This window comes from Sanguibacter antarcticus (assembly GCF_002564005.1).
GTDB lineage: Bacteria > Actinomycetota > Actinomycetes > Actinomycetales > Cellulomonadaceae > Sanguibacter > Sanguibacter antarcticus.
Genome location: NZ_PDJG01000001.1, coordinates 1,152,402 through 1,209,425 on the forward strand (window position 1 = coordinate 1,152,402; position 57,024 = coordinate 1,209,425).

Here is a 57,024-nt window from a genome sequence, read left to right on the forward strand (position 1 = left end):
CGCCCGCCGACTCGTCGTGCACAACGACATCGCACGCGGCACGCTCGCCTACGGCGCCTTCCGTGCCGCGACCATCCCGCTCGGTCGGCGGTCGTTCATCCACCACGACGGAGCACTGTCCGTCCGGCGCAGCTACCAGGCTGCTGAGCTCCGGTCGGCGGTGCTCGCCGCCGGCGCCGACACCCGGTGGCGCGTCACGACGACCGTGCCCTTCCGAGTCATCCTGCACTGGTCGCCCGGCAGGGACGGCACCCCGCGTGCATGACGTGCTCGTCGTCGGCGGCGGCCCGGTAGGGCTCTTCCTCGCGACGCTGCTCGCTGACGCCGGCCTCGACGTCACCGTGTGGGAGAAACGCCGGTCACCAGCGCTGCTCTCGCGTGCCATCGGCATCCACGGGCCCGCGCTCGACGCGCTCGACCGCATCGGTGTCGCCGAGCCCGTCCTGCGCGAGGCCGTCGCGATCGGGCAGGGCGTCGCCTCGTGCCGCAGGTCTGTCCTCGGGGAGGTGTCATTCGCCCGAGCCCACCCGCGCTACCCGTTCGTCGCGGCTCTGCCGCAGTTCCGGACCGAGTCCCTGCTCACCGAGCGCCTCACGGCCCTCGCACCCGGCGCGCTGGTCCGCGGTGCGGAGATCACCGGTCTCACCCAGACGCACGACCGCGTCCGGGTCACCGGCACAGTTCTGGCCGGACCCGGCACCGACGACCGCCGGACGATCGACACGACGGCACACTATGTCGTCGGCGCCGACGGTGCACGCAGCGTCGTACGAGACCTGCTCGGGATCGACGCTCCCGTCCGGGACTATCCCGACACCTATGTCATGGGCGACTTCGTCGATGCCCGCCCCAGCTCATCCGCGTCGATCCACCTCGAGCCGGAGGGGGTCGTCGAGTCGTTCCCGCTGCCGGGAGGTGTCCGACGGTTCGTCGCGCACACCCCGCACCCCGCCGAGCCCAGCGCCTCCTGGCTCGCAGACCTCGTCACCGAGCGCACGGGACACCCGATCGACGCGTCGAGCGTCTCCATGCTCAGCGCGTTCGGCGTCCGTCGCCGGTTCGCGTCACGGATGGTCGAGGGACGGGTCGTCCTCGCTGGCGATGCTGCCCACGAGATCAGCCCGATCGGCGGCCAAGGGATGAACCTCGGCTGGCTCGACGCGGCGATGCTCGCGCCGGTGCTCGTCGAGGCCGCGCGCACCGGCGCGACGAACGGCGCGGCTCTGCGCCGGTATGACCGCAGCCGGTCCGCCAGTGCGCGTCGGGCCGCCCGGCAGGCCGAGATGAACATGGCTCTCGGGCGTCCTGTCGACGGCACGCGGCTCGCGGCACGCAACCTCGCCCTGCGGGTGGCGCTGCGGTCCCCGGCCAGCGCGCTCCTCGCGTCGGTCTATGCGATGCGCTGGTCGTGACGCGGTCTCTCCCACGACGCCCGGACGCATGCTCTGAGGACACCAGCGCCCGGTGGCCTCAGGCGACGAGGCGGGTGCCTCCCAGACCGAGCTGGACGGCGATGAGCAAGGACGCGACCACGACGAGCCGGAACAGCAGACGGCTCGGCGGTCGAGTCACGACGAGGACGGTGCCCCATCCGGCGATGCTCAACGACGCGACGAGACCCACGACCGCGACGACCGCGGACGGACCTCCGGCCGTGTCGAGACGCGCTCCGACGACCACGAGGACCGCAGCCACCGCGAGCGCGACGAACGCGACGACGCCGGCCGTGACGCGTCCGAGCCGGTGCGGCAGGCCCGCGATGCCGGTGCGGGCGTCGTCGACGAGGTCGGGCAAGACGTTCGTGAAGTGGATGGAGACCCCGAAGACGGCGCCGACGGCGATGGCCCAGGGAGCCGCTGTCGCGGGGTCAGGCAGTGCGAGGGTGACGATGGTGGGCAGCAGACCAAAGCTCACGACGAAGGGGACGACGGAGAAGACGGTCCGCTTGAGGCCGGCGTTGTATGCCCACGCGGAGGCGATGAACACGAGGTGGGCGGTCCCGGCTGCGAGGCCGAGAGCGAACGAGACCAGCAGGGACACCGTGAGCGAGGCGAACGCTGCGGTGCGCACCGTGGCGACGGTGACGAGCCCTTGGGCCACAGGCTTGTCCGTGCGTCCCACGGCGGTGTCCCGGTCGGCGTCGATCCAGTCGTTCGACAGGCCGATCGACAGCTGACCGGCGGCGATGGCGAGCGCGAGCGCGAAGACGCGCAGCGGCGTCATGCCCACGGCGACCCCGAGGACTGCGGAGAGCAGCGTCACGGCGAGCGTCGGCCCGGGGTGGGAGGACAGCGCGAGGGTCGTGGCGCGGGCGAGCATCCCGACAGCGTAGAGGAGGACGGACGCAGCGGCGCGACTGACGTCCCGTCGACGTGGGAGAGTGCTCTGGTGCATCGACAATCCACGGACCCCGCCAGAGCGGCTGCAGCATGCCTCGAGTCCTTCGTACCGCACGACCCCGCGTCAGCAGCGGCGCAGGAGCAGGCGAGCGCGTACCTCGCACAGCACGGGACGGCGGCGCTCGGGCGCAGCCTGCCGGAGCACCTCACAGCGAGTGCGCTCGTCCTCGACCGCGCGGGCGACCTGACCCTGCTCTGCTATCACCGCAAGGGCAGGTTCTGGGTCCAGCCCGGCGGCCACCTCGACCTGACAGACCCTGACCCGCTCGCCGGCGCCCTGCGAGAGTTGAGGGAAGAGACCGGCCTGGATCGCTTCACCACACCGCTGGCCAAGCCGATCGATATCGACCGGCACCGGCTCGGCGACGGCTTCGGTGCGTGCACGTGGCACATCGACATCGCATTCGTCGTCGTCGCAGAACCGTCCGACTCCCTCGAGGTGAGCCACGAGAGCACGGACGTCGCCTGGTGGCCCGTCGATGACCTGCCGCCGGAGAGCGTCCCAGGGCTCGCCCGCCGGCTCGCCCGACCGCGGGCGCTCGTGCGGTCGGGGACCGTGCTCTGAGCACCGTGCTCAGCGCTTCGCCTCTGACGGCCCGGGTCCGTCAGCCGACGGGCTGGCCGGTGAGGTCGCCCTCCGCCACAGGTGCGGGAACGACGGCCGACTCCCACCGGTCAGCCACCCATCTCCCGTGGGCATCGCGCTCGACGGTGACGATGCCGGTGTTCGTCAGGTTCTGCTTCATGATGAACCCCACATCGAGGTTGCTCACGCGCGCAGCGCACCACACCCGGATGATCGCGCCGTGGCTGACGATCGCTGCGTGCCGGGACCCGGCACCGACGAGCTCCTCGACCACGGCGTCGAAGCGATCGAGGGTGGTCGCCTGGGTCTCCCCGCCGGGGAGCACGTGGTCCGCGTCTCCGCGGCCCCAGGCCGCCAAGAGGCCGAGATACTGACCGACAGCCTCCTCGTCCGCGCGCATCTCGAGAGCTCCGGCAGAGACCTCGCGCAGCCCGTCTCGGACGTCGAGCTCGATCCCCCGTTCCTGAGCGAGCGCCGCCGCCGTCATCTGCGCGCGCAGCTGTGACGAGGCGACGACCCGGTCGAACGGCACGTCGCCCAGCGCGCGGGCCAACGCGACGGCCTGCTGCGCGCCGACGTCGTCGAGCGGAGGGCCGGGCACGCTCGTGTCGATCGCGCCGGTGACGTTGGAGGCGGTCCGGCCGTGACGGACGAGGTGCAGCTTCATGTGGCGCTCCGGGTGGTCGTGAGGGGCGGGACCCTCGTGATGGCGTCGGCGATGATCGACGGGACGTCTGCATCGATGTCGATCACGATCCCCCGTTCGTCGGGGTCCAGCGCCTCGAGGGTGCTCAGCTGTGAGTCGAGCAGCTCCGGCGGCATGAAGTGGTCGCTGCGCCCCTCGAGCCTCGCGGTGAGCACCGCCTTGGTCCCGTCGAGGTGCACGAACACGGTTCCAGGGGCCTCCGCGACGATCGCGTCGCGGTAGACACGGCGCAGCGCCGAGCACGCGACGACGACACCTCCGCTGGCGTCGGCGAGCACCTGGCCGACGACAGCGAGCCAGGGCCACCGGTCCTCGTCCGTGAGCGGCGTCCCGGCAGCCATCTTCTCGATGTTGGCGATCGGGTGGAGACCGTCCGCATCGACGAACGGAACTCCGAGGGCGTTGGCGACGAGCGCGCCGATGGTCGACTTTCCCGAGCCCGAGACACCCATGACGACGACCATGGGCCTGCTCGGGTTCTGCGTGTCGGCTGAAGAGGACATCAGGTTCTGGACCCCGTTTCGGTCACGGATCGTGGTGGCACCGTCCGCATGACGGTCGTCGACCAAGTATGCCCTGACCACCGATGCGCACCCGGCCTGGGACGGACCTGACGATCGTCGGTCCGGGGGGGCGTCCTTGCTGGTTCTTGGCTCCCCCTCTGCGTACCGGGCCGCTGCAGCAGACAGGGGCACAGCGGCCGCTTGGCACACTTTTCTTGCGTACGACACTCACTCGGAGGATCGCCTCGGCGACCGCGCCGCAGCTCCTCACGTCTGACGTTCGACGGCCGATAGGTGGCTCATGAGAATGTCGGCCATCACCCAGGCACCGCGATGACGCGCGCGACCCTCCCCGTCGCCGGCGAGCAGATCGAGGTGTCGACGTCGGAGGAGCGGTCCTACACCACATGGGTCGACCAGTCGGACGGCCACGTCATGCGGGTCTTCGCTCCCCACGACCTCCTCGTGATCGACCTGCCCGGCCCTGGGTCGACAGTCGTGGTGCGCTGGCACAGCCCGCGCGGCCGCCACCACGTCGACACGGTGTTCATCGAGCGGCGCGGAGACGGCGGGCTGCAGTGGATCCTCGAGGTCGAGGGCAGGCTGCGCCTCACCCAAGACCGGCAGTACGTCCGAGGCGCCGGTGGCGAGCAGGTCACCCTGAAGCGCGTCGACCCGGAGCCCGAGGAAGGCGCGGAGCCGCTCCGCGAGCCGGCCGAGCTCACGACCGGGTTCGTGGTCGACCTCAGCGAGCGTGGTGTCCGGGCACGCTTCGAGGCCCTCGACCTCGTTCCTGAGGACGTCGTCACCATGACGCTCGCGCTCGACGAGACGAGCACGAGCATCACCGGGACCGTCCTGAGGGTCTTCCCTGCAGCGCGCGGGGTCCAGCCCGAGGTGGTCGTCGTGTTCGAGACCGACGACGCGACGGCGACGATGCTCCGCCGTTACGTCTTGCAGTCCCAGATGAGAGCCCGCCAGTTCGCCGTGCGCTGATGCCCTGGTCCAGTCAGCCGGCCGCGCCCGTGATGTAGACCATCCAGGACACGCCGAACCTGTCGCGGCACATCCCGAACAGGTCCCCCCACGGGGACGGCCCGAGGGGGTGCGCGACGACACCGCCGACGGAGAGCTTCTCCCACCAGCCCGTCAGCCCTGCGACATCGTCACCGCTGAGGGAGATCGCGACATTCCCGCCGGGTGTGCGATCCATCGCGCTCGGGGTGTCGGCCGCCATGAGGACGAAGCCGTCGGGCGCCTCGAGCTGGGCATGCATGACCTTCGCGCCCTCGACAGGGTCGTCGGCCTGACCGAGGTCGGCGAACGTGCTCACCGTGAGCTCCCCTCCGAAGACCGCTCGGTAGAACTCCATGGCTTCTCGCGCCGTGTCACGAAAGCCGAGGTAGGGATTGAGTCGTGAGGTCATCGCAGGCCCGCCTTTGTGCCATGGTCGCGCAGGATGCAGACGTCGGAGATTCCGACCACCGCCCGAACACCCCACGCTAACAGTGACGCACGTCACATAACAGGCTGACCGCTCACGCCGCGACGCCGGCGACACCGTCGCCAGACAGACCTCGCCGCGCCTTCACCCTGCGCCGCCAGAGCACTCCCTGCCGCCCGAACTGGCAGAAATGTCTATGACCTCCGTCACTATTCGCCGCGCCGACCCCGCACCGAGACTCGACCGGCACCCACCAGGCTCGAGAAGATCGCCCCGTGACCTGCGCGTGGGCCGCGGCTGCACATGCCCGCCCGAGACCCGTCACGGCGGCCCGAAGCCCCGCCGGCAACACTGGCCGTGATCTCCCCGTGACATTCCACCGGTATGTCATGTACCTTCGAGTTGCTCCACACGGCAACCGCCCACGGAGCGCTCGAGCAGAACGTCTAGCCCTGCCACTGCTCGAGGCGATCTAGAGACCATGGCAGGGACGGGGGACCCAGAAGTGGGCGCTGCTCGCAGCGTCCTTGGGGTGAAGCCGCGCGGATCACGGTCCGACGGCCGGGTGTTCTTCTCCTACCCGAACCCGACAGCTAACCTCGCAGGCGTCTTTGGAGAGAATATGACCGTTCGTACCTCGGGAGCGCGCCACCGCGCAGCGCGCCGCAGCATCACCCCGCTCGCCTCGCTGTCCACCGGCGCGACGGGCAACGCCGCCGCCCTCGGGCGTCGCACCGCCATCGTCGCCGCGTCGTCCGGGCTCCTCGTCTCGCTCATGGGCGCGTCGCCCGCCGCAGCCGCTCCTGTCACGACAGACGCAGCGCTCAGCACCTTCGACGTCGACACCCTGACCGCTCAGGCGAACGCAGCACTCGTCACTGCACCAGCAGTGACCGTCGCAGCCGACGCTTCCTGGACCATCGAGCAGACGTCCATCACGGTCACGCCGGCCCCGGAACCCGAGCCGGAGCCGGAGCCCGAGCCCGAGCCCGTCCGCGTCGAAGCAACGACCACGCGATCCGCTGAGCGCACCGCAGTCGCCGACACGACCACGGCCGTGGCCGAGACGACCGCCGAGGTCGCTGAGACCCCAGTGGCACTCACCGCCGCGATCCCTGCATCGGCGAACGGCAGCGCGATCATCGATGCAGCCAGCCGCTACGTCGGCGTCCCGTACGTCTACGGGGGCAGCACACCCTCAGGCTTCGACTGCTCCGGGTTCACGTCCTACGTCTTCGCTCAGGTCGGCATCTCGCTGCCCCGCACCGCCGCTGCCCAGGCCGCTGCAGGAACAGTCGTCTCCCGTGCCGACGCTCAGCCCGGCGACCTCATCTACTCCCCCGGCCACATCGCGATCTACGCCGGCGGCAACACCCAGATCGACGCGCCCCGCCCGGGCAAGACGATCCAGTTCCGCGACATCTGGCAGTCCAACCCCACCTTCATCCGCATCTCCTGATGACGCACGGCTGACGCCGCCCGACAGCAACGCTGCACCACAGAAGGCCCGGTCCGCTCCAGCGGACCGGGCCTTCTGCGTCTGGGCGGCACGCGCGTGCCGCCCCGTCACAGCTGCCGTGGGAGCCGCTCAGGCGCGGATGTCGAACATCTTCAACCGCGCACGGTCCCGGGACGTCGACGACGCCTGGAGCGCGAGCAGCTCGGCATAGATCCCGCCGGTACGCGCCAGCTCGTCCGGCGGGCCGATCTCGTCGACCCTCCCGTTCTTGAGCGTGACGATGCGGTCGACCGAGGAGATCGTCGAGAGGCGGTGGGCGATGATGATCGTCGTCCGGTCGGCCATGAGGCGCTCTAGCCCCTCCTGGACGAGACGCTCGGACTTCGAGTCGAGCGAGCTCGTCGCCTCGTCGAGCACCAGGACAGGAGCCCCTTTGAGGATCGCGCGAGCGACGGCGATCCGCTGCTTCTGACCACCCGAGAGCTTGATGCCGCGCTCACCGATCTGTGTGTCGTAGCCGTCGGGGAAGCGCGTGACGAACGTGTGCGCGTTCGCCGAGCGGGCAGCAGCCTCGACCTCGCCGTCCGATGCACCAGGGTTCGCGTACGCGATGTTCTCGCGGATCGTGCCGGAGAAGAGCGCTGGGTCCTGGAACACGACACCGATGTCTGCGCGCAGGGCCTCGAGCGAGGTGCTCGAGATGTCGGTCCCGCCCACCCGGATCGTCCCGGAGTCCGGGCCGTAGAGCCGCAGCAGCAGGCTCACGAGGGTGGTCTTGCCACCGCCGCTCTCGCCGACGACCGCGATCCGCTCCCCTGGTGCGATGGAGAACGTCACGTCCTTGAGGACGTCCTCGGTGCCCTCATAAGAGAACGTCACGCCGTCGAGGTCGACCCCCGCGGCGTGCTGCGGAGCGCGCTGGGGCCCCGAGAGGTCCGGCAGCTCGTCACGCTCGGGGATCTCGGCCATGACAGAGAAGTAGTCACGGCTGCCCGCGATCGCGCGCTGCCCCGAGTCGACGAGGTAGCTCATCGAGAGGACCGGCTGGCGCGCCATGGTCACGAGCTGCACGAGGAGCACCATGACCGCGATCGTGAAGGTGCCGCGCAGCGTTCCGACGAAGATCAGGGCGAAGACGACGAAGAAGATGACGTTGAGCGCGGCGCGTCGCGAGGTGTCCATGACGTGCCAGTACCGGGACTGCACCTGGGTGGTGCGCACGGTCCGTCCGTAGCGCTCCTCGAAGCTCGCGAGCTCGCGGCGCTCCTGGACAAAGCTCTTGACCACGCGGACCTGGCCGATGACCTCGGCGAAGCGCCCTCCGGCGATGTCGAGCTCGGTGTTCTTCGTCGACTCGAGCGCCTGCCAGCGCACGCTCGTGATGGTCGTCAGCCAGGTGAAGACCGGGTAGATGATGGCGAGCAGGAGCGCGAGCGGCCAGGAGTGGTAAGCCATGATCCCGAGGATGGCCACCACCGTGAGGAGCATCGGGAAGAACATGTTCGCGAACATGTTGAGAAAGGCCGTCGTCTCGGAGATCGATCGGGTGAGCCGGTTGATCACCGTTCCTGTGAGCTCGTTGTCGAAGTAGCGCTGAGGCAGCCGCAGGAGGTGCGCGAAGTACCGCGTCGACAGGGTCGCGCGCAGCCGTGCCGCCATGGTGTCACCGAGGTAGCCGCCGAGGTTCGACAAGAGCGTGTTCGCGAGCTCGGCAGCGAGCAGCGCGACGGCGAACCAGACGACGCGCGCGACGCCGGACTCCCCGCCGTCGTTCGCTGCGACGACGTACCCGGTGGCGGCGCTGACGACGAACGGCGTGACGAGACCGGTCACGGCGACGCCTACGGAAGCGAGGACGATCCCGGCGTAGTACGGCCAGAGCTCACGGGCCGCGCCGAGGACACGGAGGAGGGTGCGCACGGCTCAGGCGCCCGGCCCGGAATCGTCGTCGTCGGACCCCAGGCGGGCCAGGAGGCGCTGGACCCGGACGGCGATGTCGTCGCGGACGAGACGCATCCGGTCCATGCCCTCGATGCCGCGCTCCGAGGGCTCGTCGGTCTCCCAGGTCTCGACGGGCGTGCCTCCGACGCTGGTGACCTCTGCCTCGCGGCCGAGCACGACGACGAGGTCGGCGGCGGCGACGAGCTCGTCGTCCAGAGCGCGCGGACGCTCGTCGCGGATGTCGATGCCGACCTCGAGGAGCGCGTCGACAGACTGAGCGTTGAGCGCTGGTCCTGGGCGTGTGCCCGCGGACGAGACGTCGACGGAGTCGCCCGCGAGGGCGCGCAGGAGGCCTGCGGCCATCTGGGACTTTCCACCGTTCTTGACGCAGACGAACAGGACGTGCGGCCGGTGTGTGGTCATGCAGGCATCCTTGCCCGCTATATAGAGCCCTGTCAATACAGCTGGCCGTGGTGGCACGGCTCGAGGACGGGCCTCAGGTTCAGTCCCAGAACGGGTGCGTCAGCTCCTCGTCGATCTCGATCGGGTCGATCGTGTCGGTCGAAACAGAAGGTACGCACGAGCACATGACGTTCATGTCACTACCGTCTCCGAGATCTCTGAGACCCGTCTAGGACCTGGGGCCCAGACGGTGCGTCGCTGCACGTCAGAAAGACGCTCACGTGCGGGTGAGATCTGGAGGGTGTCAACCGTGCGGGGTCTCGGGCCAGGCGTGCTTGGGATACCGCCGCCGCAGCTCGGCACGGACCTGCGGATAGCCGGTCGCCCAGAACGACTCGAGGTCGGCTGTGACCGCCACCGGGCGACGAGCAGGCGAGAGCAGATGGAGCACGACCGGCACCCGACCGTCCGCGAGCGACGGCGTCCTGCGCCACCCGAAGGCCTCCTGCACGGTGACAGCGACGACGGGACGGTCGGCGGCGGCGTAGTCGACGACGGGACGCGCACCACCGGGCAGCGTCACCCGCTCAGGAGCGACCTCACCGAGGCGACCTGCCTCGGGCCACGGGAGCAGGCGGCGCAGCGCCGAGACGAGATCGATCCGGCCGAGATCACCGACCGAGCGGACACGAGCGAGGTCGGGTGCGAGCCACTCGTCGAGGGACGCCAGGAGAGCCTCGTCGGACACGTCCGGCCAGGGGGCACCGAGCGCAGCACGGACGAAGGCGAGCCGTCGCCGCAGGGCCCGCGCCGGCTCGCGCCACGGCAGGGCGTCGAGCCCGTCCTGCCGCAGGCCCTCCCGGACCGCCGCGACGACCTGCTCCGCCGCCGGGTGCTGGACGCGTTCGGAGGCCAGCTCGATCGCGCCGAGGCGCGTCGTGCGGCGTGCGACCACACGACCGTCCGTCCACCGCACGTCGTCGGCCTCGCAGAGCGCCGACCCGGCAGCCTCGAGGGCGAGGTCCTCGTCGAGCGGTGCTGCCGACCGGATGAGTGCGTCGCGACGTCCCGGTGGCCGGTCTGCGTCGGCCACGGCGAGCCAGTCGTATCCGCTCAGCGGCGAGCCGGGCGGCAGCTCCGCCCCTGTGCCGGAGACGAGGAGATAGGTCTGCCCACCAGGGCGCCGACGGGCGACGCGATCCGGGTGGGCGAGCGCGACGACGAGCCCTGTCGCGAGGTCGTCGGTGAGCTGTCGGGCAGTCGTCGCGCGGCGCGGCACGGCACGCTCCAGGCGCGTCACCTGCGAGCGCCAGGTGTGCGACGCGTGCTTGTCGTGCCGCAGACGACGGAGGTCGGCGACGAGGTCGCCGCTCGAGCGGGCGTCGTCAGAGAGCATGGCGACAATCTCTGCTGCCCGATGCGCCCCGACGGCCTCGGCACCGTCGAGGAGAGCTCGGGCGAGGCGGGGGTCGACGCCGACGCGTGCGACGAGGCGGCCACGGGGTGTGGCCTGCCCGTCGGGGTGGATCGCGCCGAGGGCGAGGAGCGTGGTGCGGGCGACCGCCATGGCTGCTGCCGGGGGTGGGTCCATGAGTGCGAGGCCGCTGCCGTCGGGGCTCCCCCAGCACGCGAGCTCGAGGGCGAGATCGGTGAGGTCTGCAGTGAGGATCTCCGGGGTGGGGTGGCTGCTCAGGGTGGCGTGCTCGTCCTGGGACCAGCAGCGGTAGACGGCGCCGGGTCCTTCGCGCCCGGCGCGTCCTGCTCGCTGGTGTGCGGCGGCGCGGCTCACCCGGACGGTGACGAGGCCGGCGAGACCGCGTCGGTGGTCTGCGCGAGGCTCTCGGGACAGTCCTGCGTCGACGACGACGCGCACCCCGGGGACGGTGAGCGAGGACTCGGCGACGGCGGTGGACACGATGACGCGTCGGCGTCGTCCTGGAGCGAGGGCACGGTCCTGCTCCCGGGTGGGGAGCCGTCCGTGGAGCGGTCGCACGTCGACGTCCGGTCCGATGCCGGAGAGCCTGCGGACCGTCCCGTTCACCTCGCCGGCACCGGGGAGGAAGACGAGGACGTCACCGGTCTGGTCGTCGAGCGCCCGGCGGACGGTGGCGGCGACGTGGTCGAGGAATCCGGGGGTGACGCCGCGCTCGTCGAACCGTGGCGTCCGGAGGGTGGGCGGGCACCAGATCTCCTGGACCGGGAAGAGGGTGCCGTCGACGTGGATGCGTGGTGCGCTCTGCGCACCCCCGAGGAGCGCGGCGGTGCGTGCGGCCTCGATGGTTGCTGACATCGCGACGACAGCGAGGTCGGGACGGAGGTTCTCTCGGACGTCGACGAGCAGGGCGAGCGCGAGGTCGGCGTCGAGCTGGCGCTCGTGGCACTCGTCGAGGACGACTGCGCTGACTCCGGGCAGCTCGGGATCGCGTTGCAGGCGACGCAGAAGGATGCCGGTGGTGACGAACTCGACGCGGGTGGCGTCGCTCGTCGTCGACTCTCCGCGGACGGTGCAGCCGACCGTGCGCCCGAGCGGTTCGCCGAGCAGGTCCGCCAGGCGCCGGGCAGCTGCGCGGGCGGCGATGCGTCGGGGTTGCGTGACGATCACGCGCCCCGGGAGCGCCTGGGCGAGCGCGGGCGGGACGAGGGTCGTCTTGCCTGATCCGGGTGGTGCTTGGACGACCGCGACTCCCCGTGCCGCGAGCGCCTCGACGAGATCGGCGAGGCCCGTGCGCACGGGGAGGTCGGGGGGCGACGCGAGCATCGCGTCGATCGGGTCAGGGTCCACCCGAGCATTGTGCCCCGGACGGACGTCGCGCGAGCAGGGCTCACGCGACGTCCTGGTGGTCAGCTGCAGGTGAGCCCGTCCTTCAGGGCGACGAGGTTCCTCTCCATCACGGTGAGGTAGTCGTCCTGGTCGTCGCTGATGCTCTCGAGCGGGTCGAGCACGTCGGTCTGGACCCCGAGGTCGTCAGCGAGGGTCTGGGTGACCTTGGGGCTGACGAGCACCTCGAAGTAGAGGGTCGAGACGTCGTCGCGCTCGACGATCTCCCGGACCTCGCGCAACCGTGCGGGCGACGGCTCGGCGTCGGGGTCGATCCCCGAGATCCCGACCTGGACGAGGCCGTAGCGGTCGGCCAGGTACCCGAAGGCTTCGTGGGAGGTGACGAGCGTGGCACCTGCGCAGGGCTCGAGCGTCTCGATGTACTCGGCGTCGAGCGCGGTGAGCTCGACGTCCAGCGCGTCGGCCCTGCTCTCGAAGTCGGCGGCGTGCTCCGGGTCCATCTCGCCGAGCGTGTCGGCGACCTCGTGGGCGACAGCGGCCAGACGCGTCGGGTCGAGCCAGAAGTGCGGGTCCAGGCTGTCGTCGTCACCGGTGAGTCCGGCGGCGTCCATCGCATCGATGACATGGGGAGGTGACTGCGCAGCGATGGCGTCGTCGGTCGCCGGCTGGAAGGTCGAGAGGTAGACGACGAGGTCTGCCTCGCCGACGCTGCGGACAGCGCTCGGCGAGAGCTCGATGTCGTGCGGCTCGGCGGCCGGCGGCGTGAGGTTCGTGACCGTGACGTCCGGTCCCCCGACGCGTTCGGAGACGAACTGCAGCGGGTAGAAGGACGCGAGGACGTTGACGGTGGAGTCGTCGGCCGTCGCAGGATCAGGATCGGACGAGCAGCTGCTGAGGGTGGTGGCGAGGGTCAGAGCGCAGACGACAGAGAGTGTCTGTGCTGTCCTCGATGTCGAGGGGAAGTGCATGGGGTCCTGCCGATCACTACGGAAACAGAGTGGTTGGGGGCGGTGGGCGATGTCAGGAGGTGGCTGGCGCCTCCGTGTGGTCGTCGTGCTCGTCCTCGTCCTCGTCGTGCTCGTGCTCGTCTTCAGCGTGCTCGTCTTCAGCGTGGGCACCTGCTTCGACGGCTCCGGACGCGCTCGTGAGCTCGTTGGGGGTGACGGTGAGCTCAGCCGTGACCCAGACCTCACCGGTGAGGATGTCCACCGCGGAGATCGTGTTCGTGCTGGGGTCGGTGATGTAAGCAGAACCGTCGAGGACGATGAGGGTCGGGCGCGGTGACTGCCACTCGTCCGGCTCTTCCCAGGCGGAGACGACAGGGATGGACCGTTCGATGACGCCGGTCTCGGGGTCGATCACGTGCAGCTGGCCGTCGGTGCCGAGGACGAGCGCCTCGCCGTCGTCTCCGCGTCCGAGGGACCGGAAGCTGTAGCTCGACGGGAGGTCGACGAGCTGCACGGTCGAGGTGCGGGTGTCGATGAGCGAGATGCGGGTCGGTCGCTCGAGCTCGGCGTCAGGGTCCGACTTGTAGTCACCGAGGACGACGGCCGACGCCTCGCTGCCAGCCTGGTTGCCGATCCGGCCGTAGGAGTCGGGGCTCTGGACCTTGGTGATCGCGCCACCTGAGTAGACGACTGCACCGTCCTCGCAGCCGATGACGACGGCGTCGTCAGCCGCGACCGCTTCACCGTGCACGCCGGGGCACTGGTCAGAGGCGGCAATCTCGTCGTCGTCCGCGTCGAGGACGCGGATACCGGTCCGGGCGTCTTCCGTGCCCTCGGAGACCACGAGGGTCCCATCGTCGAGCTCGACAGCGACACCGTGGTGCGCCGTGGGGGTCGTGTACTCCCGGAGCTCGGCGGCGTCAGGCTCGGCGATCTCGCTCGAGTCGAGGACCGTGACGTTGCCTGTCGCATCGTCGAAGAGCGCTGTTCGTCCTTCGTGGACGACAGCGTGGCCGGGCTTCTCAGCAGCAAAGACCACGTCCGTGAGGATCGGGTCTGACGTGTAGTAGTGCGCGTGCTCGCCGTGCGGCTCAGCCCACGTCCCGACGTCGAGGACCTGGAAGCCGCCGGTGGTGGAGACGAGGACGTGATGGCCGTCGCCGGTGGGGTTGAGCCGGTTGAAGCCGTCGAGCTCGATGTCGGCGACGAGCTCGAGGGTGGTGGCGTCGAGGACCTGGATGCCGCCGTCGTAGGTGAGTGCGAGGCGCGGGGTCACGGTAGCCGCCTCGGTCGTCGTCACCTCGGGCTCTGTGCTCTCAGCGGTCGCTGTCGCGCCGTCTGCGGAGTCGCTCGTCGAGCAGCCCGCGAGGATCGCGAGCGGGAGGACGAGGCCGGCAGCGATCGCTGACCCGCTGGTGAGGCGGGAGCGACGTGAGGAGGTGTTCACGGATGTCATAGGGGTCGGGCGGCGTGATTCTGGGGTCGACGCCACCGCTCCTTTCAAGGGGGAGGACGGTGCTGGATCGCGTTTCTCAACCTACCAGATAATCAGAACCGTTCTCATTATCGTTAAGGCTCGACGTCGCTATGCTCTCTCTGTGTCCCGCTCCCACCCTGCGCCGCGCTCCCCCGCGCCCCGACCTGCTCGACCCACCCCGCGATCGTCCGGTGCTCGGCCACCCCGGCGCCGCTTCCGGCACTGGGTCCCTGTCGTGGCGTTCGTGGTCGGCGCGACGGCCGCTCTGGCCCTCGGCGTCGTCCCGTGGTGGCTGCTCGCCCTCTACGGCGTCATGAGCATCGTGTGCTTCATCGCCTATGCGGCGGACAAGCGCGCCGCCCGTCTGGAGCGGCGCCGCGTGCCCGAGCGCACGCTGCTCGACCTCGGGCTCGTGTGCGGCTGGCCGGGTGCGATCGTCGCGCAGCAGGTCCTGCGTCACAAGACCGTCAAGCAGAGCTTCAGGTCGGCGTTCTGGCGGACCGTGGTCGTCAACCTCGCGCTCGTGACCTTCCTCGTCTCACCGCTCGCGACCATGGCTCTCGACAACGTTCTCGAGCTCACGGGAATCACCGACCGTGCGCTCTGACCCTCACGGACGAGCGCACTGAGGCAGGATCGATCGATGGACGTCACACCGGCTGCACACGACCCCGTCGAGACCCTGCGCACCCTCGTCTCTGCCGTCGAGCGGCGGCCCGTGCTCGTCGGGATCGACGGGCAGGGTGGCGCGGGCAAGTCCACGTTCGCGCATGCCGTCGCCGGCGCGCTCGCCAGCGCGTGCGTCGTCGAGGGCGACGACTTCTACCGAGACATGGACGAGGACGCACGCGCGGCTCTCGGCCCGGCCGAGGGCGTCGAGCAGTACTTCGACTGGCAGCGCCTGCGTCGCGAGGTGTTCGAGCCCGTCCGGCGCGGCGCCGCCGTGCTGCGCTACCAACGATACGACTGGGAGCACGCGACGATGGGCTCCTGGACCGAGCAGCCCATGCCCGGCGTCGTCATCGTCGAGGGCATCTACACGCTCCGTCCCCAGCTCGTCGACCTCCTCGACGTCACGGTATGGGTCGAGACGCCTGAGAAGACGCGCCTGCAGCGCCAGCTCGCGCGCGGAGAGAACAGCGGCGAGCAGATCGCCCGCTGGGTCGCCGCAGAAGACCACTACGTGGCGTCGTGCGACCCGCGATCCGTGGCGGCCCTGCACGTCGAGGGCAGGGACCACGCGTGGTGACGGCGCCCCTGGCGTGCGTCCGACGACGGCATCGACGTCGATCCATGCGTCATGAGCATGGGCATAGATGATCTTCGATGGTTCCAGCAGGTCACGGGAGGTCTGCGACGAGACGATCGATGAGCGGGAAGGTCGGGAACGGCTGGTCGACATCGCCGAAGTGGCCCTCGTCGCGAACGATCTGGGTGCCGCCGAGGTGGTCGAACATCGCACGGCCCTGCTCCGCGTCGCACCCGTAGGGGTCCGTGACGGAGTTGACGAGGTACAGGTCAGCGACGTGCGCCGAGATCGCCGCCCAGTCGTAGCTGCTCTGCAGCACGGGCTCGTCCGCGTCGTTCGGCGGGGTGCAGTACCCAGCGACGAGGATGGCCTGCGCCACCCTCACGTCGAGGTGCTCGAGGAGGCTCAGCAGCAGCGCAGCGCCTCCCGAGTGCCCGACGAGCACGGTGCTCTCGTCGAAACGGTGCCGGCCGAGCACGTGCGGCACGAACGTCTCGGCCGGCTCGACGTTGAGGCCCGGGTAGTGCGGGATCTCGACGGCGAAGCCGCGCGCGGCCAGCCTGTCCCCCAGCCACCGGTACCAGCACACGTCCGGGTTCGCACCGGTGCCGTGGAAGATGATCGCCCGGCGCGTCACCGACTGGTCGTGGGCCGGTGGGTGCGGCTCTCTCCCTAGACCGTGGACCGCCACCGGTCAGGACCCACCGCGAGCGCCCGTGCCGGCGGAAGGAGCCAGCACGGAGCGTGCAGTGAAGACGGCGACGACGACCATCGCGGCAGCCATGACGACGGCGCCCCAGATCCCGGCGGCCGGCCCTAGGTCACCGAACGAGGGGACGAACGTCATCGCTCCAGCGACTGCGACCACGGCGCTGGCGGCTGCGACGATCCGGTTCGACCTCCGTCGCGAGGTGCGGCGTCGGTCGAGCGGTGCGGTGGAATCTGACCTCGTCACTGTGCTGCCCCCCGTGGTGCTGTGAACCTCATGAGTCCACCGAGCCTAGTCAGCGTGGTGCGTCAGGTCCAGGCTCTGGCGGGGATGCGGCGTCGGTCGGTGCTGCGTCGGTCGGTGCCGGGTCTGGCTGGTGGATCGCGACAGCGGTGACGCCGCTCCCGGACGTGAGCCCCTTCTTGCGCAGGGCACGGGCTCTCTCCCCCGCAGAGCGCAGGCGCGGGTTGACGTACTCGTCGATGCCGAAGTTGATGAGCGAGAGCGCCATGCCGAGGAGTGCGATGCACAGGCCTGCGGGCACGTACCACCACCAGAAGTCAGGGAACGCGCCGTTCTGCTGAGCCCAGAAGAGGATGGTGCCCCAGTTGAGGTTCGTGATCGGGATGACCCCGATGAACGCGAGCGTCGTGAGCCCGAGGACAGCGGCGGTGACCGTGCCGACAAAGCTCGACGCGATGATCGCCGTGAGGTTCGGCAGCATCTCGACCGTGATGATGCGGTAGAGCGGCTCACCGTTCGCGCGTGCGGCCTGCACGAAGTCTCGGTTGCGCAGCGACATCGTCTGGGCGCGCAGCACGCGGCCTCCCCATGCCCATCCGGTGAGCGCGAGGACCGCGGAGATGAGCACGAGGCTCGGGTTCTCGTACTGCGAGGCGACGATGATCATGAGCGGGAGGGCGGGAAGCACGAGGAAGACGTTCGTCAGCGCGGAGAGCGACTCGCCGCGCCACCCTGCGACGTAGCCGGCGGTGACCCCCACCGCGACGGCGATGATGGTCGCGATGATCGCGGAGAGGAAGCCGACGACGAGGACGCCACGCGTCCCGTAGATGATCTGGCTGAGGACGTCTTCTCCCATGTGCGTGGTCCCGAGCAGATGGTGCCACGAGGGTGCCTGCTTGAGCGCCTCGAAGTCTTTGTCGAGCGGACCGTAGGGGGCGATGACGTCCCCGAAGATCGCGAGCAGGGCGAAGAACCCGAGGATGCACAGGCCGGTGATCGACTTGCGGTTGCGGAACATCGCGAAGGACTGAGCCCAGCGGGCGCCGGCGCGGCGGCCACCTGAGGCTCGGGGCGCGCGAGGGGCCTCTGCGGGGAGGCCGGTCTCACCTGTGGCGGTCGTGGTCGTGTGCGTCATGGCTCATGCCTCCGTCTGGCGGGTGCGCGGGTCGAGTGCGGCGTAGGCGACGTCCGCGAGGATGTTCGCGGCGAGCACCGCCAACGTGATGACGAGGAAGAGTCCCTGGATGAGCGGGTAGTCCTTCGCGGTGGTCGCGTCGAGGAGCAGCTTGCCGAGCCCCGGGTAGGAGAAGACGAGCTCCATGACGAGCGTCCCGCCGACGATGAAGCCGAGCGACAGGGCGAAGCTCGAGAGCTGCGGGAGCACGGCGTTGCGGGCGGCATAGCTCACCATGACGCGCCGTGGGCTGAGCCCCTTCGCCTGGGCGACGGTGACGTAGTCCTCGTCGAGGACGGTGATCATCATGTTGCGCATGCCGAGGATCCAGCCGCCGAGCGACGCGAGGACGATCGTCAGCGCAGGGAGCGCTCCGTGCTCGATGACGTCGGCGACGAACTCGAGCGTGAGGCCGGGACGGGCGCCCTTGCTGTAGGCGTGCGAGGCAGGGAACCAGCCGAGCGTGGACGACAGGAGGGCGATCGCGATGAGGCCCATCCAGAAGTACGGGACGGTGGAGAAGAACGTCGCGATCGGGACGAGCGCGTCCGCCCTGCTCCCCCGGCGCCACCCGATGATGGTGCCGAGCGACGTCCCGACGAAGAAGCCGATGATCGTCGCGATGCCGACGAGGCCGATCGTCCACGGCAGCGCGACCGCGATGACGTCGGCGACGGGAGCCAGGCCCTTCGAGAACGACCGCCCGAGGTCGCCGGCGAACATCAGGCCCCAGTAGTCGATGTACTGGCGCAGGAGCGAGGCGTCCGTGTCGACGCCGAAGAGGGTGCGCAGGGACTCGATCGCCTCTGGGCTGATCGTGCCCTGGTTCTTCTGGAGGTAGGCAGAGACGGGGTCGCCCTTCATCATCCGTGGGAGGAAGAAGTTGATCGTGATGGCGGCCCATGCGGTGAACAGGTAGAACGCGGCGCGGCGCAGGAAGAATCGCACGGTCTCAGCCCTTCGTCTCGGTCACGGTGCCCGACCCGGAGAAGTGCTTCTCCGGGTCGGGTGAGGCGTCACGCAGCGCTCGTGTGTAGGGGTGCTGCGGGTTGAGGATGACGTCGTCGGACGGGCCGCGCTCGACGACGACCCCGTGGTTGAGCACCATGATCTCGTCGCTGAAGTGACGCGCCGTCGCGAGGTCGTGCGTGATGTAGAGGACGCCGAGGTTGGACTCCCTCTGGAGGTCGGCGAGCAGGTTGAGCACACCGAGCCGGATGGAGACGTCGAGCATCGAGACGGGCTCGTCGGCGATGAGCAGGCTCGGGCGGGACGCGAGCGCGCGAGCGATCGCGACGCGCTGGCGCTGTCCGCCGGACAGCTCGTGGGGACGACGGTCGATCGTGCTCCCGGGCTCGAGCCGCACCCGTTCGAGGAGGCGGGCAACCTCCGCGTCGACCTCTGCGCGCGGCACCACGTGGTCGAGGAGCAGCGGCCGCTCGATGTGGTGGCGGACCGTGTGGTACGGGTTCAGGGACGCGAACGGGTCTTGGAAGACCATGCGCACCTGCTGGCGGTAGCGGCGCAGCGCGCGTCCCCGCCGCGGCACGGGCGCCCCGTCGAGAAGGATCTCCCCAGACGTCGCGCGCTCGAGCTGGGTGAGGATCTTGGCGATCGTCGACTTTCCGCTCCCGCTCTGCCCGACGAGGGCGAGCGTGCGACCGGACGTCAGCGTGAAGCTCACGTCGTCGAGAGCGAGGAGGTCGCCTGCACCCCGGATGCGGTACCGCTTGGTGACGTTCTTGAGCTCGAGCGTGGTCATCGGGCGGCCTCTCCTGCAGTGACGGCACCGGTGCCGCCGGTAGTGCCGGTTCCTTGCTCGGAGGTCCCGTCGGAGCCCCGGACGAACCCGCCGCGGGCTCCGGTGAGGCTCGGGAAGGACCCGAGGAGCCGGCGCGTGTACTCGTGCTGAGGGCGGTGGTAGATGTTCTCGGCGGTGTCGAGCTCGACAATCCGGCCCTCGCGCATGACGGCGATGCGGTCGGAGATCTCGAGCAGGAGCGGGAGGTCGTGCGTGATGAACACGACCGAGAAGCCGAGCTGCGAGCGCAGGTCCGAGATCTGCTCGAGGATCTCGCGCTGGACGAGGACGTCGAGGGCTGTGGTGGGCTCGTCCATGATCATGAGCTGAGGCTTGAGCGCGAGCGCCATCGCGATCATGACGCGCTGACGCATCCCGCCGGAGAGCTCGTGCGGGTAGGAGCGCAGGCGGTCGCGCCCGACACCGACGAGGTCGAGCAGCCCGGCGCACTCCTCCGTCCGCTGCTTGCGGGTCATCTGGGGGCGGTGGGTGGAGAACACGTCGGCGAGCTGGCGTCCCACGTTGAGGACGGGATTGAGGGCGTTCATGGCGCCCTGGAACACCATGGAGGCCTTGGCCCAGCGGAAGGCGCGCATCTGGTGGGCGTCGAGGGTGTTGAGGTCGACGTCCGTACCGGACTCGTCGTGGAAGACGGCCGAGCCGGAGGTGATGACGGCTGGTGGTTGGAGAAGTCGTTGCACACCGTACGCGAGGGTGGTCTTGCCGCAGCCGGACTCTCCTGCGAGGCCGAGGATCTCCCCGCGGCGCACGGTGAGGGAGACGTTGCGGACAGCCTCGACGGGTGGTTCGACGTCGTAGACCACGCTGAAGTCGCTGACGGTCAGCAGAGGTTCGTGGGTCACTCGTGCTCCCAGGGTCGGTCGGGCTCGTCGTCGCCGGTGACGTCGAGCGCGGGTGCGCCGGGCCGGTGGGCCCGGCGCACCCTGGTGGTGCTCGCTGCGGTGGGACGGCAGCGTGGTGCGAGGTTCTCCGGGTGGAGGACTACTCGGCTGGTTCGAGCTCGGTCAGGACGAGCACCGCGCTCGGGACTGTAGGGTCGGGGCTCGCATAGGGGTCCTCGTCGCTGGGCCAGCCGACGTAGCTGCGGGTGTTGTACTCCCCGATGGAGGGGCGGGTGCCGATCGGCATCGTGGGGACCTGCTCGACGAAGATCCGCTGGACGGTCTCGAGCGCGGCTGTCCGTGCGGCGTCGTCCGTGGCGGTGGCGTAGGTGTCGAGGGCCGCTGTGGCTTCGGCGTTGTCGAAACGGCCGAAGTTGAAGTCTGCGGCCTCGCCGAGGGGCTTGAGCCAGCGACCGTCCATGACGTCGCTGTAGAGGTCGTACGGCGTGGCCCCGGTGTCGGTCCAGTGCAGGATGGCCTGGAAGTCGCCGTTGCCCTTGGCGTCCCACCACGAGTCAGAGTCGGGTGTGCTGACGGTCGCCTCGACGCCGAGCGTCTTGACGGAGTCGGCGATGAGGCTGATCCCGGTGACGTAGTCGTTCCAGCCTTGCGGGACGGTCAGCTCGAAGGTCACGGGCGTCCCGTCCGGGTCGACGAGCGTGTCGCCGTCCCACGTGTAGCCGGCGTCGGCGAGGACCTCGCGAGCCCCGTCGACGTCGACCGTGTAGGACACGCCGTCGTATGCCTCGGAGATGTAGCTGTCGCCGACGGGGGTCGGCAGGCCGGTGACCGACGTGAGAGCAGGGACACCGCCCTCACGGGCGATCGTGCGGTGCTTGTCGCGGTCGATGACCATGTTCACGGCGGTCCGGAACGCGAGGTCGTCGAAGGGCTTGGTCTCGGTGTTGACGAACATCGTGTCGATGCCCAGGCCTGCGGGCGCCCAGTAGACGTTGTGCTCGGGGTCCTTGTCGAGGTAGGCCGACTGGATGTTGGGGATGAAGGCTTGTGCCCAGTCGGCGTCGCCGCTGGCGAGCGCCGTCGTGAGGGCGGTGTTGTCGTTGTAGGAGACGTAGTAGAGGGTCGGCACGGCGAGGTCGCCGCCCCAGTAGTCGTCCCGGGCGGTGAGCTCGACGCTCTGCGTCGTGAACTGCGAGAGCGTGTAAGGACCGGTGCCGACGGGCTCGAGGTTCGTCTCGGTCGTCGGGTCGGCGACACCCTCCCAGACGTGCTTGGGCACGATGAACTTGTGGAGCACCTTGTCCTGCTTGACGTACATCGAGCTCTCGAACGTGACGGTAACCGTGTCACCGTCACGGGTCACGTCGGTCATACCGAGGGCGGCCGTGTCGAGCGCCGGCGTGTCCTTGAGGAGGGAGTAGGTGAACTCGATGTCTTCGGCGGTGAACTCTGTGCCGTCGTTCCAGGTGACGCCGTCTCTCGCGGTCAGGGCGACGGACGTGTAGTCGTCGGACCACGTGATCTCGGACGCGAGCCACGGGCGGACCTCGGCGGTGGGGTCCAGCGTGTTGACGAACGCGACAGGTTCGAGGATCGCGTTGATGTAGCCGAGCTTGAGGCCGGAGGAGTCCCCGACCCAGGGGTTGTTGGACTCGGTCGCGATCGCGCCGTCAGGCTTGGCGATCGTCAGAGCCGCGCCGTCGCCGTCGGGGCCGGCAGCACTGCCGTCGCCGGACGAGCAGCTGGTCAGCAGCAGCGCTGCTGCGATCCCGATCGCAGCAGCTGAGGTCTTGAGCCTCATGGGATGTCTCCTTGGCTGGGGGCGTCTCCGCTGGTTGCGGCGACGGTCGTGCGGTCGTGCGGTCGTGCGCGGGGCGTCGTCATCGACGCCCCGTGTCCGCAGGTGCTTCTCTGGAGGGAGAGGCGTTGCCCACCCGGACCGTAGTGTCCAGGCGGAGGTCGCCGACGGAGCGCCCGGCACGGAGGCGGTACTCGCCGCCGGGCAGGACCCATCCGTCGGAGGTCGTGTCCCACGTCTCGAGCTGGCGACGTCGGACGGTCACGGGGACGTGCGCCGTGGCTCCGGGGGCGACGTCGGCGAGCGTGAAGCCGCCCAGCCAGCGCACGGGGCGCTCGTCCGGGCTGCCGTCGGGTGCCTCGACGTAGACCTGGACGGTCTCGCGTCCCGGACGGGTGCCGGTGTTGGTGACGGCCACGGTGACGAGGAGGTCGCCGTCGGAGCTCTGCCGGGGCGTGTCGATGGCGTCGTAGGACCAGGTGGTCCACCCGAGCCCGTGGCCGAAGGGCGCTGCTGGTGTCCGTCCGGCCCGCTCCCAGCCGCGGTAGCCGACGTGGACGCCGTCGTCGTAGGCGACGACCCCGTCGACCGGGACGGCGTGCGGGACGGGGACGTCTGCGGCGTCGGCGGGGAGGGTCCACGGCAGGCGGCCGCTGGCCTCGACCACGCCGGCGACGACGTCGGCGATGGAGTGCCCGGCTTCTTGCCCGGGGAACCAGACCCACAGGACGGTCCGCGCGCGGTCGAGCCACGGCAGGAGCACGGGGGCTCCGGCGTTGACGACGACGACCGCGTCCGGGTCGGCGTCGAGCACGCGCTCGACGAGCTCGTCCTGCCGGCCGGGCAGCGACAGGTCGGCGCGGTCCCAGCCTTCGGACTCGACCTCCTCGTTGGTGCCGACGACGATCACGGTGAGCTCGGCGGCGCGGGCGGCGTCGACGGCCTCGCGGATCTCGTCCTGCGCGCTCGGTCCGGGTGGCCGGTGGCGCACCTCGGCACGGACCACGTTGCCGTAGCCGTCGGCCCGCGTCACGCGGTGGGTGGAGACGATCGAGACGCGTCGGGGCTCGTCGACGTGGACGAGCGCCGTGACGCCCGACGGGTTGTTGATGGAGGAGTCGAGGATGACCTCGACCCCGGCAGCGGCGCTGTCTTCGGAGACGACGCGGCCGTCGATCTCGGTGCGGTGCCCACCGACGGTGCCGACCTCGAGGTGATGGTCCCCGGGCTCGTCGAGGACGATCTCGAGGGTCAGGGTCACGTGCTCGACGTCGTCGGGCAGGTCGGTGACCCATCCGTCCCAGGTGTCGAGGTCGACGGTGCGCAGGACCGCGCCGTCCACGTCGAGGTGGGTGGCGGTGAGCAGCGTCGTCCCGGTGGTCCGTGCCGCGAGGTCGAGCCGGGCCGCGAGGCGGCGAGGGTCGCCGCCTCGGGCGACGGTGAGCCGCGCGTCGGGGAACCGTGCTGCGAGCCCTTCGGCGGGGGTGACGACGTGCTCGGGGTGGACGGTCGAGCTTCCGCCGCCGAGCACGTGCGGACGGACGGCGTTGGGTCCGACGAGGGCGATGGAGGCGGGTGCGGGCCTGTCCCAGACCGGTGCGACCTCGTCTCGTCGCAGGACGACGGTGGCGCGGGCCGCTGTCGAGCGGACGAGGGCCGCGAGGTCGCCCGTGTGCGTGACGGGCAGCGCTGGCTCGTCGAGGGCACCGACGCGGCGTGCGAGGAGGAGGATGCGAGCGACCTTGTCGTCGATGGTCGACTCCGGGACGGCGCCCTCGCGGACAGCCTGCAGAAGCTGTTCCTCCCAGGGGCCGCCCGGGCCCGGCATGACGACGTCGAGCCCGCCGACGGCGCCGCCGACCGTGTCGTGGGCCGCGACCCAGTCAGAGACGACCACACCGTCGAAGCCCAGCTCGTCCTTGAGGACGTCGACGAGCAGGTGGTGGTGACCGGTCATCGGTGACGACTCGACGCCGTCGTCCACCTGGTTGTAGGCGGCCATGGCGGTCCAGGCCCCCGCGGCGACTGCGTGCTCGAACGGGGCGAGGTAGACCTCGCGCAGGGTGCGCGCGTCGAGCCGGGCGACGTACGTGGTGCGGTCGGTCTCGGAGTCGTTCGCGACGAAGTGCTTGACGCACGCGGCCACGCCCTGGTCCTGGATCCCGCGGATCACGGCCGTGCCGATCTCTGCCGTGAGGAGCGGGTCCTCGGAGTAGCACTCGAAGTGCCGGCCACCGACGGGCGTGCGCTGGATGTTCACCTGCGGGGCGAGGACCACGTCGACCCCGTGGTCGCGTGCCTCGCGGCCGAAGGCCTGCCCGGTCTCGAACGCCAGGTCGCGGTCCCAGGTCGCGCTGATCGCGCTCGGTGCGGGGAAGAGCACCGAGGTCTCCCCCGCGACCTCTCCGAGACCGCGCACCCCCACAGGTCCGTCGGACATCGTCAGGGAGCGCAGACCGATCGTCTCGAGCGCGTACAGCCGCCAGGCGGTGGCTCCGGTGAGGAGCCGGACCTTCTCGTCGAGGCTCAGGCTGTCCACGAGGACGGCCACGCCGGGCGCCCCGAGAAGGGTCTCTTCTGGGGGTCGAGACTGCAGTGTCACGAAGGCTCCTCGTCATCGAGCGGGCTGGTGTGCGGTAACTTACAGTGCTGACAGTAAGTAAAACAACCCCCGTGCTCGCCGCGTAGGATTCCGATGAGCTGGCCGTCCACGACGACGGTGGCCCACGAGCAGAAGGCGGCACCCCATGGTTTCGGCGAGGCGACAACCGCGCATGCGGCAGGAGACCCTCCGACGACGCGAAGACATCCTCAAGGCCGCCCTGACGACCTTCGGCAGCAAGGGCTACAACAACGGGCCGCTCACCGAGATCGCCGAGCAGGTCGACATGACCCACGCCGGCGTCCTCCACCACTTCGGGTCCAAGGACCAGCTGCTCCTCGAGGTGCTGCGCTACCGCGACGAGAACGACGTCGCCGAGCTCGCCGACCGGCACATCCCCGACGGCATCGACCTCTTCCGCCACCTCGTGCGCACCGCGTTCCTCAACGCGCGCCGCGCCGGGATCGTCCAGGCCTACGCCGTCCTGTCCGCCGAGTCCGTCACCGACGACCACCCCGCGCGCGCGTTCTTCGAGAACCGCTACACGACGCTGCGTGCCGAGGTCGTCCAGGCTTTCACGACACTGTGCGCAGAGAACGACGCACCGCTCCCCGACACCGTCCACCACGCGTCCGCCGCGATCCTCGCGATCATGGACGGCCTGCAGGTCCAGTGGCTCCTCGATCCCACCGACGTCTCGCTCGGCGACGCCAGCGCGTTCGCCATCGACGCGATCGTCACCGCGGTCCTCGACCCGCGTCCCTCGCCTCTCGGGGACCCGTCGACGTGGCCGGTGCCCGGCCCGCGCCCATAGCCTGACGTCGTTCGCTCAGGCAGTCGGCACCGCGTAGATTCGCCGTGTGCCGACCACAGCGATGACTCCTGAGACCCTCGGCCCGGCGATCGCGCGCGGCGGACTGGTCCTCATCGACTTCTGGGCTCGCTGGTGCCGCCCGTGCCACCTGTTCTCGCCGATCTTCGCGGCCTCGTCCGACGCGCACCCGGAGCACGTCTTCGCCACGGTCGACACCGACCAGCAGCAGGGCCTCGCCCGGCGGTTCGGCGTCCTGTCCCTGCCGACCCTCGTCGTGCTGCACGACGGGAAGATCGTCTACTCGCGTGCGGGCGTCCCCCGCCTCCACGAGCTCGAGGCGATCATCGCCGACCTGTCCGTGGCTGTCAGCCCACCGACGCCTGCGCCGCTTCCGCCTGCGCCAGGTCGGTGAACCCGCCCAGCACCACCGTCCACGTGATCGCCTGCTCAGAGAGGTTCTCCCCCGCCGCCACCGTCTCCTCGACGAGCTCGTCGTAGAGGCCGAGCGTGCGGTCGGAGTACGTGCCCAGCTCGCCGCGCAGATACGTCTCGAAGGACGTCTCCGTCAGAGTGTCCTGGGCGGTCCTCAGCACACGCATCGCCACACCGAGCCGCGGGTACCGGTCACGGAAGGCGACAGCCCACCCGATCTGGACCTCGACGATCGCCTCCTGGCGGGCCACGCGGGCATCGTCGAGCACGGGAAGGTGCGGTGCGATCTCCTGGGCGTACCGGTCCGGCTCGGTGGAGGCCATCATCCGGGCGTACTTCTCGGTGAGCAGGTTGGCTCCGCACGCGTCGGCGGCGTCGAGGTCGCCGGCGTAGCTCTCGAGGAGGGGCAGCGGCCACGTGAGGAACTGGCTCAGGCGCATCTGGTGGAACGTCGGCCAGTCCCCCTGGCAGTCCGCTCGGCCGCCCTCGTTGTTCACACGCTGGAACTGGTCCCACTCGTGATCGACGATCGCCTGCGCCGCAGCCAACCGTTTCTCCCGCAGGGTCGTGGTGGTACTCATGTGCTCCCTCTCTCTCGTCTCGCGATCAGTACGCTCACAGGCTCTTGAGCCACGCGTCGTCGATGTGCGCATCGACGAACGGCCGCTGCCGCTCGAGAAAGCTCTCGTCGCTCACGGTGAGGCCGCGCGCCTGGAGCTCGATCACGACCTGCCTGCAGATCTGCTCGACGAACACGTACACGCGTTCCTGCGCCGCGAGCGCACCCGTGCCGCCTGGTCCTGCGCCGAAGCAGGCCGTCGACGAGAGCCGTGCCAGCTCCGAGAGGTCGGTGCACACCTCTGGTAACCGTGAGCCCATGCGCGCACCGAGCGCGCGCAGCGCGGCGAACTGCCACTTGTAGTACGGGAGGTATCCAGCAGAGGCCGGACCGTTGAGCAGGAAGACGAGCGACGCCGTGGCTCGGGTGAACTCCGCGAGCGCCAGCCACGCGGCCTCCCCGTCTGCGCGCGCGAGCATCCGGGGCACGTTGTACTGCCCTGCCTGGGCGACCATCCCGAGCCTGCGCGAGACGAGCGCGAGCTGGACGTCCCGCGGCATCCTGAGGAAGCCACCGCGCGCGGCGCCGAAGGCCCCGAACGGGTCCGCGAAGACGGCGCCGTTCGTCGCGGCGGCCAGCGTCGCTTCGTCGAGGAGGAGCCACTCGTGCACCCGGTCGGCGGCTGGGGCGGCACGGTACCCGGTGAGCCCGTCGAAGAAGTCGCCGATCTCGAAGACGCCGACGCGACGCTGGGCGCCGCGTGCCCTCGAGGTCGTCCGGCGCGGTCCGACCCCGCGGAGCTCGGCCGGGAGCGCCTCGTAGTCTGCCTGGAGCTCGTCGCCGATCGCCGCGTGGTCTTCAGCGGTGAGCCAGAGGCAGAAGCCTGGACCGAAGTCGTGGTCGCGCGAGATCTCGTCGTCGAAGCCGTAGCACTCCGAGCCGTGACCGACGAGACCGACCGCGATGCGTGCACGATGGTGGGGATATCTGGCGAGCATCGGCTTGCCGTACGTCTCCCAGTACTCGCGGGCGAGGGCGAGCCCCGTGACAGGCGGTGCGGCAGGTTCGGCCGGTGCCGCGGGCACGCGACCGACGGACGGCGTGACCGGTGTCAGCCCGGCCGCGTGCAGGTCGGCCTGCACCTCGGCGAGGTTGCCTGCCGTGACCGCGTAGTAGTCGTTGGTGGTGCCGTAGCAGGCGGCGATGATCTCCAGCGCCCGCTGGTAGAGCGCCTCGGCGTCGGTGAGGCGTCCCATCCGGTAGCAGGCTTCGGCGTGGCCGGCGACGGCTGATGCGTAGTGCGCGTCGTCCTCGTGGCCGCCCGCGCGGAAGATCGCGAGGGAGCGTTCGACGCACGCGGCGGCGGCGTCCTTCTGCCCCATCGAGAAGTGCACGAGCACGAGGTTGGTGCAGGTCGTCGCGATGTCCATGTCACGTGCAGGGTCGTGCGAGGACGCCTCGAGGATCGCCAGGGCAGCGTCCAGCTCGGCGGCGGCCTGCGGCTGGTCCTGCATCTCGCTGAAGAGGATCGAGAGGTTGTTGTGCAGCGCTGCGAGCCGCCGGTCGCTCGGTGCCATCGTTGCCTCGCTCGCGACGAGCGCCTGCCGGTAGAGACCGAGGGCTCTCTCGTAGCGACCGCCGGCGCGCAAAGCCGTCGCCGCGTTGATGAGGGTGCTCGCGTGCGCGTCGGTCCCGACGATCCCCATGCTCTCAGCGAGCACGAGCGCCCGGTCGCTCGTCTCGGCCGCGTGGTCGTGCCTGCTCTGGGACCGGTAGAAGCCGATGAGCTCGTTGAGCAGCGTCAGCCGTGCACCGGCGTCGTGGAGCTCGTCGGCCTCGGCGAGCCCCGTGAGCAGGAGCGGTTCTGCACGGGTGGCGCCCTCGTGGGCGGCGAAGATGCCGTCGAGCTCGCGCAGGAGGGCATCGAGGTCGAACGCCCTGGGATCGGGGGTCGGCATCGTCAGGTCGTCACGTCGGCTGAACGGTCGGGGTGCACCGTTCTCACGTTTCCATACGGTCCTCGTCGGCTCGTGGGGCTTTGGTCACCGGCGTCGCTCAGGAAACGGCCGGACACGGTCCAGATCCTGATGCCTTGGGCCTCGTCGAGCGTCCCTCGGGTACGGACCTAGCGCTGCACGAGCGCCTCGACGTCGAGGAGGCGCACGCGTCGCGGTTCGCGCGCGGCGAGCGCGCTGCGGTAGCCGCGCGGGGCTGGCAGAGCCGTCACAGCCAGGCCGACGAGACCAGGGGTGCCTGCCTCGGAGACGTGCCTCCATCGGGACGGGTCGACGACCACGTCGCCGACCAGCGACACGTCGCACACGAGCCGTGGGACCGGGCGCAGCATGTTCAACGGCGACTCCCGACCCGTGCCGACGGACCTGCGGACGGCATCCTTCTCGACCCAGCGTCCGATCCGCAGGTCGATCGCGGAGGCGACCCGTGACGGGACGCCGCGCTCGGCCGGGTGCAGCGCGACCACGTCGGTCGTGCTGAAGAGCCGCTCCGGGATCCGCTCGACACAGACCCCGACGGACGCGGCATCGTCAGCGACAGCCACGAGCACGTGGTCGTACGAGCTCGACGAGCTCGCGGTGAGGCCAGGTCCCCGTGCACGACCGTGCGGCACGCCGCAGACCGTGCAGGTCCGCACGAGGGTGAGGCTTGCGGCGTCTGCGACGTCCACACCGAGGCGGGCGGCCGCGACGAGACGCACGGCAGCCCGCCCGGCCAGCGTTCGACGGGCGTCGTCCGGCCGGCGTCTGCGCGCGACCGCTGACCGGTCGATGTCGTCGACGAGCCGCTGCGCACCCGTCCCGTCGTGCACACCGGCGGCCCGGTCGCAGGCTCGCAGCACCTCGGCGACGGACGCCGAGAGGAGGTCGATCATCGTCGGCCCGCCGCTCGTCGTGCGCCGTCGGGGCGCAGCCCTGCGACGAGGCACGCCTCGAACGCACCGAGCAGAGGACCGCCGTGCTCAGCGAGCGCCGCAGCGAGGTCGCTGTGCTGGACGTGCACGCGACGAGGTGTCCCGCCGTCGCCCGTGCCGTAGTCGAGACAGGCGAGGTCGTCGGGTGACGGCGGCGGGGGCACCTCTCCCCCGGTCACGCCGATGACGTCTTGGACCGTGCACACGTACCAGGAACGCCCCGCGGCCGTCGTGTCCCGGTCGGCTGTCGTCAGCGCGCCCAGGAGCGCCGACGCACGTCCGTCGTCGTCCGTGACGAGCAGGCGCGCATCGCTGTCCCGCAGGACGTAGGCGAGGTGGGCACCGGGGGCGGACACGTCGAGAGGCACGGCGACGGCTCCGGCGCGCAGCACGCCGAGGAACAGGACGGTCGCGTCGGCCGACCGGGGCAGAGCCACCGCGACGCGCTCCCCCGGGCGGACACCGAAGCTGACCAGACCGCGTGCGGCGGTCGTGACGACCTCGTCGAGGGCCTCGAACGTGAACTTCCGAGCAGCGTCGGCGAGGGCCGTCTCGTCGGGATGCTGGGCAACAGTCCGGGCGAACCGGTCCAGCACGGTGCCGCCGATCTGCGGCTGCGGCGACGCGCGACGGAGCGCCCGCGCGACGATCGTCGCCACCGACATGCCGAGCACACGCTGGGCGCGCGCCACCAGCTCGCGCGGACGTCCTCGGCCAGACGACTCGTCGGCTACCTCGTGGGGCACCTGGTCCTCGTCGGACCGCTCGTCGGGGTCGCACGTCGTCGCTCGTGCACGGTCCACGTGAAGCTCCTCCTGCCGGTCTGTGCTCGGCGCCGATCGGTGCCTCGATCATGGTTCGGAGCCGAGCAGGGCGTGGATGGGTCAGTTCGGGAAGGACGTGTCTCATGGTCCTCCCTGACGGCAGTCGCGCGCGGTGTGCTACGTCACACACGGTTCAGGACGCACGAAGGCCGCGGTCGGTGTTGTCGTCCGTATGACTACCGACACCGCCCCCACCGCTGACACCACGCTCGACGAGCTCCTCGAGATCGATCCAGCCACCGCGGGCCTGCTCTTCCGCGAGGCACGCACCGTCAACGTCTTCGCAGACGAGCCCGTGCCGGACGAGAAGATCCAGGCCGCATACGACCTCGTCCGCTGGGGACCGACAGCGATGAACACCGTTCCGCTGCGGTTGCTCGTCGTCCGCGAACCCGCGGCACGGGCTCGCCTCGTCGAGCACATGGCGGACGGCAACAAGACGAAGACCCTCTCTGCTCCGTTGACGATCGTCGCGGCTGCCGATCCGAGCTTCCACGAGCATCTGCCGGTGCTCGCGCCGCACATGAAAGGTGCTCGCGAGCGCTTCGCGGCCGGCAGCGAGGAGATGCGGGTCGGGATGGCGCGCACGTCTGCTCTCATCCAGGTGGGCTACCTCATCATCGGGCTGCGTGCAGCCGGGCTGCACGTCGGACCGATGACCGGGTTCGACGCGGACGGTGTCGACAGTGAGTTCTTCGACGAGAACGGTTGGAGGTCCCTCGTCGTCCTCAACGTCGGGATGCCCGCGAGCGAGGGTGCCTCGCACCCGCGCCAGGCGCGGCTGAGGTTCGACGAGGTCTCCCTCACGGTCTGACAGGCTGCCCGAGGCGGACGGTCCCGGACACAGACGGTCCGGTTACATGAGGATCAACGTCCGATCCGGGACCTTCCACCCTTTCCTCACACGATGTCCACGTGCTTGCATGGTGGGATCAGGCGACGGCGCCCGGATGTGCCACCCGCGGCGCCTGCAACGAGTGCGATCGGAAGGAATGGCGCCATGGACGTCGAAGACGCTCGCATCGAGAGGATCCTGTCCGCTGCGGCCAAAGCGCCCAGCGTGCACAACACGCAGCCGTGGGCGGTCGACGTGCACGGAGACCGGATCACGCTCCGTGCTGATCCAGCACGACAGCTCCGCCATGCTGATCCGACCGGCCGTGAGATGTACATCAGCTGCGGCGCGTTCCTCCTCAACCTCGAGGTTGCCGCCCGCCGGGAGTCGCTCACCGCTGTCACGACCGTCCTCCCGAGCTCGACAGACGACCTCCTCGTCGCCCGCGTCGTCCTGGAGAGCGCGCTGGAACCGACGATGGAGGAGCTCGAGCTCGCTGTCGCTATCGGTCACCGTGCAACGTCCCGCGCGCCGTTCGACGACGCTCCGCTCGACGTCGACGTGCTCAGCGAGATGCAGAACACCGCGCGCACCGATGGCGTAGGCCTACGGGTGATCCAGCCCTCGGAACCTGCGCGGTCGCAGGTGCTCGACCTCGTCCGCCGGTCAGAGGCTCTCGCGACGGAGGACGCTGTCGCCCGAGGCGAGGAGTCGGCGTGGACCACGCGCGACCCGGAGCGGCACGACGGCATCCCGGCGAGGCTGCTCGGTGCACCCGACGCGCAGGGGCACCGTCCGGTCCGTCGCTCGTGGGCCGACGCGGGGCCTGATGCAGAGCCGTTCGACCACCGTTCGACGATGGTGGTGCTCACGACGCCGGGCGACAAGCGCGAGGACTGGGTCGCTGCCGGTCAGGGGCTCGAGCACCTGCTGCTCGTCGCCACGAGCTACTACGTGCACGCGTCGTTCGCGACGACGGTGCTGGAGAACCCGACCACGCGCCACGACCTGGTCCGTGCGCTGGAGCTCGACGGTCAGCCTCAGATGCTCGTCCGGCTCGGTTACTCCGGCACCGAGCGGCACTCGCCTCGACGGACGGTCGAGGAGATCATCACCTGACGACCACCACATGGAACGAGGTTCGTCTCAGCGCGCGGCCAGCCAGGCCAGCGCGTCCTCCTCGCTCGTGATCACGCCTGTGTCCTGAGCGGCCAGTGCCGCAGCGAGGGTCGTCGCGAAGTGCGGTCCCGGCGTCATGCCTGCCTCGACGAGGTGCCTTCCCGTGAGGATCGCGGCCGTCGGCGTGCGCGTCGTGCCTGCCAGTTCGGCGAGCTCGAGCCAACGACCGGTGCTCGCCGGTCCGCTCGCTGTGCCGCGTCCCCCGCGGTCGGCGCCGGTGACCAGCGCCCACTCGAGCATCGTGGCCGGGACCAGGCGCCGAGCGAGCCGGCGCACGGCTGCAGCCGACGGGTCGCGCACCGTCGTGGCCACCATGTGCTCGCGCACGAGCGGCAGGACGCGCTCGATCACCGACCGGGGTGCGCCGGTGCGGGAGAGGAAGGTGTGCGCGATCGGGCGCCCGGCCTCGTCGTGGCCGTGCGAGGTGATCCGGCCGTCCGCGCGGTGCTGGGTGCTGACGGTCTTGCCGACGTCGTGCAGCATGGACGCCAGGACGACGACTGCGCGGTCCTCACCGGTCAGGCCTGCCTCGTCGGCCAGCCGGGCCCCGGCGTCGGCTGCCAGGCGGCTGTGCGCGAACACGTCTCCCTCGGGGTGCCAGCGCGGGTCCTGGGCGATGCCACGCTGGGCTGCCACCTCGGGAAAGTGCTCGATCCACCCTGTCTCGTCCAGCACGTCGAGCCATGCCGACGGGTGGGCAGCCGTCGCCGCCATGGCCTGCCACTCGCCCCACACCCGCTCGGTCGGCACGACCGCGAACTGTGGCGCGAGCTCGCGCGCCAGAGCCACAGTGGACGGGTCGAGAGTGAACCCGAGCTGCGCGGCGAAGCGTGCTGCACGCAGCACACGCAACGGGTCTGCCGAGAAGGCCGGACCCGTGTGGCGCAGGATCCCGGCGTCCAGGTCGGCGAGCCCGCCCCAGCAGTCGACGACCTCACCGGAGGCGGGGTCGAACGCCAGCGCGTTGATCGTGAGATCACGACGCGCCGAGGACTCCCGCAGGGTGGCCGACGGATCGACCACGACGTCGACGTCGTCAGGCCCGGAGCCGGTGCGCACCATGCGGCGCGGCAGGGCGACGTCGAACGACTCCCCCTGCGTGCGGACGACCAAGACCGAGAACGCCCGACCGACCTCGGCGACGTGGGCGACCCGCGAGAGCGCGGCGACGAGGGCTCGGGGCTCGAGCCCGTAGACCTCGATGTCGATGTCGTGCGGCGTCGACCCCGGCGCCAGGAGCGCGTCGCGGACGCACCCGCCGACCAGGAGGCCGCGCCCGCCCGCGCCGGTGATCGCACCGAGGACGCGGGCGGCTGCCGCCGTCGTCGGGACGGACGCCTGGCGCCGGACCTCTGCGGGGTGCCCGTGCTGGGACCGGTCTCCGCCCATCAGGCCACGGGTGGTTCCTCGACCGGGATGCTCCCCTGCTCGACGCCCCGCGCGCTGGCGCCGATCGTCTCGCTGAGCACGGGCAGCGCGAGAGCGAGCCGGAGCACCGTGCGCGCGGTGCGCTGGATCTCGCCGAGCGTGATGCCGTCCGGGCGGGCGAGCGAGTCGAGGAGGGAGGTCGTGGCGGCGGGGTCGAAGGTGCCGGTGGCGTGGTCGACCCAGCCGCCGGGCATGAAGACGTCGACCTGTGCGCGGACCCGGTAGGCGTCGTCGGTCACGGCCGTGAAGTCTGGGTCAGCGGCGCGCTGCATCCACCAGTCGGTGATGACGGTGCCCTCGAATCCCCACTCGTCGCGCAGGATCGTCGTGCACAGCTCGTCGTTGTAGTGCGACCACACGCCGTTGATCTTGTTGTACGACGTCATGAGCGTGTGCGGGCGCGCCTGCGTGAGGCAGATCTGGAACCCGCGCAGGTAGATCTCGCGCAGCGCCCGCTCGGAGACCCGCGAGTCGTTGAGGTTGCGGTTGGTCTCTTGGTTGTTGCACGCGAAGTGCTTGGGGCACGCAGCGACGCCCGCCTCCTGGACCCCTGCCACGACGGCGGCCGCGATGAGACCGGTGACGAGCGGGTCTTCGGAGAAGTACTCGAAGTTGCGACCGCACAGCGGGTCACGGTGGATGTTCATGCCTGGGCTGAGGAGCACGTGGGTGCCCTTGCGCACCATCTCTGCACCGTGGGTGGCCGCGAGCCGTCGCACGAGCGGGGCGTCCCACGTCGAGGCGAGCGCGGCACCGCACGGCAGGAGGGACGCGTAGGCGGCGATCCGGATGCCCGACGGGCCGTCCGTCGTCGTCACAGCAGGCACTCCGTGCGCGCGCAGCGACTCGGTGATCCCACCGAAGACGCCGGCGTTGCCGGGCGCCCCGAGCGGGCTGTCCATGACGATGTCGCCGCGGGTGAGCGCGTCGAGGTCGGCGAGCGAGAGCTGCGCGACGAGCTCGTCGAGCGTCGCGTCACCTCGGGCGACGTCGCCGAGCGTGATGCCACGGTCGAGGGTCGGCTCGACCGCGGGCACCTGGCGCGCCAAGACCCGCTCACGGCGCGAGACCTCCCGCGACGGGACGGCCTCCCACCCGACGACGGGGCGTCCGGCGTCGTCACGGGTGAGCGTCATCCGCTGGAACTGGTCCTGCGCGGTGGGCGCGCACGCCTCGGTCAGCTGCTCGACGACGCGGAGCTCGTCCACGGTGAACGTCGCGACCTGGGTCGCGGAGCGGACGTCGGTCCCGGCGAAGACGGTGTAGGTCCCCGTCTCGAGGACGTAGGCGGACCGGTGGCCGGTCACCCCGGAGTCGTCATAGGAGGCGAGGGAGGTGATCGGGACGGTCAGGCACAGCTCGTCGCTCTCCCCCGGTGCGAGCCGGCGGGACTTCGCGAAGGCCGCGAGCGCCCGGGCCGGCTTGCCGAGCAGCCCGTCCGGCGCCTGGACATAGACCTGGACGATCTCGGCCCCGGGGTGCTCGATGCCGGTGTTGGCGACGTGGGCGGTGACGGTGATCTCGTCGCTGCTGACGTCGGCGGTGGCGGTGAGGTCGAGCGTCGTGTAGCCGAGGCCGAACCCGAAGGGGAAGAGCACGGCGTGGGGGGCGAAGGTCTCGAAGTACCGGTAGCCGACGTAGATGTCTTCGGCGTAGTCGTTGTGCTCGAGCCCACCGAAGTTCGGTGCGCTCGGGTAGTCGGCGTAGTGGCGTGCGATGGTGTCGGTGAGCCGCCCGCCGGGCACCCGGACGCCGGTGAGCACGTCGGCGATCGCCCGCGCGCCTTCCATGCCGCCCTGCCAGGCGTAGAGCACGGCGGAGATCTTCTCGCCGTACTCTTCGAGCCAGGCGAGGTCGATGACGTTGCCGCAGTCGAGCACCACGACGGTGTGCGTGAACTCTGCGGTGATCGTGTCGAGCAGCTCGCGCTCGGCGTCGGTGAGGTAGTAGCTGCCCTTGGTCAGGGTGTTCTCGCGTGCCTCGCCGGCTGCGCGGCCGATGACGACGACGGCGGCGTCTGCTCGGGTCGCGGCGGCGGCGACGGCCGCGCGCTCGAGGGGCATCTCCTCGAAGAAGCGTGGCCAGTTCGCCCAGGTGCCTTCGTCGGGCGGGTTCTGCTCGCTCCAGCGGGTGTAGGTCTCGGCCAGCTCCGTGTCGACGGTGACGCGGCCGACGTCGCGCAGCGCGTCGAGGAGGTTCCAGGAGTAGGGGGCGTTGACGTCCCCGCCGGAGCCGTAGCCGACGGCGAAGTAGTCGATCTGCACGCGTCCGAAGAGGGCGACGCGCGAGCCGTCGCGCAGCGGGAGCGTCCCGTCGTTGCGGAGCAGGACTGCTCCGTCGGCGGCGGACTCCCGGCACAGCGCGGCCAGCTCCGGGTCGACGAAGGTGTCGGTGTCGACCAGCGTCGTGGACGCTTGCGCGAGCTCGTGCTCCCCTGCCGAGAGCGGTGGGGTGGGGCTGTCCGGCAGCGAGGTCATCAGGGCGTTCTCCAAGGTTGTCGAGTCGTCACGGTGCTGGCACGGAGGTGTCGTCACCGGATCGGGCATCGCCTGAACGATACCGAACGGTGCGGGCTCGGCTGCACCCGTGACGGTGCGACCGGGAGCTGCACGCGTGGGTCGGGCGGGGCAGCACTCGTGCAGAGGGTTGACAGTCTGGATACCCCTGGGGGTATCGTAGGGACATGCTCCTCGGGGTATCCAGGAGCCCGTCCGACAGATTCGAGGGACAACACGATGTGCCGAGCAGTGACGTGCCGAGTGTGCGAGAAGACGACCTGGGCAGGCTGCGGCCAGCACATCCAGGACGTGAAGCGAACCGTCCCAGCATCGAGCTGGTGCAACGGAAAGCACACGCCAGCCCAGATCGAGGCCGCCAAGGCCAACCGCGGCGGATTCTTCGCCCGCCTGTTCAACCGCTAGGACTCAACCGCCAGGACGTTCGAGAGGAAGAAAAGACCATGCTGCTAGAGCGCATCTACGACGAGGACCTCGCACAGGCGAGCTACCTCATCGGCTGCCAGGCGAAGGGTGAGGCGATCGTCGTCGACCCGCGCCGTGACCTCGACGTGTATCTCGATCTGGCCGCGAAGAACAACATGACGATCACGTCGGTCACCGAGACGCACATCCACGCGGACTACCTCTCGGGCACCCGCGAGCTCGCCGCACGCACCGGCGCCACGATCTACGTGTCCGACGAGGGCGGCCCCGACTGGACCTACGGCAGCGCGTTCGACGACGCCGTGCGCATGAAGGACGACCACGAGATCACGCTCGGCAACATCACCGTGCGCGCCGTCCACACGCCGGGCCACACACCCGAGCACATGTCGCTCCTCGTCACCGACGGCGCACAGGCCGACGCCCCCGGGTTCATGCTCACGGGCGACTTCGTGTTCGTCGGCGACCTCGGCCGCCCCGACCTCCTCGACGAGGCAGCGGGCGGCGTCGACACCCGCTTCGCCGGCGCCAAGGACCTCTTCGCGAGCCTGCGAGACCGGTTCCTTCCCCTCCCCGACTACGTCCAGGTGCTCCCGACCCACGGCTCGGGCAGCGCGTGCGGCAAGGCTCTGGGATCGATCCCGAGCACGACCGTCGGCTACGAGCGGGCCTTCGCCTGGTGGAGCACGTACCTCGAGAACGACGACGAGCAGGGCTTCATCGACGAGCTGCTCGACGGTCAGCCCGACGCGCACGCGTACTTCGCTCGCATGAAGGTGCAGAACAAGGTCGGCCCGGCCGTCATGGGCACGTTGCCCGACCTCGTCGAGTACTCCGCGGAACAGCTGACCGCCTCGCTCGAGGCCGACGACGTCATCTTCGTCGACACGCGCGACAACGTCGCCGTGCACCAGGGCACCGTCGACCGCTCCCTCAACATCCCTGGCGTCGCCAAGGCCGCCAGCTATGGCGCGTGGGTCGTCGATCCCGAGGTGGAGCACCGACCGCTCGTCGTCCTGGCGAAGGACGCCCAGGAAGCCGAGACCCTGCGCGACCACCTCGTCCGCGTCGGTATCGACACCGTAGCGGGCTACACGACCTCGCTCGACACCCTCGACCTCGTCAAGCCGCTGCTCGTGACACCGGACGACCTCGCCACGCTCCCCCACGCGCTCCTGCTCGACGTGCGCAACAAGACCGAGTACGCGGCAGGTCACCTTCCCGGCGCACAGCAGCTGAGCGGTGGGCGTGTCATGTGGCACCTCGACGAGCTGCCCGACGAGGGCACGATCGTCACCTACTGCCAGAGCGGCGTCCGCAACAGCGTCGCCGCGAGCGCCCTGCGCCGGATCGGTTATGACGTCGCCGAGCTCGAGGGCTCCTACCTGGGCTGGTCGGCGATCCCCGGCAACGTCCCGGTGACGTCCTAGTCCCTGAGCGTCCTCTGCTCGTCCCGTGCTCGAACCTTTCCGAGAGTCAGGTCATGGAACCCACCATCATCATCGTGCTCGTGCTCGCGGTGCTCGTCGGAGTCTCGCTCGGGCTGCTGGGCGGCGGCGGGTCGATCCTCACGGTCCCGATCCTCACGTACGTCCTGGGCATGGACCCGCAAGAGGCGATCGCTGCGTCGCTCTTCATCGTCGGTACGACGAGCGCGGTGAGCGTCATCTCGCACGGGCGTGCTGGTCGTGTCCGCTGGAAGATGGGCCTGATCTTCGGCACGGCCGGCATGACGGGTGCGTTCACCGGTGGTCTCGTCGGCGGGTACATCCCGGGCACGGTCCTCATGCTGCTGTTCGCGATCATGATGGTCGCCACGGCCACCGCCATGATCCGGGGCCGCAAGCGCGCTGACGACTCCGAGGAACCGAAAGAGCTGCCGCTCGCCCGGATCATCCTGGACGGGTTCCTCGTCGGGATCGCGACGGGTCTCGTGGGTGCGGGCGGCGGGTTCCTCGTCGTGCCTGCGCTGACGTTGCTCGGTGGGCTGCCGGTCGCGATCGCGATCGGGACGTCGCTCCTCATCATCGCCATGAAGTCCTATGCAGGCCTGGCCGGGTACCTCTTCACGGTGCAGATCCAGTGGCCGATCGTGCTGGCGTTCACGGCGGTCGCGATCGGTGGGTCGTTCATCGGGACGGCCCTTGCCGGGAAGATCCCGGAGAAGACCTTGCGCAAGGGCTTCGGGGTGTTCGTGCTCGTCATGGGCATGATCGTGCTGGCGCAGGAGATCCCTGACGCGTTCGCGCTCCTGACGGACGCATGACGGCGCCGCTCATCGGCACGAGGGTGCCTGGTTTCGACGTGCCGGTGATCGACGAGCGCGCTGTCCGCGCGGCGGCAGGGATCCTCTTCCTCGCGGGAGCGGTCGCGTTCGGTATGGCTGCGGCGTCAGGGTCAACGCGGCCGCTGCAGCCGTTCGGTATGTTCTTCATGCTCGACATGATGCTCCGGATCACGATGGGCGACCGGTGGTCCCCCGCCTTGCTGGTGGGGCGCCTGATCGTTCGCCGTCAGGCTCCTGAGTGGGTCGGTGCGCCGCAGAAGGAGTTCGCGTGGTGGCTCAGCTTCGGCCTCGCGGCTGTCTCGTGCGCGAGCATGGGCTTCTTGCCGGTGCCGTTCTCGTTGACGCTCGCCCTGTGCGGCGTGTGCTTGTCCATGCTGTTCGTCGAGACGGCGTTCGGCATCTGCGTCGGGTGCGCCCTGCAGCGTGTGCTCACCCGCACCCCGCCGCAGTACTGCCCCGGTGACACCTGCTCTGTTCCTACCTGAGACCTAGAACCTTGGAGAACCCATGTTCCGCACCATGTCCGCTGTCGGCGCCCTCGCCCTTGCACTCACGCTGTCGAGCTGTGCTGATGCTGAGCAGGTAACCGTGCCTGACGACGCGATCATCATCGACGTCCGCACCCCGGCCGAGTATGCGGAAGGTCACCTCGAGGGTGCGCAGCTGCTCGACCTCACGGGTGGGGAGCTTGCTGCGGCGATCCCGACCTTGGACCAGGACGCGGAGTACTTCGTCTACTGCAAGTCGGGCAACCGGTCTGGCCAGGCGACCCAGCTCATGACGGACGCCGGCATCACGGACATCACCGACCTGGGCTCGATGACGGACGCCGCGGAGGCGACGCAGATCGACGTCGTGCGCTGACTGCCCACGGGTGCACGTGGGCAGTCAGCGGCAGACATGCTGGCGTGAGGGGTGCTCAGCAGCTGAGGTTGGAGCCCGTCGTCGTGCCGAGGATCTGCACGAAGCTCTCGAACGCGGAGATGCGACTCTGCACCTGTGTGGGGTTGTTGCCGTTGCACTCGAGCGAACCGTTGATGGTGCGGATGGTCTCGCCGAAGCCGCTGCCGTTGACGATCGCATCGTGGCTGGTCATGGTGCCTGCGCCGGTCTGCGTGTTCCAGTACCAGAGGCCGGTCTTCCAGGCGACGGCCGGGTCCGTCTCGACGAGGGACGGGTTGTTGAGCAGGTCGATGCCGAGGGCGTCGCCGGCGGCCTTGTAGTTGAAGTTCCAGGAGAGCTGGATGGGTCCGCGTCCGTAGTAGGCCGACTGCCCGGCCGGGCACCCGTAGGACTGCGACCAGTCGCAGTAGTGCGAGTAGTTGGCCGTGTTGATCTCCTTGACGTAGACCAGCCCGCCGGTCTCGTGGTTGACGTTCGCGAGGAAGGCAGCCGCTTCACGCTTCGCGATCTCGGTTCCACCGGCCTGGGCGAACTCCGGGTAGGCGTCGAGCGCGGCGACGAGGCCCGCGTAGGTGTAGAACGAGCTCCGGTTCGGGAACATCTGGTTGAACTGGGCCTCGCTCACGATGAAGTCGCCAGGGACGCTCGGGGTCTCAGGCGTCTCGGTCGGGGTCGTGGTCGGCGTCGGGGTCGGCGTCGTCGATCCTCCGCAGGTGCCTTCGGAGCGCCAGACACCCCACTCCCCTGTGGTTCCGGGCGTCTCTTGTGTCGTCCACCAGCCGGCCTTCCAGTTGGAGCCGCCGTAGGACACGATCGCACCGTTGGTGTAGATGGTCGATGCGCTCCACGGGGCGGCGCAGGTGACCGCCGCAGCAGCACGTGAGGCGGGCCCGGCGACGACCCAGGCAACGCTGGTGGTCAGGAGCAGGGCGAGGATCGCCAGCAGCGTTGCTGGCCGGCGAAGCGTTGACGTTCCGAACATGAAGAGCCTTTCGTCTGTTTTGCGATGACTCTGACCATTAAGCCGACCGGGTGATGACTGGTCAACCTACGTACGGGGTTCCACGTATCTACGAGAGCGCCGCCCTGCGACACCGATCGTCGTGGAGGCGCGTCAGGACGTTGGCGACGCCGTCCTGGAGCGCTTCGTGTTCTGCTGCAGCGACATCTGCCGACGCTCGTACTCGCGGTTGCTGAAGGTTGCCCGGCGCACCACCTCTGCATCGCTGAAGTTTGCCCCCACCGCTCCTCCGATCGTCCCCATGGACGAGGCGAGCCACGCCAGGCTGACATAGTCGGTGAATCCGGCATCCGTGCGGAGGTACTCCTCGAGGTAGTCCACGTCGATGACGACGAGCGCTCCGAACAAGACCATGACGAAGAGAGCCAAGAACATGGCTGTCACGGCGATGAGCACGCTCGTCGCCGTAGCCGCGTTGTAGAGGACACGACGCTCGCGCCGGTGCGCGCCCTGGGGCGATTCCCACAGTCCGTGGGAGGAGATCAACCAGATCGTCATCGTCGCGACGGAGAGCAGGCTGATGAGCAGCAGCCGTCCGGGGCTGAGGTAGTCGGCCATCGACCAGATGCTCGTGTAGAAGATGCCGAACGCTGCCGTCCCGATCGCGCCGGCCATGGCTGACGACAACCGCGGCACGAGCCGGAGGGGTGCGCTGCTGCGCACCATGCCGGCAAAGACGATCAGCCGGCCGGGCAGCCCCTTCAGTGTTCGGACCGACTCCTGAGACTCGATCCCGTCGGTCTCGTCGTCGACTGCGGTGTCTCGCCCGACGAGCGTCCGCGGGCTGCCTGACCGGTTCTCATGATCGGCGCCGGAGTGCAAGGCCACCACCATGTGCAGGAGCAGCTGGCGCAGGGAGCGCGCTCCACCAAGACCGAGCGCGGCGACGGCGACCATGCCACCGCCGTGAGTGGTGTTCAGTGTTGCGAGCACGGGTTCGTCGAGCTGGTAGGTGGGCAGGTCGGTGAGATAGACCAAGTAGTCGCACCCGCGCTCGTCGCGCAGCGTCGACACGTTCGCGGCCAGCTGGACGAGGCCGTCGTCATCGAGCGGCAACAAGTACTCGTCGGCCTCGACCAGCCACTCGATCTCGTCTGCGCACTCGTTCACCAACAGCTGCGGCAGGTCTACTGCGGTTCTCTGCGCCAGCCGCAACGGTCGCCCCGGGTCGGCGATCAGCACCACGCAGATCTGACGCTTCGACGGTGGCTCGCTGTGAGCGTCCATACGGTGACCCCTACCCATCTTTGCCCTAGGCAGCTGTGATCTCGGATCCGTGGCACGTCGCGTTCGGGCCGGTCAGGGCCGGTGCGCGCCGACGGTCTGTGCGGACATAACGGACGGGCGATCATATCGCCCGTTCACCCTCTCCGCTGAGCGGTCGATGTCACTGCCGTGAGGTGGGCATCGGCTGAGGAAAATCTGTTGGGCACACAGCACCTGCGTGCGACGATCGTCGAGCTCGGCTCGATCGTCCACGGCCGATCGTGTCCACACTGCCCAGAGCGGAGACCTCTCTGATGACCAGCACATGCCCGAGCCTGCCGACCCACGCCTTGCGAGAGGCCAGATCCAGGCTCGGCCATGGCCGGTGGACCGACGTGTTCGGCGAGGCTCACCTCGTCACCGACGGTCTACAGGTCCGTTGATCGTGGAGATGCCGCGGAGTCCGTCCACGGTGGAGCCGCAGGCGCCTGCGGCGAAGATGCACGCCGACGAGCTGGACATCGACGAGGAGCTGGTCGCTGCTCTCGTCGCCGAGCAGTTCCCGCAATGGGCACGGTTGCCTGTCCTGCGTGTGCTGTCGTCAGGCACCGACAACGCCATGTTCCGGCTCGGCGACGAGCTCGTGGTCCGGCTCCCCCGCATTCCGTCGGCGGCCCGGCAGGTGTCCAAGGAACAGCGGTGGCTGCCCCACCTGGCGCCCTCGCTGCCGCTGGAGATCCCCGCCCCGGTCGGCCTCGGCCAGACGAGCGACGCGTTCCCGCTGCCGTGGTCTGTCTACAGGTGGATCGAGGGCTCAGACGCGGCCGCTGCGCCGCCCACCGACCTGACCGAGACCGCCCAGAGGCTGGGCGAGTTCGTGCACGCGCTCGAGCGGGTCCCGTCCGCAGGCGGGCCTGCGTCGTTCCGCGGCGGACCGCTCTCGAGCCGCGACGTGAGCACACGAGTGGAGATCGACGACCTTGGCGGCGCCGGGAAGATCGACGGCGACCGTGCGCGCTGGTACTGGGACAGCGTTCTCGCGCTGCCGCGGTGGAACGGAGAGCCGGTGTGGCTGCACAGCGACCTGCTCCCGGGCAACCTGGTGACCGTCGACGGCGTGGTGACCGCGGTCATCGACTTCGGCGGGTGCGGCACCGGTGACCCTGCGTGCGACCTCATGGCGGCGTGGACGGTCCTCGACGAGGCTTCCCGCCCGACGTTCCGCGCTGCCGCCGGTGTCGACGACGACACCTGGGCTCGCGGTCGAGGATGGGCCTTCTGCTTCGGTGTCGGCGCGTGGCACTACTACGAGGTGACGAACACTGCGCTGGCCGGCGTCGGTCGCCGCACCGCGCTCGCCATCCTCGACAAGGTCGGCCGGTGGCACGGCGCGCCTTCTGCCTGAGCGCGGGCTCTCCTCGAGGCACGCGGTCCTGGGCGGGCGTCTCCCCTGGTCCCGAGCACAGGTGCGGTCTCCAGCAGCCTCAGCGGAGCTTGACGACCCGGACAGCGACGACAGTGAGCCAGGCGAACGCCGCCGCGATGACGATCGCGACGAGGAGCATCGGTAGCACGTCGCTGGCGGTGAGCCCTCCGGATGCCGCGATGGCGGTGGAGCCGAGGTTCAGCGCCCGGGTGTTGATCGCCTGAGGTAGGACGTAGCCCAGGGGTCGCAGTGTCGTGGAGGTGACGGCGGCGATGCCGAGCACGCACCCGACCAGGCAGAGCGCGACGGGCGCGGCGAAGGAGCGCAGGAGCATCGAGAGCAGAGACTGCAGGGCGATGAGCGGCAGGGCTGCGACGACGGCGATGAGGCCTACGGCAACGACCTCCCAGGGGACGGGGCCTTCCAGGTTGAGGACGAGTGTCCCGGAGATCGCGGTTCCGGTGACGAGCACCGTGTCCATGATGGCGACGGGCAGGAGGACGACTGCGATCTTGGCCAGGACGAGGCGTGTGGCTCCGGTGGTCGAGGTCAGCAGCAGGTTCCAGCTCGTGCCACGGTGTTCGACGCGCCAGACGGCGGCGGCGAGCAGGCTGATGCCCATCGAGTAGAAGAGCAGGCCGTAGAAGAGCACGACCTGGGAGGTGAAGGACGCCCAGCCGGCGTCGAGGGCGTCGGTGTTGTTGGCCAGGTTGATGGTGCCGGTGACGACGGTGAGGACGGGCAGGATCACGGCGATGATCCAGGTGCTGGATCTCTTGAGCTTGATGAGCTCGGCGCGGAACATGGGTGGCTATTCTCCGATGTGGTCGAGGCGACGCGTGCTCACGATGAACGCGGCTGCGACGAGGACGAGGAATCCGGTGATCCATCCGTAGGGCGCTTGGACGTAGTCGACGTCTGCGCCGGACGGGCCGGACTGGCCTGCCTGGGAGATGACGGCGTAGTACCCCCAGGGGATGACCCGGCTCACCGCGGCGGGCACGAGCAGGGAGAAGACCGCCAGGAACGCGCCGAGCATGCCGACGCCCACGCTCAGGAGCTGGTTCTCCACCCGGGCGGCGAGCCAGATGTGCAGGGCGCAGAAGGCGACGTCGATCAGGAACAGGAGCGTCGTGTAGGCGGCCCACGGCACGGCATCCACGGGCGTCTGGATTCCCGCGAGGACGCCGATGCTGATGACGAGGAGCGTCTGCAGCGCGATCGCTGGTGCCAGCAGGAGTGCCAGTGCGACGAGCTTTGCGCGGCAGAGGCTGCCTGGGGTGCGCCCAGCGGAGGCGGCGAGGATCCAGCCGGAGCCGGTGTGCTCGATGTCGGTCTGTCTGCTGGCGAGCACGGCGGTGAGGATCGGTGAGGTCATCGCTGCGATCAGGGTGTAGCTCAGGAGCAGCGCCGCCCAGGGTGTCGCGGTCGGATTGGTGAGTGTCTGTTGCGTCGTGCTGGAGAACAAGGATGCGGAGCTGAGCGCCGCGACGGCGACGACGAGGCCAACGAGGATGGGCATCGTGCGCAGCCGCCGCATCTTGCGGAGCTCGAGCCCGACAGGTCCGTTCACAGGAGTCCTCCGCGGCCGGTGAGGTCCATGAACACGTCTTCGAGGCTGCGGTGGACGCGGCGGACCTCGTGGATGGGCACGTCGGCCTCGGCCAGGCGCTTGACCAGCGCCGCGGTCTCGTCCTTGTCGTATCCGCTGACCTGGATGCCGCCGCTTGTTGCCACCGCGCCGGGAACGCATCGCAGGGCTTCGCTCGGTGCGGTGGTCTCGATGACGAGGTCGGGGAGCGACTGGTCGAAGAGCTGGGTCCGGGTTCCCTGAAAGATCATCGTCCCGGCGGAGAGGATGCCCAGGACGGAGGCCATCTTGTCGATCTCGTCGAGCAGGTGGCTGGAGACCATGACCGTGATGCCCTGCCCGGCCAGGTCGACGAGGAGGGTCCGGATCTCTTCGATCCCGGCAGGGTCGAGGCCGTTCGTCGGTTCGTCGAGAACCAGGAGCGCGGGGTCACGGGCGAGGGCCATCGCGATGCCGAGGCGCTGCTTCATGCCGAGCGAGTAGTTGCGGACGAGCTTTGCCTTGTGCTCGGTGAGTCGCACCGTGGCCAGTGCCCGCTCGATCTGCGCGTCGGTGAGACCGAGCATGCAGCGCACGATCTGCATGTTCTCCCACCCTGTCAGGTGCCCGTACCCGGCGGGAGCCTCGATCATCGAGCCGATCGAAGGAAGCACCTGGGCGCGAGAGGCTCGTGTGAGCGGTTGCCCGAACAGCTCGATGTTCCCGCTCGTGGGCTGAGTGAGCCCCAGGAGCATCTTCATCGTCGTGGACTTCCCGGAGCCGTTGGGGCCGAGGAATCCGTAGACGACGCCCTGTGGCACGGCCAGGTCCAGGTCGTTCACAGCCGTGTGGTCTCTGAAGCGCTTCGTGAGCCCGCGGGTCGCGATGACGGGGCTCACGACGGTCTTCTCTCTGTGATCAGCATGGCATTCATCATTGCGACATATCGATCATTATGGATCGTGCTCTGGGTGGACTGGCGCGTCCGTCTCCGGTCGTACTGTCCGCGCGATCGGAGGAAGCGACGTACACCCGGAGACGGAGACGCGTCAGCGGGATGTGCTGTCGACGACGACCAGGTTCGGTTACCTTCCGGAATACTCTGCGTGGATGTCGCCGTCGACCAGGCGCCAGCTGAAGTCGTTCATCCGGGCTGCCGCGGGAGCGTGACGGGCGAGGATGCGCGCCACGACTGCGGGCACGTCCTGCGGGATGTCCCCCGTCGCGCACTGGCTGACGTAGGCGTTGCGTGCCGCGAGACCGTCGCTGGCCAGCAGCGGCACCTCACATGCCCGTGTGACCAGCCAGTTGACCAGTCGCATCGCCGCGTAGTCGGCATCGTGGTCGATGTTCTGGGCCACGAAGTCGCGCTCGGTGTCCGACAGGTCGAACTGGGGCGATGTAGCTAGCCCGAAGTCGACGAGGTAGATCCGGTCACCGTCGGCGCGCATGTTGCCAAAGTGTCCGTCCATGTGGAGCACCTCGCGGCGACGCAGGAACGCGACTGCTTCGACGAGCTGCTGCTCGACCGTTTCGGCCTTGCCCATCGGGTCGTCCAGGATGTCGGCCAGCGAGTCAGGCAGGTACTCGAGAAAGAGGACAAGGCTGGAGCGCGCGCCCTCAAGCTCCTCGAAGCGGGTCCGCACCGCAGTGCTGCCCTCAAACTGTTCGACGACTGCCTCGATGTCCTGATGCTCGACCGCGACGGGTGGGCGGCCTGGCAGCACCCGCCAGTGATGCAGGAGCGCGAACAACTCGGACTCACCGCTGAGGACGCCGTCGGTGACGATGATATTGGCGGCCAGCTCGCGCCACGCGCCGAAGCCCGGGCCTGCGAGGGGGTGCATGCCGTAGTGGCAGAAGGTCGGCAGGTCGAACAGGTTCGCGGTGCTGCGCGGATGCGCCAGCTCTCGATCGGTGATCGGAATCTGCTTGGCGAACACCCTGATGTCGTCGATGTCGAGCACTGACGAACCACCGCCCACACCCACTTCGCTGAGGGGCACAGCATGAAGAAGTGCTGCCAGGTCGTGGTCGCCACGAGCCTCGAGCGCAGCTGACACGCGGTCGTGACGAACACGTCGGGTGCTGAGCATCGAGCAAATCTACCTGCCGGTGGGATCCTTAAGAGAGCTCCTCGCCGCCGGAGGACTCACCCCGTGATCCCCACCGAATCGGCGAAGAGCCGCATAAGCAGTGTGGATGTCCGAGTGGCAGATGCCAACGAACTCGGTGTCAATACGGACGTCGAGCGCGCTGACTGACGGGCGCGTGCCACGTCGTCGGACCTGGTCGCCTTCGTACAGTGCAATGGCACGTCCACGCCACCCGAGAGAGATGTGCTGGCAGTGCACCTCAGCGTGCGTCAGGGGCGCGCGAGAGAATTCACAAGGAGAGTCAGGCCGGCCGCTCCGCATCAGCACTCGATGACATTGACCGCAAGTCCTCCCGTACTGGTCTCCTTGTACTTGGTGGACATGTCAAGACCGGTCTGGCGCATGGTCTCGATGACTGTGTCGAGGCTGACGACGTGCGATCCGTCACCCTGGAGCGCAAGCCTTGTCGCGGACACTGCGGTGCACGCGGCGATGGCGTTGCGCTCGATGCACGGCACCTGCACGAGCCCTCCGACGGGGTCGCAGGTCAGTCCAAGGTTGTGCTCCATGGCGATCTCGGCAGCATTTTCGATCTGAAGCGGGGTCCCTCCCATCACAGCGGTGAGAGCACCGGCGGCCATCGAGCACGCGGACCCGACCTCACCCTGGCATCCGGCCTCCGCTCCGGAGATGGACGCGTTGCGCTTGTAGAGCGCTCCGATCGCCCCAGCAGTCAACAGGTAGGTGCGCATGGTGGCGCGGCGCGCCTCCTCGTCCTGGGCCAGGTCGGGACGCTGGCGCAGGAGGTGCCGCCCGACCGCCGGGATCACCCCGGCGGCTCCGTTCGTGGGTGCGGTGACGACGCGACGGCCGTCGGCGTTCTCCTCGTTGACGGCCATGGCGAAGGCCTGCAACCACTCGATGGCCGTGTCCTGCCCGCGCTTCTCCAGCTCGGAGAGCTGATCCCCCAGCGCCCGCGCACGTCGCTTCACGTTGAGAGAGCCAGGCAGGACGCCCACACGCGCGAGCCCGGCGTCGACGCACTCCGACATGACACGCCAGATCGCGTCGAGCCCACTGATCACCTCCGCGGCGGGGCGGAGCGCACACTCGTTCTCCCAGGCGATCTCAGCGATGCTCATGCCGGTCGCGTCGCACAGGACGAGGAGCTCGTCCGCGCTCGCGAAGGGGTGGGGAACGACGTCGATGACGTCCACGGCGGGCACCGGCGGGCGGTGGGTCGGGTCGGCTCCGCGGGCTGCGCCCGAGGCATCCACCGCAGCGAGGTCTTCGGCGGCGACGACGAATCCCCCGCCCACGGAGTAGTAGTCCTTCTCGGACAAGATGATCGGCGTGCTGGGCTCGTCCACTGTGGCGAACGCCGTGAACCGCATCCCGTTGGGGTGCCCGGGCATACGAGTGAGGGGAGCTAGCACGACGTCGTCGCGGGTCATCGTGATCTCGTGACCGCCGGAGACAGCGTGCGTCTCGTCGAGCTCGACGGTGCACCCGTCTCCGAGAGCGGCGACGCCACCGGGGATCGCCGCCGGATCGCACGTCTCGGGGGCGTGTCCGCGCAGGCCGGCCAGGACAGCGTCAGGAGTGCCGTGACCGAGGCCAGTGGCTCCGAGCGACCCGCACAGCTTGACCGTCACTCGTCCCACCTGTGACAGCACTCCCTCGTCGGCGAGGGACGTGACGAAGGCCGTCGCAGCACGCATGGGCCCGACGGTATGGGAGCTGGACGGCCCGATCCCCACGGAGAACAGGTCGAGCACGGAGATGTAAGAAACCATGGGCCCATACTGAACCCCGCGGGCCGTGTCTGGCGCACCAGAGCCGGGAGAGCACGCCCCCCGATGAGCGATCAGCAGCGATTGTGCTCTCGCTCGCTCATCCGACTTCCTCTTCCTGAGCGTCAACGACGATGCGGGCAGTTGGCACGTCCTTGGCTCGGTACTTCTCCGGGGTGCGCGTGCGGCCGGACGCGGCGTACTCGTGGAACGTCGACTTCATCACGGCCCAGATGATCAAGAGGGTGCTCAGGGCTGTGACGCCGTGATCGTGGGCGGTCTTCAGCAGGTGGCGCCACCAAACTCAGGTCTGGGGTGCGGGTGCCGTCGACGTCGGTGGTGGCGTAGGTGCCGATGTTGCCCTTGAGGCAGTACTGCTCGAGGCCCTTCTCGCACTGGACGCACTCGCCGCACGAGTTGACCATGCAGCCCACACCGACGCGGTCGCCGACGGAGAACTTCGTGACGTCGGGTCCGACCTCGGCGACGACACCGGCGATCTCGTACCCGACGACGAGCGGGTACTGGACCCCGCCCCACTCGGCGCGAGGGGTGTGGATGTCGGAGTGGCAGATGCCGGCGAACTTGATGTCGATACGGACGTCGAGCGGACCGACGTCACGGCGCTCGATCGTGGTGCGCGACAGCGGCTGGTCGGCTGCCGTGGCGGCTTAGCCTCGATCTTTCATGGCGGGGTGTGTCTCAGCAGGTGTCGTGAGACAAGAAAGTGCTCCTGAACTGGGAGAATGTGGATTGTCTAGATACACATTGAGCCAGTTCAAAGGAGCACCTTCAAGGTGAAGAGTACCGGTTACCCCCGCTTGCGTGTGAGTTCGTCCGCGACGGCTGCGGTCGGTCAGGCTGGTGGGGTGCTGCTCACCGAGACGGTCCGGGCCACGGGCCTGGACCGGACGCTCTCGACGGGCTTGGCGCGGTGGCGTAAGGCGACGGCGGTTCATGACCCGGGCAAGGTCGTTGCTGACTTGGCGATCGCTCTCGCGTTGGGCGGTGAGGCCCTCGCGGACGTCGCGGTCCTGCGCGGCGAGTCGGGTCTCTACGGCTCGGTCGCATCCGACCCGACGGTCTCGCGCACGATCGCAGCGCTGGCCGCTGACGCTCCGGCGGCGTTACGCGCGATCAACACCGCTCGAGCCGCAGCGCGGGCGAGGGCGTGGCATCTGGCCGGTGGGCACGCCCCCGACCACGACGCCAGCGTCAAGAACCCCCTGGTCATCGACCTGGACGCGACACTGGTCACGGCGCACTCGGAGAAGGAGAACGCGGCGCCGACGTTCAAGCGCGGGTTCGGGTTCCATCCCCTTGCCGCGTTCGTTGATCACGGGGCAGCCGGGACCGGGGAACCGTTGGCGATCATGCTGCGCAAAGGCAACGCCGGGTCGAACACCGCCGCCGACCACATCACGGTCGTCAGGGACGCTCTCGCCCAGCTCCCTGGCCATCACGGTCGGACCCGGGGCAGCAAGAAGATCCTCATCCGCACCGACGGGGCTGGGGGAACCAAGGCCCTGCTCGAGTGGCTCACGCCCCAGCGACTGGCCTACTCGGTCGGGTTCACGCTGCCCGAGAACACCCCCGACCTGCTCGCCCGCATCCCCGAGCGTGTCTGGGCTCCGGCCCTGGACGCTCATGACCAGGTCCGTGACGGCGCCTGGATCGCTGAGCTCACCGACCTGATGGACCTGACCGCCTGGCCGGCAGGCATGCGCGTCATCGTTCGCAAGGAACGACCCCACCCCGGCGCCCAGCTGCGCTTCGAGGACGTTGACGGGATGCGCATCACCGCGTTCGTGACGAACACGCCCGCCGGTCAGCTCGCTGACCTCGAGCTGCGTCACCGTCGCCGCGCCAGGTGTGAAGACCGCATCCGCATCGCCAAGGACACCGGTCTGCGCAACCTCCCCCTCAAGGCGTTCGCTCAGAATCAGATCTGGTGCGCCATCGTCGCCCTCGCCGGCGACCTGCTGGCCTGGATGGGCATGCTCGCCCTCACCGACCACCAGGCCCGGCGCTGGGAACCCAAACGACTGCGACTGCGCCTGTTCACCATCCCCGCGATCATCGCCCGCACCGGGCGGCGCACCTGGCTGCGCCTGAACCAACGCGCACCCTGGGCCAGCCTCACAGCGCAAGCGATCACGACACTGAGAGCCCGAGCCGCACCCACCTGAGCACCCCTACCCCGACGACCCCCTGAACGACCACCCGGCACTGGAACCGGCGCCCACCCCCACGACACGGGGAACTTTGTCGCACCCGCAGAGCACAATCACACCCAAGCAGGCGCACCGACGCCCAAGCGACCCACCTCAAAAGCCCGATGAAAGATCGAGGTTAGCCTCGGGCTTTCATGGCGGGGCGGTCTGATACCCGTGTCGTGACGCAAGAAAGTGCCCCTGAACTGGGAGAATAGTGATTGTCTAGATCAGCATTCGCTTAGTTCGAGGAGCACCTTCAAGGTGAAGAGTACCGTCGTCTATCCCCGTCTGACCATCGCCACGTCCCCGACTGCTGCGGTGGGTCAGGCCGGTGGGGTGCTGTTGACCGAGACGATCCGCGCGACCGGCTTGGGCCGAGCGCTGGGCGAGGCGTTGTTGGCGTGGCGTAAGCCGACCGCGGTGCACGACCCGGGCAAGGTGATCCTGGATCTGGCGATCGCGTTGGCGCTGGGCGGGGACGCTCTCGCGGATATTGCGGTACTGCGTGCCGAGCCCGGTCTCTACGGCGCGGTGGCCTCGGACCCGACCGTCTCGCGGGTGATCGCTGCGTTGGCTGCGGATGCTCATACAGCGCTCAAGGCGATCGGCGGGGCCCGGGCCGCTGCGCGCGCGGCGGCCTGGGCGTTGGCTGGTCAGCACGCACCCGACCATGGCGCAGATGCCAAGAATCCCCTGGTCATCGACCTGGACGCGACGCTGGTGACGGCACACTCGGAGAAGGAGCAGGCGGCACCGACGTTCAAGCGCGGGTTCGGGTTCCACCCGCTATGCGCGTTCCTCGACCACGGCTGCGCCGGGACCGGTGAGCCGTTGGCGATCATGCTGCGCCCGGGCAACGCCGGGTCGAACACCGCCGCCGACCACATCGCCGTCATCGCCAGCGCCCTCGCCCAGCTCCCCGACCACCACGGTCGGAGGCGGGGCAGCAAGAAGATCCTGATCCGCACCGACGGAGCCGGAGGCACCAAAGCCCTCATCGAGTGGCTCACCGCCCAGCGGCTGGCCTACTCGATCGGGTTCACCCTCCCCGAGAACACCCCCGACCTGCTCGCCCTCATCCCACCGAAGGTCTAGACCCCGGCCCTGGACGGCGACGGCCAGATCCGCGACGGCGCCTGGGTCGCCGAGCTCACCGGTCTCATGAACCTGAGCGGCTGGCCCAAGGGCATGCGCGTCATCGTCCGCAAGGAACGACCCCACCCCGGCGCCCAGCTGCGTTTCGACGACGTCGACGGCATGCGCATCACCGCGTTCGTGACGAACACGCCCGCCGGTCAACTCGCTGACCTCGAGCTGCGCCACCGGCGCCGGGCCAGGTGTGAAGACCGCATCCGCATCGCGAAAGACACCGGTCTGCGCAACCTACCCCTCAAGGCCTTCGCTCAGAATCAGATCTGGTGCGCCATCGTCGCCCTCGCCGGCGACCTGCTGGCCTGGATGGGCATGCTCGCCCTCGATGGCCACGAGGCCCGGCGCTGGCAACCCAAACGACTGCGACTGCGCCTGTTCACGATCCCCGCGGTGCTGGCCCGCACCGGCCGGCGCACCTGGCTGCGACTGTCCGACCGCGCGCCCTGGGCACACCTGGCCACCCAAGCCACCACCGCCCTGCGAGCACGGGCCGCACCCAGCTAATCACCAGCCACGGCCCTGCCCCCACGACTCCCGCACGACCACCGGCCCCGCAACCGGCGCCCATCCCGGTGACACGGGGACCTTGTCATACCCTCATGGCAAAATCACACCTCAAGCGAGCGCATCGACGCCCAAACGACTGGCCTCAGGGAATCGATGAAAGATCGAGGCTAGGCGTTGACGGCTCATCGCAGACGAGAGTGTAGGTAGCGGCGGCGCGTCGGTCGCTGGGTAGGGGTCGAGGCCTTCCGATGATGGGAGTTCTCACGCTGCCCATCGGGAAGACCTCGACGTGCTTGACGCTACCTTCGCTTGCCCTGACCTGACCACGTTCGCTCGCCTCGACGAACTCGGCCTGCATGTCGTGGGGCAACGCCTCGAACCTGACCGGACGGTCCTGGCGTGCCGGGTCGTGCAGGACGACGGGTGGTGTCGTCGGTGTGGGTGCGAGGGCTCGCCCCGGGATAGCGTGACGCGCCGGTTGGCCCATGAGCCGCTGGGCTGGCGTCCCACGGTGTTGCTGGTCACGGTGCGCCGCTACCAGTGCACCGGGTGCGGGCACGTGTGGCGCCAGGACCTCACCAAGGCCGCGCAGCCGCGCTCGAAGCTCTCACGTCGCGCGCTGGCCTGGGCCCTGGAAGGGCTCGTCGTCCAGCACCTGACGATCGCCCGCATCGCGGAGAGCTTGGGGGTCTCCTGGCACACCGCCAACGACGCGGTGCTGGCCGAAGGCAAGCGGGTGCTGATCGATGACCCGGCCCGGTTCGGCGGAGTGAGCGTGCTCGGAGTCGACGAGCACGTGTGGCGCCACACCCGCCGCGGCGAGAAGTACGTCACCGTGATCATCGACCTGACCCCGATCCGCGACGGCACGGGGCCAGCGAGGCTGTTGGACATGGTCGAGGGTCGCTCCAAGGCCGCGTTCAAGACCTGGCTCGCCGAGCGCCCCGAGACGTGGCGTCAGGAGGTGGAGGTCGTCGCGATGGATGGGTTCACCGGGTTCAAGACCGCCACCAGCGAAGAACTGCCCGACGCGGTCGCGGTGATGGACCCCTTCCACGTCGTCCGCCTGGCCGGCGACGCGTTGGACCGGTGCCGGCGCCGCGTCCAGCAAGACACCCACGGCCACCGCGGCCGCGCCACCGACCCGCTCTACCGGGCCCGCCGCACCTTGCACACCGGCGCCGACCTGCTCACCAACAAGCAACAATCGCGCCTCGAGGCGTTGTTCGCGATCGATGAGCACGTCCAGGTCGAGGCAACCTGGGGCGTCTACCAGCAGATGATCGCGGCCTACCGCCACCCCGACCGCACGCAAGGCCGAGCGTTGATGAGCAAGCTCATTGACGCGGTCGCCAGCGGCGTCCCGCGCGCACTGAGCGAAGTCATCACTCTCGGGCGGACCCTGAAGAAGCGCGCCGACGACGTCCTGGCCTACTTCGAACGCCCCGGCACATCCAACGGGCCAACCGAAGCCTTGAACGGACGCCTCGAACACCTACGCGGGTCCGCCCTCGGGTTCCGCAATCTGACGAACTACATCGCCCGATCCCTACTCGAGACCGGCGGCTTCAGACCCCAACTACACCCTCGAATGCGATGAGCCGCTTTGGCTCATCGCAAACGAGGGTGTAGCAGGGTGGGCGCGTCGTTGCGGGATGAGGGTCGAGGTCTTCCGATGATGGAGGTTCCTACGCCGCCCACCTGAAAGACCTCGACGTGTCTGACGCTACCTTCACGCGCCCCGATCTGACCACATTCTGCCGTCTTGACGAGCTGGGCCTGGAGGCGATCGGGCAGCGCCTGGAGCCTGATCGGGCTGTCTTGGCGTGCCGGATCACCGAGCCGGACAACTGGTGCCGGCGGTGCGGGTGCGAGGGGATCTTTCGAGACAGTGTCACTCGTGAACTCGCGCACGAACCTCTGGGTTGGCGGCCGACCACGCTCGTGCTCACGGTGCGCCGCTACCAGTGCACGGGCTGCTCTCATGTGTGGCGCCAAGACACCAACGCCGCGGCCGAGCCGCGTTCGAAGATCTCCCGCCGCGGCCTGCGCTGGGCGCTGGAAGGCCTGGTCCTCCAGCACCTCACGGTGGCCCGGATCGCCGAAGGCCTCGCGGTCGCTTGGAACACCGCCAACGCGGCCGTCTTGGCAGAAGGTCGCCGTCGCTTGATCGCCGACCCCCGCCGTTTTGAGACGGTGACGACGATCGGGGTTGATGAGCACGTCTGGCGCCACACCCGCCACGGCGACAAATACGTGACCGTCATCATTGATCTCACCCCGATCCGGGGCGGGACCGGCCCCTCCCGGCTCCTGGACATGGTCGCCGGCCGCTCCAAGCAGGTCTTCAAGACCTGGCTCTCTGGCCGCCCCCAGGACTGGCGCGACGGGGTCGAAGTGGTCGCGATGGATGGGTTCACCGGCTTCAAGACCGCCGCCGCCGAAGAGCTCCCCCAGGCGGTCGCGGTGATGGATCCGTTCCACGTCGTCCGTCTCGCCGGGGACGCCTTGGACCGTTGCCGGCGCCGCGTTCAGCACGACCTGCACGGCCACCGCGGCCGCCGAGACGACCCGCTCTACCGCGCCCGCCGGACCTTGCACACCGGCGCCAGTCTCCTCACCCAGAAGCAGACTGCCCGGATCGCGGCACTGTTCGCCAGTGACGAGCATGTTCAGGTTGAGGCGACCTGGGGCATCTACCAGGCGATGGTCACCGCCTACCGCGAACCCGACCGCGCCAGAGGCAAAGCCCTGATGGAAACCCTGATCACCTCGGTCACCTCCGGCGTTCCGGCCGCCCTGACCGAGATCATCACCCTCGGTCGAACACTCAAGAAACGAGCCATCGACGTCCTGGCCTACTTCGACCGCCCCGGCACCAGCAACGGACCTACCGAAGCCATCAACGGCCGTCTCGAGCACCTGCGCGGCTCGGCCCTCGGCTTCCGGAACCTGACGAACTACATCGCCAGATCGCTGCTCGAAGCCGGCGGCTTCAGACCGCTCCTACACTCTGGATTGCGATGAGCCTCTAAAGTCTGGTGCTGGCCTCCTGGAGGCAGCCTCCGGGGTCATGGAGCAGTCTGCGTTGTACCTGAAGCTCACGCCCGAGTCCGCGAAGCGCCTCAAAGACGCGGGTGGATTGATGAAGACCAAGACCGAGGGCATCAGCCATGCAATGCTCGGTGAGACCGGGAAGCAGTCACTCAAGTGGCTCCAGGTCGAAGACGGTCCCGCCTCTCTGCTCACGAACCCAGCGGTGCTTTCCGGTGTGGGCGGGCTGATGAGCCAGTTCTCCCAACAAGCCGAGGCGCAAGAGCTCAAGGCGCTTCTGCTGAGGATCGACGAGAAGCTCAATGACGTACGCCGCGCGCAACGAGATACCGTCCTTGCCAGGATGAAGAGCGCAGCGGCTGCGATCGAGGAAGCCATGACGATCCGATCGCACGGCGGCGACCCCAAGACGCTGTGGGACAAGGTAGGCGGTGTCTCCGAGACGATTCTGAACGTGCAGGACGAGGCATTGCTCGCGCTATGTGCCCTTGCCGATAAGGTGGATGGCAAGCACAAGACCGGCGAGTTGAGGAAGGCCACGCACGAGATCGAGCACGACGTCGCGGTCCAGCTCGCCGTGCTCGCTCGTTGCTTCGAGCTCCAGGACGAGTTCAGAGTGGTCGAGCTCGATCATGTGCTGACCATGGCCCCAGAGAACCTCGAAGGCCACCGGCTTGGACTTGCGGCCGCGCGCGAGAAGCGGCGGACGAGCGTGCTCGAAAACACGACATGGTTGATGACTCAGATGGATCAAGCCGGCGGCGTT

The 57,024-nt window shown here is 69.3% G+C and carries 52 protein-coding genes, 2 pseudogenes and 1 riboswitch (2 of these 55 running past the window's edge); of the genes and pseudogenes, 23 read left to right on the top strand and 31 right to left on the bottom strand.

Annotation, left to right across the window (positions count from 1 at the left end):
- A protein-coding gene (locus ATL42_RS05195; RefSeq protein ID WP_245862153.1) for a class I SAM-dependent methyltransferase crosses the window boundary here: on the top strand, positions 1–265 show its 3' end. Its footprint begins 506 nt before the window's first position; the window shows 265 of its 771 coding nt (coding positions 507–771); its start codon lies beyond the left edge, outside the window; the stop codon is at positions 263–265.
- Positions 258–1,412 (top strand): FAD-dependent oxidoreductase, encoded by a 1,155-nt coding sequence (locus ATL42_RS05200; RefSeq protein ID WP_098454436.1) that lies wholly within the window; start codon positions 258–260, stop codon positions 1,410–1,412. Before ATL42_RS05195 ends, ATL42_RS05200 begins: the two co-directional genes overlap by 8 nt.
- Positions 1,413–1,470: 58 nt before the next feature.
- Here ATL42_RS05200 and ATL42_RS05205 read toward each other — a convergent pair whose 3' ends face one another.
- Positions 1,471–2,394, bottom strand: coding sequence for a UbiA family prenyltransferase (locus ATL42_RS05205; RefSeq protein ID WP_342748109.1), 924 nt, complete (start codon positions 2,392–2,394; stop codon positions 1,471–1,473).
- On the opposite strand from ATL42_RS05205, the gene ATL42_RS05210 reads away from it, so the two are divergent.
- A complete protein-coding gene (locus ATL42_RS05210) occupies positions 2,389–2,964 on the top strand; it encodes an NUDIX hydrolase (RefSeq protein WP_169925341.1) in 576 nt (191 codons plus the stop codon). The two genes, ATL42_RS05205 and ATL42_RS05210, sit on opposite strands and share 6 nt — an antisense overlap.
- A gap of 40 nt (positions 2,965–3,004) precedes the next feature.
- Here ATL42_RS05210 and ATL42_RS05215 read toward each other — a convergent pair whose 3' ends face one another.
- Both ATL42_RS05215 and ATL42_RS05220 read right to left on the bottom strand, forming a co-directional pair.
- The gene (locus ATL42_RS05215; RefSeq protein WP_098454439.1) at positions 3,005–3,652 is read right to left on the bottom strand and encodes a histidine phosphatase family protein; all 648 of its coding nucleotides are present in this window, start codon (positions 3,650–3,652) and stop codon (positions 3,005–3,007) included.
- Complete coding sequence (locus ATL42_RS05220) at positions 3,649–4,194, bottom strand: gluconokinase (RefSeq protein WP_098456356.1); 546 nt, start codon at positions 4,192–4,194, stop codon at positions 3,649–3,651. Before ATL42_RS05220 ends, ATL42_RS05215 begins: the two co-directional genes overlap by 4 nt.
- Positions 4,195–4,527: 333 nt before the next feature.
- On the opposite strand from ATL42_RS05220, the gene ATL42_RS05225 reads away from it, so the two are divergent.
- Positions 4,528–5,190, top strand: coding sequence for a PilZ domain-containing protein (locus ATL42_RS05225; protein ID WP_098454440.1), 663 nt, complete (start codon positions 4,528–4,530; stop codon positions 5,188–5,190).
- 13 nt (positions 5,191–5,203) lie between these two features.
- Here ATL42_RS05225 and ATL42_RS05230 read toward each other — a convergent pair whose 3' ends face one another.
- Complete coding sequence (locus ATL42_RS05230) at positions 5,204–5,620, bottom strand: VOC family protein (RefSeq protein WP_098454441.1); 417 nt, start codon at positions 5,618–5,620, stop codon at positions 5,204–5,206.
- Between the two features lie 467 nt (positions 5,621–6,087).
- Positions 6,088–6,262, top strand: a riboswitch (cyclic di-AMP (ydaO/yuaA leader).
- Between ATL42_RS05230 and ATL42_RS05235 the strand changes: the two genes are divergently transcribed.
- Positions 6,261–7,097, top strand: coding sequence for a C40 family peptidase (locus ATL42_RS05235; RefSeq protein WP_098454442.1), 837 nt, complete (start codon positions 6,261–6,263; stop codon positions 7,095–7,097). It overlaps the preceding riboswitch by 2 nt.
- Positions 7,098–7,226: 129 nt before the next feature.
- Here the strand turns inward: ATL42_RS05235 and ATL42_RS05240 are convergent, their stop codons facing one another.
- The 5 genes from ATL42_RS05240 to aztD form a co-directional block, all read right to left on the bottom strand.
- Positions 7,227–9,017, bottom strand: coding sequence for an ABC transporter ATP-binding protein (locus ATL42_RS05240; RefSeq protein ID WP_098454443.1), 1,791 nt, complete (start codon positions 9,015–9,017; stop codon positions 7,227–7,229).
- 3 nt (positions 9,018–9,020) lie between these two features.
- Positions 9,021–9,461: an arsenate-mycothiol transferase ArsC gene (locus ATL42_RS05245; RefSeq protein WP_098454444.1), complete on the bottom strand. Its 441-nt coding sequence runs from the start codon at positions 9,459–9,461 to the stop codon at positions 9,021–9,023.
- Positions 9,462–9,744: 283 nt separating this feature from the next.
- A complete protein-coding gene (hrpB, locus tag ATL42_RS05250; RefSeq protein ID WP_245862156.1) occupies positions 9,745–12,222 on the bottom strand; it encodes an ATP-dependent helicase HrpB in 2,478 nt (825 codons plus the stop codon).
- A gap of 59 nt (positions 12,223–12,281) precedes the next feature.
- Entirely contained in the window at positions 12,282–13,187 is a 906-nt protein-coding gene (locus ATL42_RS05255; RefSeq protein ID WP_098454445.1) for a metal ABC transporter substrate-binding protein, read from the bottom strand.
- A gap of 52 nt (positions 13,188–13,239) precedes the next feature.
- Complete coding sequence (aztD, locus tag ATL42_RS05260; RefSeq protein ID WP_245862159.1) at positions 13,240–14,622, bottom strand: zinc metallochaperone AztD; 1,383 nt, start codon at positions 14,620–14,622, stop codon at positions 13,240–13,242.
- Between the two features lie 142 nt (positions 14,623–14,764).
- On the opposite strand from aztD, the gene ATL42_RS16665 reads away from it, so the two are divergent.
- Both ATL42_RS16665 and ATL42_RS05270 read left to right on the top strand, forming a co-directional pair.
- The gene (locus ATL42_RS16665; protein ID WP_245862161.1) at positions 14,765–15,250 is read left to right on the top strand and encodes a DUF1294 domain-containing protein; all 486 of its coding nucleotides are present in this window, start codon (positions 14,765–14,767) and stop codon (positions 15,248–15,250) included.
- A 36-nt stretch (positions 15,251–15,286) separates the two neighbouring features.
- On the top strand, positions 15,287–15,892 hold the full coding sequence (locus tag ATL42_RS05270) for a uridine kinase family protein (RefSeq protein ID WP_098454446.1): 606 nt from the start codon (positions 15,287–15,289) through the stop codon (positions 15,890–15,892).
- 91 nt (positions 15,893–15,983) lie between these two features.
- On the opposite strand, the gene ATL42_RS05275 is transcribed toward ATL42_RS05270, so the two are convergent.
- From ATL42_RS05275 to ATL42_RS05310, 8 genes are all read right to left on the bottom strand, one after another.
- The gene (locus ATL42_RS05275; RefSeq protein ID WP_098454447.1) at positions 15,984–16,529 is read right to left on the bottom strand and encodes an alpha/beta hydrolase; all 546 of its coding nucleotides are present in this window, start codon (positions 16,527–16,529) and stop codon (positions 15,984–15,986) included.
- A 57-nt stretch (positions 16,530–16,586) separates the two neighbouring features.
- Positions 16,587–16,847, bottom strand: a complete 261-nt coding sequence (locus ATL42_RS05280; protein WP_098454448.1) for a hypothetical protein — start codon at positions 16,845–16,847, stop codon at positions 16,587–16,589.
- 49 nt (positions 16,848–16,896) lie between these two features.
- Entirely contained in the window at positions 16,897–17,982 is a 1,086-nt protein-coding gene (locus ATL42_RS05285) for an ABC transporter permease (protein ID WP_098454449.1), read from the bottom strand.
- A gap of 3 nt (positions 17,983–17,985) precedes the next feature.
- Entirely contained in the window at positions 17,986–18,969 is a 984-nt protein-coding gene (locus ATL42_RS05290; protein WP_245862165.1) for an ABC transporter permease, read from the bottom strand.
- A gap of 4 nt (positions 18,970–18,973) precedes the next feature.
- On the bottom strand, positions 18,974–19,783 hold the full coding sequence (locus ATL42_RS05295) for an ABC transporter ATP-binding protein (protein WP_098454450.1): 810 nt from the start codon (positions 19,781–19,783) through the stop codon (positions 18,974–18,976).
- Positions 19,780–20,685, bottom strand: coding sequence for an ABC transporter ATP-binding protein (locus ATL42_RS05300; protein WP_098454451.1), 906 nt, complete (start codon positions 20,683–20,685; stop codon positions 19,780–19,782). The genes ATL42_RS05295 and ATL42_RS05300 overlap by 4 nt, the downstream gene beginning before the upstream one ends.
- 139 nt (positions 20,686–20,824) lie before the next feature.
- Entirely contained in the window at positions 20,825–22,486 is a 1,662-nt protein-coding gene (locus ATL42_RS05305) for an ABC transporter substrate-binding protein (RefSeq protein WP_098454452.1), read from the bottom strand.
- Between the two features lie 79 nt (positions 22,487–22,565).
- Positions 22,566–25,085 carry a beta-glucosidase family protein gene (locus ATL42_RS05310; protein ID WP_245862168.1) on the bottom strand — a complete coding sequence of 840 codons (2,520 nt, stop codon included), beginning with the start codon at positions 25,083–25,085 and terminating at the stop codon, positions 22,566–22,568.
- A gap of 145 nt (positions 25,086–25,230) precedes the next feature.
- On the opposite strand from ATL42_RS05310, the gene ATL42_RS05315 reads away from it, so the two are divergent.
- Positions 25,231–25,899, top strand: coding sequence for a TetR/AcrR family transcriptional regulator (locus ATL42_RS05315; protein WP_098454453.1), 669 nt, complete (start codon positions 25,231–25,233; stop codon positions 25,897–25,899).
- A 46-nt stretch (positions 25,900–25,945) separates the two neighbouring features.
- A complete protein-coding gene (locus ATL42_RS05320; RefSeq protein ID WP_143556697.1) occupies positions 25,946–26,311 on the top strand; it encodes a thioredoxin family protein in 366 nt (121 codons plus the stop codon).
- On the opposite strand, the gene ATL42_RS05325 is transcribed toward ATL42_RS05320, so the two are convergent.
- The 4 genes from ATL42_RS05325 to ATL42_RS05340 all read right to left on the bottom strand — a co-directional run bounded on the left by ATL42_RS05325 (position 26,265) and on the right by ATL42_RS05340 (position 30,622).
- Entirely contained in the window at positions 26,265–26,912 is a 648-nt protein-coding gene (locus ATL42_RS05325) for a DUF4125 family protein (RefSeq protein ID WP_098454455.1), read from the bottom strand. The two genes, ATL42_RS05320 and ATL42_RS05325, sit on opposite strands and share 47 nt — an antisense overlap.
- 34 nt (positions 26,913–26,946) lie before the next feature.
- Complete coding sequence (locus ATL42_RS05330) at positions 26,947–28,848, bottom strand: DUF4037 domain-containing protein (RefSeq protein WP_098454456.1); 1,902 nt, start codon at positions 28,846–28,848, stop codon at positions 26,947–26,949.
- 167 nt (positions 28,849–29,015) lie between these two features.
- On the bottom strand, positions 29,016–29,780 hold the full coding sequence (locus ATL42_RS05335) for a hypothetical protein (protein ID WP_098454457.1): 765 nt from the start codon (positions 29,778–29,780) through the stop codon (positions 29,016–29,018).
- Entirely contained in the window at positions 29,777–30,622 is an 846-nt protein-coding gene (locus tag ATL42_RS05340) for an AMP-binding protein (RefSeq protein ID WP_098454458.1), read from the bottom strand. Before ATL42_RS05340 ends, ATL42_RS05335 begins: the two co-directional genes overlap by 4 nt.
- A gap of 193 nt (positions 30,623–30,815) precedes the next feature.
- Between ATL42_RS05340 and ATL42_RS05345 the strand changes: the two genes are divergently transcribed.
- Complete coding sequence (locus tag ATL42_RS05345; protein ID WP_098454459.1) at positions 30,816–31,457, top strand: malonic semialdehyde reductase; 642 nt, start codon at positions 30,816–30,818, stop codon at positions 31,455–31,457.
- A 186-nt stretch (positions 31,458–31,643) separates the two neighbouring features.
- The gene (locus tag ATL42_RS05350) at positions 31,644–32,597 is read left to right on the top strand and encodes an Acg family FMN-binding oxidoreductase (RefSeq protein WP_098454460.1); all 954 of its coding nucleotides are present in this window, start codon (positions 31,644–31,646) and stop codon (positions 32,595–32,597) included.
- Between the two features lie 27 nt (positions 32,598–32,624).
- Here the strand turns inward: ATL42_RS05350 and ATL42_RS05355 are convergent, their stop codons facing one another.
- A complete protein-coding gene (locus ATL42_RS05355) occupies positions 32,625–34,046 on the bottom strand; it encodes a CCA tRNA nucleotidyltransferase (RefSeq protein ID WP_098454461.1) in 1,422 nt (473 codons plus the stop codon).
- Positions 34,046–36,562 (bottom strand): glycoside hydrolase family 3 protein, encoded by a 2,517-nt coding sequence (locus ATL42_RS05360; RefSeq protein ID WP_098454462.1) that lies wholly within the window; start codon positions 36,560–36,562, stop codon positions 34,046–34,048. The genes ATL42_RS05355 and ATL42_RS05360 overlap by 1 nt, the downstream gene beginning before the upstream one ends.
- Positions 36,563–36,820: 258 nt before the next feature.
- Here ATL42_RS05360 and ATL42_RS05365 point away from each other — a divergent pair, with 258 nt between their 5' ends.
- The 5 genes from ATL42_RS05365 to ATL42_RS05385 are packed head-to-tail and all read left to right on the top strand — an operon-like array spanning position 36,821 to position 40,178.
- Positions 36,821–37,006: a hypothetical protein gene (locus tag ATL42_RS05365; protein ID WP_098454463.1), complete on the top strand. Its 186-nt coding sequence runs from the start codon at positions 36,821–36,823 to the stop codon at positions 37,004–37,006.
- A 38-nt stretch (positions 37,007–37,044) separates the two neighbouring features.
- A complete protein-coding gene (locus ATL42_RS05370; protein WP_098454464.1) occupies positions 37,045–38,457 on the top strand; it encodes an MBL fold metallo-hydrolase in 1,413 nt (470 codons plus the stop codon).
- Between the two features lie 53 nt (positions 38,458–38,510).
- Entirely contained in the window at positions 38,511–39,293 is a 783-nt protein-coding gene (locus ATL42_RS05375; protein ID WP_098454465.1) for a sulfite exporter TauE/SafE family protein, read from the top strand.
- Positions 39,290–39,799, top strand: coding sequence for a DUF4395 domain-containing protein (locus ATL42_RS05380; RefSeq protein ID WP_245862171.1), 510 nt, complete (start codon positions 39,290–39,292; stop codon positions 39,797–39,799). Before ATL42_RS05375 ends, ATL42_RS05380 begins: the two co-directional genes overlap by 4 nt.
- A gap of 22 nt (positions 39,800–39,821) precedes the next feature.
- Positions 39,822–40,178 (top strand): rhodanese-like domain-containing protein, encoded by a 357-nt coding sequence (locus ATL42_RS05385; RefSeq protein ID WP_098454466.1) that lies wholly within the window; start codon positions 39,822–39,824, stop codon positions 40,176–40,178.
- Between the two features lie 55 nt (positions 40,179–40,233).
- On the opposite strand, the gene ATL42_RS05390 is transcribed toward ATL42_RS05385, so the two are convergent.
- Together ATL42_RS05390 and ATL42_RS05395 are read right to left on the bottom strand one after the other, a co-directional pair.
- Positions 40,234–41,199: a glycoside hydrolase family 19 protein gene (locus ATL42_RS05390; protein ID WP_098454467.1), complete on the bottom strand. Its 966-nt coding sequence runs from the start codon at positions 41,197–41,199 to the stop codon at positions 40,234–40,236.
- A gap of 132 nt (positions 41,200–41,331) precedes the next feature.
- The gene (locus ATL42_RS05395; RefSeq protein WP_098454468.1) at positions 41,332–42,465 is read right to left on the bottom strand and encodes a hypothetical protein; all 1,134 of its coding nucleotides are present in this window, start codon (positions 42,463–42,465) and stop codon (positions 41,332–41,334) included.
- A gap of 430 nt (positions 42,466–42,895) precedes the next feature.
- On the opposite strand from ATL42_RS05395, the gene ATL42_RS05400 reads away from it, so the two are divergent.
- Positions 42,896–43,849, top strand: a complete 954-nt coding sequence (locus tag ATL42_RS05400) for an aminoglycoside phosphotransferase family protein (RefSeq protein WP_098456363.1) — start codon at positions 42,896–42,898, stop codon at positions 43,847–43,849.
- Positions 43,850–43,928: 79 nt separating this feature from the next.
- Here the strand turns inward: ATL42_RS05400 and ATL42_RS05405 are convergent, their stop codons facing one another.
- The 5 genes from ATL42_RS05405 to ATL42_RS05425 form a co-directional block, all read right to left on the bottom strand.
- Complete coding sequence (locus tag ATL42_RS05405; RefSeq protein ID WP_098454469.1) at positions 43,929–44,675, bottom strand: ABC transporter permease; 747 nt, start codon at positions 44,673–44,675, stop codon at positions 43,929–43,931.
- A 6-nt stretch (positions 44,676–44,681) separates the two neighbouring features.
- Positions 44,682–45,443 (bottom strand): ABC transporter permease, encoded by a 762-nt coding sequence (locus ATL42_RS05410; protein ID WP_098454470.1) that lies wholly within the window; start codon positions 45,441–45,443, stop codon positions 44,682–44,684.
- A complete protein-coding gene (locus ATL42_RS05415) occupies positions 45,440–46,339 on the bottom strand; it encodes an ABC transporter ATP-binding protein (RefSeq protein ID WP_098454471.1) in 900 nt (299 codons plus the stop codon). The genes ATL42_RS05410 and ATL42_RS05415 overlap by 4 nt, the downstream gene beginning before the upstream one ends.
- Before the next feature lie 186 nt (positions 46,340–46,525).
- Positions 46,526–47,536: a BUD32 family EKC/KEOPS complex subunit gene (locus tag ATL42_RS05420; RefSeq protein WP_098454472.1), complete on the bottom strand. Its 1,011-nt coding sequence runs from the start codon at positions 47,534–47,536 to the stop codon at positions 46,526–46,528.
- A 320-nt stretch (positions 47,537–47,856) separates the two neighbouring features.
- On the bottom strand, positions 47,857–49,332 hold the full coding sequence (locus tag ATL42_RS05425; protein ID WP_098454473.1) for an L-serine ammonia-lyase: 1,476 nt from the start codon (positions 49,330–49,332) through the stop codon (positions 47,857–47,859).
- A 131-nt stretch (positions 49,333–49,463) separates the two neighbouring features.
- Between ATL42_RS05425 and ATL42_RS16830 the strand changes: the two genes are divergently transcribed.
- On the top strand, positions 49,464–49,598 hold the full coding sequence (locus ATL42_RS16830; protein ID WP_281254273.1) for a hypothetical protein: 135 nt from the start codon (positions 49,464–49,466) through the stop codon (positions 49,596–49,598).
- A 45-nt stretch (positions 49,599–49,643) separates the two neighbouring features.
- On the opposite strand, the pseudogene ATL42_RS05430 reads toward ATL42_RS16830, so the two are convergent.
- Positions 49,644–49,976 (bottom strand): annotated as a pseudogene (locus ATL42_RS05430) (alcohol dehydrogenase catalytic domain-containing protein); the annotation flags it as partial.
- A 150-nt stretch (positions 49,977–50,126) separates the two neighbouring features.
- Here ATL42_RS05430 and ATL42_RS05435 point away from each other — a divergent pair.
- The 5 genes and pseudogenes from ATL42_RS05435 to ATL42_RS05455 all read left to right on the top strand — a co-directional run.
- Positions 50,127–51,518: an IS1380 family transposase gene (locus tag ATL42_RS05435; protein ID WP_098454474.1), complete on the top strand. Its 1,392-nt coding sequence runs from the start codon at positions 50,127–50,129 to the stop codon at positions 51,516–51,518.
- Positions 51,519–51,806: 288 nt separating this feature from the next.
- A pseudogene (locus ATL42_RS05440) lies at positions 51,807–53,201 on the top strand (IS1380 family transposase).
- Positions 53,202–53,493: 292 nt separating this feature from the next.
- The gene (locus ATL42_RS05445) at positions 53,494–54,804 is read left to right on the top strand and encodes an ISL3 family transposase (protein WP_098454475.1); all 1,311 of its coding nucleotides are present in this window, start codon (positions 53,494–53,496) and stop codon (positions 54,802–54,804) included.
- 116 nt (positions 54,805–54,920) lie between these two features.
- Positions 54,921–56,231 carry an ISL3 family transposase gene (locus tag ATL42_RS05450; protein ID WP_098453752.1) on the top strand — a complete coding sequence of 437 codons (1,311 nt, stop codon included), beginning with the start codon at positions 54,921–54,923 and terminating at the stop codon, positions 56,229–56,231.
- 46 nt (positions 56,232–56,277) lie between these two features.
- Positions 56,278–57,024: the 5' portion of a hypothetical protein gene (locus tag ATL42_RS05455; protein WP_098454476.1), read on the top strand. It continues 288 nt past the right edge of the window; 747 of the gene's 1,035 nt are visible here — the first part of the coding sequence; its start codon is at positions 56,278–56,280; its stop codon lies beyond the right edge, outside the window.

Excerpts from the sequence above, each read along its gene's own strand:
- ATL42_RS05205 (WP_342748109.1), bottom strand. The coding sequence starts at position 2,394 with ATGCACCAGAGCACTCTCCCACGTCGACGGGACGTCAGTCGCGCCGCT.
- ATL42_RS05215 (WP_098454439.1), bottom strand. The coding sequence starts at position 3,652 with ATGAAGCTGCACCTCGTCCGTCACGGCCGGACCGCCTCCAACGTCACC.
- ATL42_RS05220 (WP_098456356.1), bottom strand. The coding sequence starts at position 4,194 with ATGTCCTCTTCAGCCGACACGCAGAACCCGAGCAGGCCCATGGTCGTC.
- ATL42_RS05225 (WP_098454440.1), top strand. The coding sequence starts at position 4,528 with ATGACGCGCGCGACCCTCCCCGTCGCCGGCGAGCAGATCGAGGTGTCG.
- ATL42_RS05230 (WP_098454441.1), bottom strand. The coding sequence starts at position 5,620 with ATGACCTCACGACTCAATCCCTACCTCGGCTTTCGTGACACGGCGCGA.
- ATL42_RS05235 (WP_098454442.1), top strand. The coding sequence starts at position 6,261 with ATGACCGTTCGTACCTCGGGAGCGCGCCACCGCGCAGCGCGCCGCAGC.
- ATL42_RS05245 (WP_098454444.1), bottom strand. The coding sequence starts at position 9,461 with ATGACCACACACCGGCCGCACGTCCTGTTCGTCTGCGTCAAGAACGGT.
- ATL42_RS05255 (WP_098454445.1), bottom strand. The coding sequence starts at position 13,187 with ATGCACTTCCCCTCGACATCGAGGACAGCACAGACACTCTCTGTCGTC.
- aztD (WP_245862159.1), bottom strand. The coding sequence starts at position 14,622 with ATGACATCCGTGAACACCTCCTCACGTCGCTCCCGCCTCACCAGCGGG.
- ATL42_RS05270 (WP_098454446.1), top strand. The coding sequence starts at position 15,287 with ATGGACGTCACACCGGCTGCACACGACCCCGTCGAGACCCTGCGCACC.
- ATL42_RS05285 (WP_098454449.1), bottom strand. The coding sequence starts at position 17,982 with ATGACGCACACGACCACGACCGCCACAGGTGAGACCGGCCTCCCCGCA.
- ATL42_RS05295 (WP_098454450.1), bottom strand. The coding sequence starts at position 19,783 with ATGACCACGCTCGAGCTCAAGAACGTCACCAAGCGGTACCGCATCCGG.
- ATL42_RS05305 (WP_098454452.1), bottom strand. The coding sequence starts at position 22,486 with ATGAGGCTCAAGACCTCAGCTGCTGCGATCGGGATCGCAGCAGCGCTG.
- ATL42_RS05315 (WP_098454453.1), top strand. The coding sequence starts at position 25,231 with ATGGTTTCGGCGAGGCGACAACCGCGCATGCGGCAGGAGACCCTCCGA.
- ATL42_RS05325 (WP_098454455.1), bottom strand. The coding sequence starts at position 26,912 with ATGAGTACCACCACGACCCTGCGGGAGAAACGGTTGGCTGCGGCGCAG.
- ATL42_RS05330 (WP_098454456.1), bottom strand. The coding sequence starts at position 28,848 with ATGCCGACCCCCGATCCCAGGGCGTTCGACCTCGATGCCCTCCTGCGC.
- ATL42_RS05335 (WP_098454457.1), bottom strand. The coding sequence starts at position 29,780 with ATGATCGACCTCCTCTCGGCGTCCGTCGCCGAGGTGCTGCGAGCCTGC.
- ATL42_RS05345 (WP_098454459.1), top strand. The coding sequence starts at position 30,816 with ATGACTACCGACACCGCCCCCACCGCTGACACCACGCTCGACGAGCTC.
- ATL42_RS05350 (WP_098454460.1), top strand. The coding sequence starts at position 31,644 with ATGGACGTCGAAGACGCTCGCATCGAGAGGATCCTGTCCGCTGCGGCC.
- ATL42_RS05355 (WP_098454461.1), bottom strand. The coding sequence starts at position 34,046 with ATGGGCGGAGACCGGTCCCAGCACGGGCACCCCGCAGAGGTCCGGCGC.
- ATL42_RS05360 (WP_098454462.1), bottom strand. The coding sequence starts at position 36,562 with ATGACCTCGCTGCCGGACAGCCCCACCCCACCGCTCTCGGCAGGGGAG.
- ATL42_RS05365 (WP_098454463.1), top strand. The coding sequence starts at position 36,821 with ATGTGCCGAGCAGTGACGTGCCGAGTGTGCGAGAAGACGACCTGGGCA.
- ATL42_RS05370 (WP_098454464.1), top strand. The coding sequence starts at position 37,045 with ATGCTGCTAGAGCGCATCTACGACGAGGACCTCGCACAGGCGAGCTAC.
- ATL42_RS05375 (WP_098454465.1), top strand. The coding sequence starts at position 38,511 with ATGGAACCCACCATCATCATCGTGCTCGTGCTCGCGGTGCTCGTCGGA.
- ATL42_RS05380 (WP_245862171.1), top strand. The coding sequence starts at position 39,290 with ATGACGGCGCCGCTCATCGGCACGAGGGTGCCTGGTTTCGACGTGCCG.
- ATL42_RS05385 (WP_098454466.1), top strand. The coding sequence starts at position 39,822 with ATGTTCCGCACCATGTCCGCTGTCGGCGCCCTCGCCCTTGCACTCACG.
- ATL42_RS05390 (WP_098454467.1), bottom strand. The coding sequence starts at position 41,199 with ATGTTCGGAACGTCAACGCTTCGCCGGCCAGCAACGCTGCTGGCGATC.
- ATL42_RS05395 (WP_098454468.1), bottom strand. The coding sequence starts at position 42,465 with ATGGACGCTCACAGCGAGCCACCGTCGAAGCGTCAGATCTGCGTGGTG.
- ATL42_RS05400 (WP_098456363.1), top strand. The coding sequence starts at position 42,896 with ATGCCGCGGAGTCCGTCCACGGTGGAGCCGCAGGCGCCTGCGGCGAAG.
- ATL42_RS05405 (WP_098454469.1), bottom strand. The coding sequence starts at position 44,675 with ATGTTCCGCGCCGAGCTCATCAAGCTCAAGAGATCCAGCACCTGGATC.
- ATL42_RS05420 (WP_098454472.1), bottom strand. The coding sequence starts at position 47,536 with ATGCTCAGCACCCGACGTGTTCGTCACGACCGCGTGTCAGCTGCGCTC.
- ATL42_RS05425 (WP_098454473.1), bottom strand. The coding sequence starts at position 49,332 with ATGGTTTCTTACATCTCCGTGCTCGACCTGTTCTCCGTGGGGATCGGG.
- ATL42_RS16830 (WP_281254273.1), top strand. The coding sequence starts at position 49,464 with ATGCGGGCAGTTGGCACGTCCTTGGCTCGGTACTTCTCCGGGGTGCGC.